We start from the raw sequence: 54017 nt of genomic DNA, 5'->3' as shown, positions 1-54017 counted from the left end.
CGCGGACTTGGGAGAGCCGTCCGACCCGGGCGTCGTCGCTGCTGATGTCGAGCCGGGGGATGCTCTCCTGCGCCACGTCCCACAGGGCCCAGCCACCGGCGACGTCGACCGCCACCTCGTCGCCGAGGCCCGGAGCCGCTTTGGCGACGCGGCCGCGGATCACGTCGCGGACCGTGTACTCGGCCGCGCCGGCGGCGAGGACGGCCAGCAGGACCACGGTGGCGGTGACCGTGAGGGCGAGATGGCGGCGCAGGGCCGCCCGGGTCCTCGTCAGGGCGTGCGGGTGGTGCTTCATCGCCGGTCTCCTCGGACGGGTGCGGGTGCGGGTGCGGGAGCGCGATCGGGAGCGGGATCCGGATCGGGCTCGGGTGCGGGCGCGGTCAGGGGGTCCGGCCCGGCGGCGGGTCCTTCCGGGTCGAAGTGCGGAAGGAGCCGGTCCAGCCAGCCGGGGAGCCACCAGTTGGCGCGCCCGAAGAGGTACATGGACGCGGGCACGAGCAGCAGGCGGACGACGGTGGCGTCGATGATGACGCTGACCCCGAGGCCCAGGGCGAGCATCTTGACGGCGACGTTGGTGGAGAGCAGGAAGGCCAGGAAGACGCTGGTCATGATGAGCGCCGCGCAGGTGATGACGCGGGCGGTGGCGGCCAGGCCGGTGGCGACGGCCAGCTGGTTGTCCTTGCCACTCAGCCAGGTCTCGCGGATCCGGGAGAGCAGGAAGACCTCGTAGTCCATGGAGAGCCCGAAGACGATCGCGAACATCATCATCGGTACGTAGGACTCCACGGGCACCTTCTCGGTGATGCCGAACAGCGCGACGCCCCAGCCCCATTGGAAGACCGCGACGACCACTCCGTAGGCGGCGGCGATGGAGAACAGGTTGAGCACGGCGGCCTTGAGCGCCACCAGCAGGCTGCGGAAGACGGTGAGCAGCAGGAGGAAGGCGGCGCCGACCACCACCGCGATGATCAGGGGCAGTTTGGCGGTGAGGGTGTCGGTGAAGGTCTGCGTGGCCGCGGCCGTGCCGGTGAGGTAGCCGGTGGCCCCGGTGCCCGACAGTGCCTGCGGCACCGTTTCGTCCCGCAGGGTGTGGATCAGGTCTGCGGTCGCCCGGTCCTGCGGGCCGGTGGTCGGGGTGACCGTGGTGATCAGCAGGGCGTGGTCGGGGCTGGGGACCGGGGGAGTGACGGAGGCGACGCCCGGTACGGCGGCCAGCTCGCGCCGGAGCGAGGCGGCGAGGTCCTGGCGCAGGCTCTCGTCGGCGACCTGGCTGCTGTCGAGGTGGGTGACGACGGTGAGCGGGCCGTTGGCGCCGGGGCCGAAGCCCTCGGTGATCAGGTCGTAGCCGCGGCGGTCGGTCCTGCTGGTGGACTGGGCTCCGGCGTCGACGTGGCCGAGCTGCATGGAGGCGACGGGGACCGCGAGGACGCCGAGTACGAGCAGGCCACTGACGAGGAAGAGCCAGGGGCGCCGGCTGACCCTGACGGCCCAGCGGTGCCAGACGTCCGCCTCGCCGGTGGGTTCGGCCACCGGTTCGCGGACGTGGAAGCGGTCGATCCGGCGGCCGAGCAGCCCGAGCAGGGCGGGCGTCAGTGTCACGGACGCGGCGGCGGCCACGAGGACACCGAGTCCGGCGGCGACACCGAGGGCGCCGATGAAGCCGACGCCGGAGGCGCAGAGTCCGCCCAGGGCCATGGCCACCGTGGCGGCGGCGACCAGTACGGCGCGGCCGCTGGTGGCGACCGTACGCCCGACCGCCTCGGCGGGTTCGGTGCCGGCGTGCAGCAGGGCCCGGTAGCGGGTGGCCAGGAAGAGCGCGTAGTCGATGCCGACCCCGAGGCCCATCATCGCGGCCAGGGTCGGGGCGGCCTGGGCGAAGCTGAACTGCCCGGCGAGCAGGCCGAGTCCGGCAAGGCTGACGGACAGGCCGATCACGGCCGTCAGCAGCGGCAGCCCGGTGGCGGCGACGCTGCCGAAGCCGATCAGCAGCACGAGCACGGCGACGGCGAGCCCGATGGTCTCCGAGGCGCGGTCGGCGGACTTGGGCGTGGCCAACTGCCCGAGCGGGGCACCGTACTCGACGGTGACGTCATCGGCGCGCAGGGGCTGGACGGCGGCGTCGACCTCGGCGAGGTAGCCCGGGTCGAAGCTCGCCGGGTTGCCGTCGAAGCGGACGGTCACCTGGGCGGTCTCACCGTTCGCGGAGACCGACCCGGGGGTGGTGAACGGGTCGGTGACCGACAGGACGTCCGGCAACTCGCGCAGCTGGGCCACACTCGCATCGACGGCCGCCCGGTGATCGGTGACCGCACCCCCGTCGGACGTGATCACGATGGCGGAGGCCGTGCCACCCGAGCCGGTGGTGTGGGCCGCCAGCAGTTCGGCACCGGTCTGGGTGCTGGTACCGGGCAGGGAGAAGCCGTCGGCGAAGCTGCCGCCCCAGGTGTGGTTGGCCAGCCCGAGGCCGACCAGGGCCAGCACCCACAGTGCGACGACCCGCCAGGCGTGCCGGGCGCACCAGCGCCCGCTCCGGTGAAGGAGCCCCGGCCCCTTGGCCGATTCAGTGTCCATGGGGCCACTGTGGCCGGTGGGTGTAAGGGGGTCGTGGGCGCATTGTTCGGGGAACGTACGGGCGAGGACGGGCGGGAACCGGTCGCGTTCCCTCATCCGGGGGCGGGCGCCGGCGGAAGGGTGACCGTGAAGCAGGCGCCACCTTCCGGACCGTGGCCCTCGACGCGGATGACGGCGTCCAGACGGCCGGTCAGGCGGTGGGCGATGGCCAGCCCCAGACCGCTGCCGACCGGACGGGTGCCGCGGTAGCGCTCGTGGAGGGCGCCGTGGTCGAAGGCGATGCGTACGTCGTCGTCGGTGAGGCCGGGCCCGCCGTCGCGGACCTGCAGCTCGGCGCCGCCGCCCGCGGCGGCCGCGCGGACGGCGAGGACCAGGGGCGCGCCCTCGGGCGTGACCCGTAGCGCGTTCTGCACCAGGCCGTCGATCAGCTGCCGGACCCGGAAGGCGTCGGTCTCGACGACGACGGGCCCGTCGGGCCGCTCCAGCCGGAGGTCCACGCCGTGGCGTGCGCACAGGCCGGTCCAGAACGCGGCGGCCTCGGAGACGAGCGTGCGCAGGTCGGCCGGGACCACGTCCAGGCGGAAGTCGTCGGCCTCCAGCCGGGCCAGGTCCAGCAGGTCCCCGAGGAACCGGTCCAGGCGCCGGGTCTCGTCGGCCAGGATGCCGCCCACCTCTGCCACCCGGTCCGGCTCGATCAGGCCGTCGGCGAGCGCCTCGGCGTACCCCTGCAGCGCGGTCAGCGGGGTGCGCAGGTCGTGGGAGACCGAGAGCAGGAAATCCCGCTGCCGGTTCTCGCTGCGGGCCAGCGCCTCGTCCAGCACGTTGAGGGCGCGCCCGATGTCCGCGGTCTCCCGGGGGCCGTCGACCGGGGCCGGTACGCCGCGTTCGCCGTCGGCGAGCCGGTGGGCGATCTGCGCGGCCGTCACCAGCGGACGGGCGATCCGGCGGGCCAGGAGCGCTCCGGCCAGGGCTGCCCCGAGCATGCCGAAGACGAGCGGCGCGATCACGTTGCGGCGGATCCGGTTCGTGTCCTCGGTGACGACCGCGTACGGCTCGGTCAGGACGACCGCGCCGCCGCGTACGCCGGGCCGCCCCACCAGCAGGACCTCCCGGCCGCCCAGGATGCCGGTGGTGGAGACCGGCTTCCCTGCGAGCAGGGCCGATGTGGACGCCCTGTCGACGGCCGGACTGGCGGTTCCGCCGACGGTGCCGTCCGGGGCGATGACCGCGAGCTGCACCCCGTTCGGCCCGGCCAGGACCTGGGCGCCGGTGAAGAGCGCCTCGGAGAGTGCGGGCAGGCGGCTGAGGACCGTCGCCTGACGGGCGAGTTGGTCGCGTTCGCGCTGCTCCGCGCCGTGTGCGGCGGTCTGCCAGGCGATCAGCCCGGTCAGGGCCACCGCGAGCGCCGCCACCACGGTGGTCAGCACCACGATCTTGCGGGCGAGGGAGCCGCGCCGCGGGCCGGGGCCGGGGTGGTGAACGGGGCGCGGGCCGGGGCCGGGGCCGGGGCGGTTCACGGGCCGGGTGCCGTAGCCGTCGCGCTGTACCCGACGCCGCGGACCGTACGGATCGGGCTCGCGTCGCCGAGCTTCGCGCGCAGCTGCGAGACGAAGACGTCGACCATGCGGGTGTCGCGGTAGCCGGGGTACCCCCACACCTGGGCGAGCAGTTGCTCGCGGGTGAAGACCTGGCCCACGTGCTGGACGAGGTGGGCGAGCAGGTTGAACTCGGTGGCGGTGAGCTCGACCGGCTCGCCGTCGCGGCGCACGGTGCGGCTGACCGGGTCCACGCTGAGCCGGCCGTTGCTCCCGGCCGGCGGACCGGGAGGTCCTGCCACCCGGCGCAGTACGGTCTTGACCCGGGCGACCAGCTCGCGCGGCGAGAACGGCTTGGTCAGATAGTCGTCCGCGCCCAGTTCCAGGCCGAGGATCCGGTCGGCCTCCTCCCCGCGCGCGGTGACCAGCAGGACGGGTGTCCAGTCACCGGCGTCCCGCAGGGCGCGGCAGAAGGCGATGCCGTCCATGCCGGGCAGGCCGATGTCCAAAACGATGGCCACCGGGTGCATGCGCCGCGCGGCCGCGAGGCCGGCGCTCCCGTCGGCCTCGACGTGGACGCCGAAGCCCTCGCGCGTCAGGTAGAGGCGTTGTACGTCGGAGATGTGGCGCTCGTCCTCGACGATCAGCACCAGGCCCCTGGACTGCGTCATCACTGCCTCTCACCCGCGGTTGGCAGCACCGATGCTAACCGCGCCGGCCCGCCGTTCCGGTGGGCGCGCCGCCCTCCGTACATTCCCCGAACAATGCGCCGACCGTGATCCGGCGTGGGGGTCAGACCGGAATGCGGCCTTGGCTGGTTTCGGCTCTTGTCGTTGCTTCTGGAAAGTGCTTGCGATCCCCTGAGGGTAGGCTAACCTAACTGTCGTGCAAGCAGCTGAAAAGACCACCGAGGCCATGCCTCCCCGCGGTCGTGAACTCTCCGCCCAGGGCGTCACCGTGGCGTACGACGGCGTCGACGTCGTACACGAAGCCTCCATGACGCTGCGACCCGGTGAAGTGACCGTCCTGGTGGGGCCGAACGGCAGCGGCAAGTCCACGATGCTGCGCACGATCGCCCGGCTGCAGCGTCCCAGGGCCGGCGCCCTCGTCATCGACGGGAACGCCGACGGCTTCGCGCTGAGCCCCCGTGAGTTCTCGCGGCACGTCGCCCTCCTGACACAGGGGCGCCCCACCCCGAGCGGGCTGACGGTACGGGACCTGGTCGAATTCGGCCGGTACCCCTACCGCGGCCGCTGGGGCCGGGACGATCCGGGCGGCCGGGCCGCGGTGAACCGCGCGCTCGCACTCACGGGCGTCGAGGAACTCGCCGAACGCGGCGCCGAACACCTGTCCGGCGGACAGCTCCAGCGCGTCTGGCTGGCCGGCTGCCTCGCCCAGGAGACGGGCGTACTCCTCCTCGACGAACCGACCACCTACCTGGACCTGCGCTACCAGGTCGAACTCCTCGACCTGATGCGCGATCTGGCGGACGACCACGGGATCGCCGTGGGCGCCGTCCTGCACGACCTCGACCAGGCCGCCGCCGTGGCGGACCGGATCGTCCTGCTCCACGCGGGACGGATCATCGCCGACGGCGCGCCCGAAGACGTACTGACGCCCGAGCGGCTGACCGACACCTACGGCATCCGCATCGACGTCGAGAACGACCCCCTGACGGGCCAGTTGCGCACCCGCGCGATAGGCCGACACCACTTGCGCAGTGAAAGGCTCAGTACCACCTCATGAGACGATTCCTCCTCACCGCGGCGGCCGCCACCGTCGCGGCTCTCACCCTGACCGCATGCGGGACCACCGAGCCCGCCGCCGACGACGCGAAGAAGACCGCCGAGCCGATCACCCTCACCGACGCCTCGGGCGCGAAGGTGGAGCTCGCCGGCCCCGCCAAGAAGGTCGTCGGGACGGAATGGAACGTCGTCGAGAGCCTGATCTCGCTGGGTGTCGAGCCGGTCGGCGTCGCCGACGTCAAGGGCTACAAGACCTGGAACACGGCCGTCCCGCTGAAGGGCGAGCCCAAGGACATCGGCACGCGCGGCGAGCCGAGCATGGACACCATCGCCTCGCTCAAGCCCGATCTCGTCATCGCCACCTCCGACCTGCCGCCGGCCGCCCTCCAGCAGCTGCGCAAGGTCGCCCCGGTCCTGGAGGTGCGCCCCGGCGATGCCGCCGACCCGATCGGCCAGATGACCAAGAACCTGGACCTCATCGCCCAGGCCACCGGCACCACGGCGCAGTCCGACAAGCTCAAGCAGGGCTTCCAGGCGAAGCTGGACCAGGGCAAGAAGGCGCTCGCCGACGCGGGCAAGGCCGGCGCCCCGTACGCCTTCGCGGACGGCTACGTCGTCTCCAACCAGGTCTCGATCCGCCCCTACACCAGCGGTTCGCTCATCGGCGGGGTCAACGAGAAGCTCGGCCTGAAGAACGCCTGGACCGTCCAGGGCGACGAGGCCTACGGCCTCGCCACCAGCGACGTCGAAGGCCTCACCAAGCTCGGTGACGTGGAGTTCGCCTACATCGGCAACGACGGCGACAAGGACAGCAACCCGTTCGCCGGTGTCCTCGCACAGGACAAGGTGTGGACCTCCCTGCCGTTCGTGCAGAAGGGCAACGTCAACCGCCTGCCCGACGGCATCTGGATGTTCGGCGGTACCGAGTCGATGAACAAGTACATCGACTCCGTCGTCGCCGCCCTGACGAAGTAACACCATGGCCGTCACCGCAACCACTGCCGCCACCCGCCCGTCGTCGGTCACGTCCCGGACGGGAGCGGCCGCGGTGACGGCCGCACTGGTCCTCCTCGTCGCCGGCCTCGCGGCCGTCGACATCACCCAGGGCACGGCCAACGTCGGCGCACCGGAGGTGTGGCGGGCGCTCACCGGCCGGGCCGAGCCCGGCGACGCGTCCGTCGTCATCGCCTCCCGGCTGCCGCGCATGGCCGCCGGACTGTTCGTCGGCGCCGTCCTCGGCATGGCGGGCGCCGCCCTCCAGGCGGTCAGCCGCAACGTCCTCGCCTCGCCCGACACCCTCGCCGTCAACGCCGGCTCCTACTTCGGACTCGGCCTCCTCGCCGTCTCCGGCGTCTCGCTCCCACTGCTGGCCTCCTCCGGCGTCGCCTTCGTCGGCGGCCTCGCCGCGGCGGCCGTCGTCCTCGGACTGTCCGGCCTCGGCGCCGGCACCGTCCGGCTCGTCCTCGCGGGCAGCGCCCTCACCCTCGGCCTCTCCGCCGTCACCGAGGGCCTGCTCCTGCTGTTCCCCCAGCAGACCGACGGCATCTTCCGGTGGAACCAGGGCAGCATCGCCCAGCACGGCTTCGACGGTCTCCTGCAGATGGCACCGATCGGCCTCGCCGGCCTCGCCGGGCTGCTGCTCCTCGCCCGCCGCGTCGACGCCCTGGCCCTCGGCGACGACGCCGCCCGCGGCCTCGGCGTCCCCGTCCGGTCCACCCGGGTCACCGCCGTCGTGCTCGCCTCGCTGCTCTCCACGGCCGCCGTCACGCTCGCCGGTCCCGTCGGCTTCGTCGGCATGTGCGCCCCCGCCCTCGTCCGCCCGCTCGCCCGCCGCTTCCGCGGGTTCACCAAGAGCCGTGCGGGCCTGCCGGTCGCGGCACTCACCGGTGCGGCGCTGGTCCTCGGCTCCGACGTACTGCTGCGCTCCCTCGTCCGCTCGGACGTGGCGGTCGCCGTGCCGACCGGCGTCGTCACCAGCCTCGTCGGCGCCGTCTTCCTGATCGTCATGGCCATCCGGGTCAAGGACACCGCCGGAGCCACCGCCGTCGACCGGCTGCACATCCGGAGCCGGGCCGTCTTCCTCACCACCACGGCCGCCCTGGTGGCCGTCCTCGTCGGCGTCGTCCTCGCCGCCGTGCTGCTGGGGGACACCAAACTGCTGCTCGGCGACGTGCTGAACTGGGCCCAGGGACGGGCCGGCCGGACGATTTCCTTCGTCCTGGACACGCGGGTGCCGCGGGTGCTCGCCGCCCTCCTGGCCGGTGCGGCACTCGCCCTGGCCGGAACCCTGGTTCAGGCGGTGACCCGCAACCCGCTCGCCGAACCGGGCGTCCTCGGCGTCTCCGGCGGCGCCGCGCTGGGCGCCGTCCTCCTCGTGACGACGGTGCCGCCGGCCGGATCCTGGACCGTGGCCGCCGCCGCGTTCGCGGGCGCCGCACTCAGCTCCGTCATCGTCTTCGGGCTGGCCGCCCGCGGCGGGTTCCAGCAGAACCGGCTGGTCCTCGTCGGATTCGGCGTGGCCACCGCGTCGGCCGCCCTGGTCAGCCTCCTCATCATCCTCACCGACCCGTTCAACGCGACGAAGGCGCTCACCTGGCTGTCCGGCTCCACCTACGGCAGGACCCTGCCCGACGTGGTGCCCCTGGCCATCGTCCTGGTCGTCGGCCTGGTCATCGCGGTCGCCCGGCGCACCGAACTCGACCTCGTCTCGCTCGACGAGGACACCCCGAGGCTGCTCGGACTCAGCCTGGGCCGTGGACGCTTCGGGTTCCTCCTCCTCGGCGTACTGCTCAGCGCCACCGCCGTGGCCGCCGCCGGCACGATCGGCTTCGTGGGGCTCGTGGCCCCGCACGCGGCCCGCGCCCTCGTGGGCCGGCAGCACACGCGGGTGGTCCCGGTCGCCGTCCTCGTCGGCGCCGTCCTCGTGTGCACCGCGGACCTGGTGGGCCGCACCGTGATCGCACCGGCCCAGCTCGGCGCCGGCCTCATGACCGCGGTCATCGGCACGCCGTACTTCCTCCACCTGCTGGTACGCAGCCGCCGATAGGGGGGTCTGGGCGCGAGCAGGCCGAGGACCGGGTACGGCGCAGCGGTGTGCGCCGTACCCGGTCCTCTTGCGTGGCTCAGCCGTGGCCGAAGCGGGGCGGGCGCTTGTCCACGAAGGCGGACATGCCCTCCTTCTGGTCGGCCGTGGCGAAGACCGCGTGGAACAGGCGCCGTTCGAAGCGGACGCCCTCGGTGAGGGTGGTCTCGAAGGCCCGGTTCACGGCCTCCTTGGCCATCATCGCCACCGGCTTCGACATCCCGGCGACGGTCTCGGCGACCGCGAGCGCCTCGGACAGCAGCTCGTCCGCCGGGACGATCCGCGACACCAGCCCGCCCGTTCGGCCTCGACCGCGTCCATGGTGCGGCCCGTCAGGCACAGTTCCATCGCCTTGGCCTTGCCGACGGCCCGGGTGAGCCGCTGGGAACCCCCGATGCCGGGGATCACCCCGAGTTTGATCTCCGGCTGCCCGAACCTCGCGGAGTCGGCGGCCAGCAGGATGTCGCACAGCATGGCGAGCTCGCAGCCGCCGTCCAGGGCGTAGCCGGAGACCGCCGCGAGGGTGGGCGTACGTCCCTGGCCGAGGCGGTCCCACGCCGTGAACCAGTGGGAGAGGTACATGTTCATGTAGCTCTGCGGCCGCATCTCCTTGATGTCGGCGCCCGCCGCGAAGGCCTTCGCGGAGCCGGTCAGGACGATGCAGCCGACCCCGGGGTCCCGGTCCAGTTCCTCCGCGGCGGCCACCACCTCGGTCATCAGCCGGAGGTTGAGGGCGTTGAGGGCCTGCGGCCCGTTGAGGGTGAGACGGCCACCCGCCCCTTGCGCTCCAGCAGGATGGTTTCGTAGGTCATGCGGGCGTTCCGTTCCGGGGTCGCAGGGTGCGGACGATCGCCGAGAAGTCGAGGCCGGCGCCCTCGCCCGCGGCGAAGGCGGCGTACAGCTCGGCGGCTTTCAGGCCCAGCGGAGCCTCCACCCCGCCGGCCCGCAGGGCGTTCGCCGCCAGGGCGAGGTCCTTGGCCATGAGGGACGCGGCGAAGCCGGGCCGGTAGTCATGGTTGGCGGGACTGCCCGGAACCGGCCCGGGTACGGGGCAGTTGACGGTGAGGGCCCAGCACTGGCCGGACGCGGTGGAGGCCGCGTCGTAGAGGGCCTGGCCGTCCAGGCCGGGGCTCTCGGCGAGGACGAAGGCCTCGCTCACCCCGATCATCGAGACGGCGAGGATCATGTTGTTGCAGATCTTCGCAGCCTGCCCGGCGCCCGCCGCGCCGCAGTGCACGGCCTTGCGGCCCATCGCGCCGAGCAGTGGCTCCGCCGCCGCGAACTCGGCGGCGGAGCCGGCCGGCGCCCGCGCCGCCCGCGGCGATCGAAGTCCGGGTTCAGCGGCGAGGCGTCAGCAGCGTCGCGAGGCGGTCGGTGAACTCCGTGATCCAGTCCAGCAGCGGGCCGCTGCGGGCGACGCTGAACCCGTGCCGGCGGCCCCAGAACGAGGCCTGTACGGCGTGGAGCTGGGCCCAGCGCCGGACGCGTTCGCGATCGAGTTCCGCGGCCTCGACGAAGATGTCCAACGTCCGGTGGACCGCCTTCTCCAGGTCCTCGGCCTCGAAGAGGGACAGCGCGCGGGACTTGAGCAGCGTGCCGCCGTCGTAGGCGGGGTCTCCCACGTACCCCTTGGGGTCGACCGCGAGCCACGGCTCACGGTCCGCGCGCAGGATGTTCCTGGCGTGCAGGTCGCCGTGGATCAGGACGTCCGGCTGGGTGCGGCCCAGCTCGCGTACGGTGCCCACCGCGGCGTCCACCACGGACCGGGGCATCGCATGCGTCAACTCCACTGCGTCCCTGCCCAGTTGTTCCTCCCAGGCGTCGGCCTGGTCCCGCAGCCGGGGCAGACCGGCCGGCGCGGGGACGGCCAGCCGGCGGCTGATCCGTCCCGCCACCGCCACCACCTCGTCGCCGTCCTCGACCTCCTCCAGCGTCGCCGTCCGGACCCGCTCCAGCAGCATCGCGAAGTGCTCGTCGTCGCGCTCGTGCAGCAGGACGGCGCCACGCCCGCCCCACGCCTCGAACGCGTCCGGCTCGTGCACGTTTCCGGGATGCGGGAAGGACACCTTCAGCACGGCGGACCCCGTGGCCCGCCGTAGCACCGGAACGATGATCCCGACCCCGCCGTGCGTGACCTCGCCGTCCGGTACGCACTCCCAGCGCGCCAGCAACTCCTCGACGATCTCCGGAAGTTCGGCGAGCCACGCGGCTCCCGCCGCTCCCTCGCGCTCGACGGTGCCCCGAGCGAAAGCCTCTGGTGTCCCGATCATCCCGATACCCTACGCTGGGGCGCATGATCCCTTCCTCTGTCCGTTCGCGACCGCCCCTCCGGGTGACTTCGAGCCGCCGGGGGCGCTGACATGGCGCCCTCGGTGTACCGCCTCACCCCGGCCGCGGCCGAAGCCGGGACCTGCGTCGCCGCTGCGCGCCGCTTCGCCCTCGAGGCCGGCGTCGACCGGCTGACGATCGACAATCCGATGGAGCAGGGGTTCTTCTCCTTCTCCGACCGACAGGCCCCGACGGTCCCCGGCCCGCCCGGCTACCACGACGGCGCGCACGTGCCGCTCGACACCGGACTCGCCCTGCTGCGCGCCATGTTGCTGCGCGAGGGCCCCTGGTGCCGGCTGCACGCCGAGGACGGGTTCTTCCTCCACGTCGGCGAACGGCACGACGTCTACGTCGGCGGTGCGCGGCCGTACGAAGGGGCCGCGGCGCACGCTCGCCGGTCCGGGCTGACCGTCGAAGCGGTCGACCGCTCCCCGCTCGACCCCGCCCTCGACGACACCGACCTCCAGCCGCCCGCCGACGCTGCCTTCTGGACCGAGGTCGCCCGCCTGGCCGCGCGGCGCGGCGGGGTACTGATCGAGGAGCGGTACGTCGGGGGAGCACACCGCTGGCACCGGCTGACCGCCGCCGACGGGATCACCCTCGTACGGTCGCGGCTGACCCCGCGGGCCCGGCTGGCGGTGTGGCCGGACCTGACCGACGACATCGAGGCGGTCCGCGCCGCCGTGCTCCGCTCGGAACGACTGGAACTACTGGTCCAGCAGGAGGCGGACGGGAGCATCCCCCACACGCGCATCGCCGAGCCCTGGATGGCCCACGCCGGTCTCGCCTACCCGATGATCAGGCCCGGCCGGGGCCGCCGGGCCGGGCTGATCCCCTTGGCGCCGGCCGAACGCCGCCCCCTGCTCGCCGGCGTACTGCCGGATGCCGACGGCGTCGTACGGGCCCGCTGGCGCACCAACCGCACCCCGGCCGACGAACGGCGGACCCTGCTGGGCTCGCTGCGCAGCGGGGACGTGGTGACCGGCACCGTCACGACCGGCCTGGACGACGTCGGCGTCCACGTGGACCTGGACCCGGGTCCGGACGTGGACCACGAGCGGGGGCGCGGCCTCGGCTTCCTGCGGGTCCCCGAGATGTCCTGGGAGTACTTCGACGACGTGGCCGAGGTCGCCCCGATCGGCCGGCGGATCCGCGCCGAGGTCCTCCACGTCGACTTGGAGCGGGAGCGGGTGAGCCTGTCCCTGAAAGCCCTGCACCCGGACCCCTGGCGGTCCTTCGCCGTCACCCACCGGGCCGGCGACACCCTGTCCGGCACCGTCACCAAGCTCGTCCCGTTCGGCGTGTTCGTGCGCCTCGCCCCGGGCGTCGAGGGCATGGCCCACCGAACGGAGGCGTCCGGCCGAACCTTCGAGACCGGCGACGGCGTACGGGCCTCCCTGCTCGACATGGACCTGGAACGCCGCCGCATCAGCCTGTCCCTGGACGCCTGAGCGGTCCGCGGGTCCCCCGGACCGGGTGACACGACTGGTGATCACCGGTGATCACCGGTTCAGTGGAGGGCGTGGGCCGATCACAGTCCGTATCCCCGCGTGAGCCCCGGTGACGTCCATGGACCACCGGGCACCGACCGGTGACCCCATGCTCACGGCCCGGTTCGCCCCTCCCGCCGTGCCGAAGCTGCTGGTCCACCGGCCCGAGCTGCTGGGGCGGCTCACAGTGGGGGCGCAGGGGCCGCTCACCCTCATCAACGGGCCCGCCGGGTCGGGCAAGACCGTGCTCACCGCCCACTGGGCGGCCGACGCAGGCGCGCCGCGGCGCCCGCGTCCCCTGTGGCTCACCGTCGCCCCCGACGACGCCCCCGGGGCCTTCTGGGCGTACGTCCTGGAAGCCCTCCACCGGGGCGGGGTGGCGCTGCCCGCCGGGGTGGGCAGGCCGACCCGCGCCGAAGGGGTGACCCGGTCGTTCCTGGTGCGCCTGGCGGACGGGCTGGCCGCCTCCCCGCAGCCCGCCGTGCTCGTGCTCGACCAGTTCGACACCGCCCAGCCGCCCGCGACGACCGAGGGACTGGACTTCGTACTCCGGCATGCGGCCGGCGGCCTGCGCATCGTGCTCACCAGCCGGTCGGACTCCCTGCTCCGGCTGCACCGCTACCGGGCGGCCGGCGAGATCACGGAGATCCGGCACGCCGACCTCAGGTTCACCCCCGAGGACGCCGAGGCGCTGCTGGGCGAGCACGGGCTGGCCATCTGCCCGGCCGGGATCCGGCTGCTGATGGAACGCACCGAGGGATGGGCGGCAGGGGTGCGCCTGTGCGCCCTGGCGATGCAGCGCAGCGACGACCCGGAGGAGTTCCTCCGCCAGTTCGCGGCCGACCGCACGACGATCGCCGACTACCTCCTCACCGAGGTGCTCGACGCCCAGCCGCCGCCCACCCAGGACCTGCTGCTGCGGGTCTGCGTCACGGACCGTGTCCACCCGGACCTGGCGGACGCGCTGACCGGCCGGGACGACGGCGCGCGGACCCTGGCCGGGCTGGCCCGCGACAACGCGTTCCTCGAGCAGATCGAGGCCTCGGCCTGGTACCGGCTGCACCCGCTGTTCGCCGAGGTCCTACGGGCGCACCTGCGGCAACGCCGTCCCGGTCTCGAGCCCCGGTTGCACGGGCGGGCCGCACGCTGGCTGGCCCGGACCGGGCGGCTCACGGAGGCGGTGCTCCAGGGCGCGGCCGCCGGGGACTGGGAGTTCGCCGCGGTGCAGCTGGTCGACAACCTGGCGATCGGCCGCGTCCTGACGGGCCTGGAGGCGGATCAGCTGGGCCGGGCGTTCGCCGCGATGCCGGCCGGGCCGGCCGGCACGGCAGCAGAGGTGGCGGGGCCGGCTCCCGCACTGGTCGGCGCGGCCTGCCGACTGGCCGAACAGGACCTTCCCGGGTGCGAGGCCGCGCTGCGGCGGGCGGACGCCTTGCTGACCGGCGACCACGGCCCGGCCGTGCGGCTCGGACGTGCCTTCCTCGGCGTCCTCGCCGGCCGCCCGGCCGGCGACCTGGCGGCCACCGAACGGTCGGCCGCCGACGCCGACCGGCTGATTCAGGAGCTGCCGCCGCCCCTGCTCGCCGAGCACCCCGAGCTCCGCGCCCTCCTGCTGGCGCATCTCGGCGCCGCGGAACTCGGCGCCGGACACCTGGAGCGGGCCGAGACCACCCTCTCGGCGGCCGTCGCCGCGTGCGGAGCGCCCGGCACGGAGCACCCGCTCTGCGACGCGCTCGGCTCACTGGCCCTGGCCGCACTGCTGCGCGGCCGCTTGCGGCAGGCGGCCGAGCACGCCCGCGCCTCGCTCGCCGTCGCGGAACAGTCCGCCCTTCCGCCCGGGCGCCGGGTCGGTGTCGACCACCTCGTCCTGGCGGGCGTGGCCGTCGAGCAGGACGACCTGGTGACCGCGCGCCACCACCTCGACCTGGCGACCACGGAGGCGGGCTCCCGCCCGGATCCCGCGACCGCCGCCCGGGCCGCCGTCATCGGCGCCCGGATCGCGGCGGCCGAGGGCGACGGGGACACCGCGCTCGCGGTCCTGCGCGCGGTGGCTCCGGTACGGCTGTCCGCGTGGGCGGTGGACGCGCTGGCCGTGGCCGAGTCGGCCGTACACCTCGCACGCGGCGACTCCGCAGCGGCCCTGGAGGCCCTGGAGGCCCCGGAGTCTCTGGACGCCGCCTCGGACGCCCCGGATGCCCGGGACGGCGAACGTCCGGAGCATGCGGTGGCCCGCGCCCGCGCCCTCCTGGCGGCCGGCCGCGGAGCGTGCGCGTCGCAGGCGCTGGCAGGCGTACCGGACGACGACGGCGTCGCGACGCCGGTACGGGCGCACGCGTGCCTCCTGCGCGCGCAGATCGCCGCGGCGGGCGGGGACCCCGAGGAGGCGCACCGGCGGCTGGGTGAGGCGCTGGCACTGGCCCGCCCCGAGGAACTGCGCCGGATGTTCGCCGAGAGTGGCCCCTGGGTGCGCCGGACCCTGAACCGGGACCCGCGACTGGCACGGATGCACGGGTGGCTGACCCCCCGCACCCCGGTCCGTACGGCCCGTGCGCCGCAGGCCGGCGGGCAGGCACCGGTGGTGGAGCCGCTGAGCGCGCGGGAGACCGATGTGCTGCGCAAGGCCGCGGAGCTGCTGTCCACCGAGGAGATCGCGGCCGAGCTGTACGTCTCGGCCAACACGGTCAAGACCCACCTGAAGAGCATCTACCGCAAGCTTTGCGTCAGCCGGCGGAGCGAGGCCGTTCACCGGGCGCAGGACCTCGGGATGCTCTGAGCCGCGCGCGGCCGGCCGTGGGTGCGTCGTGTGCGTCGTGTGCGTCCTTCGCCCGTAGCGGGCGATGCCGAGGGCCCGCCGGGGGTCGACGATGGCGGGTGGAGGCCGGGAGCGGGCCGGGCACCCGCCCCGGCCCCGGCACCCGACGCCGTACTTCCGAGAGGAGTGAGTGCTCCCATGCGCTACGAATTCCGCATCTCGGGGGTCGTGCCGGACACTCTCGCCGCGAGCTTTCCCGAGCTGGACCGGATTCCCGTCCCGGAGCAGACGCTCCTGTTCGGCAGCGTGGCGGACGAGGCCCACCTGTACGGGCTCCTCACGCGCTTCCAGTCCCTGGGCCTGCGGGTTCTCGAAATGCGCCGGCTGCCCGCATGACGCGGGAGCCGGGACCCGAAGACCACCCGCTTCGGGTGATCACGGGACCCGGTCCGCCGGACGACACTGCAATGTGGGCGCCGAAGCCTGTGACCGACGATCCGGAGCAGGACGGTCCTGCGCTGTACCGCCAACTGTGAGGTGAATTCCATGGGCCAGCCGACACCGACCGGGGGAAACTGGAACACCGGCCCTGCGCCGGGCAACACGCCGCTGTTCCCGGGCGACGACAGTCAGGGCGCGGGGAACGTGGGCACGATGTTCGCAGCGGTCCTCCTCCTGGTGACCGGGTGCCTCGCGGTGTTCCAGGGCATCGCGGCCATCGCCAACGACGACGTCTACGCGCGCATCGGAAGCTACGTCTTCGAATTCGACCTGACGGCGTGGGGATGGATCCATCTCATCGTCGGAGTGCTCGTCGTCCTGACCGGAGTGGGTCTGTTCGCGGGCTCGAACCTGGCCAGGGGCGCGGGCATCGCGTTCGCCGCCATCAGCGTGATCCTCAACTTCATGTGGCTGCCCTACCAGCCCTGGTGGTCGATCATCATCATCGCGATCGACGTGTTCATCATCTGGGCCCTGTGCACGAGTTGGACGCACTCCACCGAGTGACGCGGGCTGCCGGCGGCGCCCGACCCGGTGACGGGCCGGGCGCCGCCGTCTGTGCGCCCGAGAGCCGGAGGCCGGCTTCGCCGGACTGAAGCGGGAGCAAGGACATCTGCTCGGGCGGCGGCGGGACAGCGGGACGGCGGTGAGTCTTGACGGCCGGGATGGCGCTTCGTAGGGTCGGCGCGGCCTCGCACCGCCGCAGGGCCGCGAGGAGGAGCACCCCGATGGCCCTTCGGCGCCCGCGCACGCTGCTCGCCATGGACCCCGGGCTGCGGCCCCGCTTGCTGGACGAGGCCACTGCCCGTCGACTGCACGAAGTGGCCTTGTTCGAAACGGAGTTGGTCGTCGACGACTTCGGCGGGCCCGGTGTGGCGGCGGCGCTGGCGGAGACCGAGGTCCTGCTCACCTGCTGGGGCGCGCCCGCCGTCGACGCCCGGATGCTCGCGGCCGCGCCGCGCCTGCGGGCCGTCGTGCACGCGGCCGGCTCCGTCAAGCAGCTTGTCACCGAGGCCTGTTGGGACCGCGGCATCGTCGTCTCCTCCGCGGCGGCGGCCAACTCCGTACCGGTGGCCGAGTACACCGTGGCCATGGTCCTGCTGTCCAACAAACGCGTCATGCAGCTGCGCGAGGAGTACCGCAGCGTCCGGGGCCGCCACCACGACTGGCAGCTGCGCTACGGCCACGCGGGGAACCACCGCCGCACCGTCGGCATCGTCGGCGCCTCCAGGATCGGCCGCCGGGTGATCGAGCTCCTGCGCCCGTACGCTCTCGAACTCGTCCTGTACGACCCGTACGTGAGCGCCGTCGAGGCCGAGCGGCTCGGCGTCCGCGCCGTCGGGCTCGACGAGCTCTGCCGGGTCTGCGACGTCGTCAGCCTGCACGCCCCGGAGCTGCCGCAGACGCGGTCGATGATCGACCGCCGCCGGCTGGCGCTGATGCGCGACGGCGCCACGCTGATCAACACGGCCCGCGGCTCCCTCGTCGACACCGCCGCGGTCACGGACGAGTTGGCCTCCGGCCGGCTGCACGCCGTCATCGACGTCACCGAGCCGGAGGTCCTGCCCGCCGGCTCGCCGCTGTACGACCTGCCGAACGTACTGCTCACCCCGCACATCGCGGGGTCCCTGGGCAACGAACTCCACCGCATGGCCGAATCCGCGGTCGAGGAGATCGCCCGCTACGCCGCCGGCCTGCCGTTCGCCCATCCGGTGCGGCGCGAGGACCTCGAGCGGACCGCCTGAACGGCCTCGTCCCCGGGCGTCTGTTCGGATTGCGCGGCGTCGTCGGTAAGCCGAACGGAGTCGCGCCGCCACCTCTTCGAGGGAACCGGGCGGTCCGACCCAGGCCGGGAGGCAGTCAGCTGCCGAAGGAAAGGGCGACGGCCCCGCTCGGGGCCGTGCGGTGCTCCGGCATCGCTGTGCGGTTACAAGGAGATGTCACGTGTCGCGTGTTCTGAAGAGTGCGGGTCTTGCTCTGGTCCTGGGCCTGGCGGTCATCGGCGGTGCGTCCTCGGCGTCCGCGGACGCCACCGCGGAGGGCATCGCGGCCGGCTCGCCCGGTGTGCTTTCGGGCAACGTGATCCAGATCCCCGTCCACGTTCCGATCAACGTGTGCGGAAACAGCATCAACGTGATCGGCGCGCTCAACCCGGCCGCCGGCAACACCTGCATCAACGTCTGAGGGTCGTGAACCGCGGCTCATCCCGGTCGGAGGCTCGACCGGGATGAGCCCGCAGGCGTCACCGCCGTCACGACAGTGTGCGTACGTGCTGGTCGCGCAGTTCGTAGCGGGCGGCGTGCACGGCCAGTTCGCCCGTCGCTACTTTCCTGGCGAGGTCGGGCTCGCCCGCCAGCCGGCGGCGTACGGTGCGCACATGGGCGTTGATCGTCGCGTCGACGCGGGCGTCACCCTGCTGACTGTGATCGATGGACGGCCGTATCTGATCGGCCAGGTACTGGATGTGAGCGGGGAGCGGCTCGCCCGTCTCGTCGGCGTGAACTGCCGCGGTGACCGCCCCGCAGGACTGATGGGCCAGGACGAGCACCAGCGGTATGTGCAGCTCCAGAACCCCGTACGCGATGCTCCCCAGAACCGCCTCGTCCAGCACCTCGCCCGCCGACCGCACGGTCAGCAGATCACCCAGCCCCTGATCGAACACCAGCTCCGGCGGCACCCGCGAATCGACGCAGCCCAGCACGATCGCGAAGGGCTGCTGTCCCTGGACGAGCCGCCGGCGCAGGGACGCGGACTCGTCCGGGTGCTCCTGGTTCCGGGTCCGCCACCGCTGGTTTCCGGCCGCCAGCCGGCGCAGGGCCTGCGCGGGGGTGGTCACGCGCTCGGCGCCCTCCGGATCCGGCGAGCCGGCGAGGGCGGGAAAGGCCGCACCGAGGGTCAGACCCGCTCCGGCGGCCGCCGCCGTGCCGGCGACGGCGGTGCGCAGCACGGCGCGGCGACTGCGCGCAGCAGGGATGGTTCGTATGTTCGAAAGCATGGCCGAACGGTAACCCGCCCTTCCCATACGGGAGTTGGTCGTGCAGTCGCCATGGCGGGATCCGCTCGCGGGCAGGCCGGATGAGGGTGGGATCTTCTCGGCATGCGGGCTCGGGCCGGGCAGCAAGGGCGTCGCGGGAGGTCCGCCGGGCGGCGAGCGCCCGGGTCGCGGCCCGTGCGCCGGCGGCCATCCGTAGCGCCTCCGCGCCGAGCTCCGTCTCGCCGGCCTCGGTCAGCCGGTAGTACCTGCGGAGCCGGCCCCGGTGGGCCGCCAGGGCTTTCTGCCGGCAGGTCATCCGCAGCAGCCAGGCGCCCTCGGTGTGGCGTACGGCATGGCCCAGCAGCTCGCTGACCAGCAGCAGTACGTCGTTCACGTCGGCCCACGGATCCTCGCCCGCAGGAAACGCCGGGCGGCGCGCTGGGCCAGCGCGGTGTCCGTGGGGGAGGGGTCGAGGACGAGCATGGTCGGCTCCTGCCAGGGAGGGGGAGTGGTGGGAGGCGGGCCGACGGGCCGTGCACCAGCTTCCCAGCCGCCGAACCCGTACGGCCATCGGCATTTCGGCTGACCCGGGCCCGCGTGCGAGGCTGGGCCCGGCACCCGGGAGGAGACACCACGATGAACACGCCGAGCCGGCCCGAAGACCTCGAACACCCCGAACTGCTGTGGGCCAGGGCGGTGACCATGGCCATGGTCGACACCGCGTGCTCGTCCCGCACGGAGTTCGCGCTCGACGACGACGGCCTGTGGTGCCACTCCACCGGCGCGTGCGGCTGGTGGCGGCTGACCGTACTGGACGGGGGACACGCGGTGTTCTGCGGCCAGGACCCGGACGGCAGCCACACCCATGTCGGCGGCGAGCAGATCGACTTCCTCGCGGGCGGCCCCGACTGGCTGCCCTGGGACCTCCTGCGGGACGACGCCGCCGGCAACCTCTTCGGCTTCGTGTACTGGTGGGAGGACGGCGCTTGGCACCGGATCGCGTACCCGGACGAGGTGCGGGAGGACGGGCTGGAGGGGGCCGCGGCCTGGGTCGGCGCGGACGAGGAGGAGTTCCTCGGGCTCACGGTCTCCTCGTTCGACGCGCCGCGGGCGCTGGAGCGGAGCCTGACCGCCGCCGTCGCCCGGTTCGCGGCGCTGGCGCGCGAACGCAAGGCCGACGCGGCCGCCGTGGCGGCGCTGCTGGCGGTGGCCCACACCGGGGGTCGCCCGGCCCCGCGCCTCGACGTGGCGCTCGACTTCGCCACCCGCGCGGGCGTCCTCGCGTAGCGCCACGGGACGACGGCCCGCCGCACCTCATGTGCGGCGGGCCCGTCGGTCGTTCTGGCGTTCTGGAGTCCGGGAGCCCGGGGGTCCGCAATCGCGCGGCTACTTGAGCGCGGCGAACGCCTTCGTGAAGGCCAGCGGCTGCTGGAGGATCGAACTGCACGTCGCGTCGGCGTGGTTGACGGCCCCGGCCGCGCACTGCTTGTCACGCGTGGAGGACCACATCGCCAGTCGGCCGATCCCCTTCGACGCCGCGAACTCCACGAGCTGCGTCGCGTCCGCCACCGTGAAGATCTCGCTCGTGACATCGTTCACGCCGATCATCGGCGTGACGGCCACGGCCTTCCACGCCGCCGCGTCGGAGAGCCCGAGCACGCCCTTGATCTGCGCCTGCGTGGCCGTCGCGGCCTGGATGGCGTACTGCCCCATGTCCCCGCTGTACGCCGGCCCGTAGTCCATCGCCATGATGTTGACCGCGTCGACGCGCACACCGTTCTTCTTGGCATCGGCCAGCAGTGCCACCCCCGGCTGGGTCAGGCCCTCGGGCATCACGGGCAGGGTGAAGGCGACGTCCAGGCCCGGGTGGGACTTCTGCAGCCGGGCGATGGCCTGCGCGCGGCGCGCGTTGGCCGCGGTGTCGGGCAGGGCCGCGCCCTCGATGTCGAAGTCGACCTTGGTGAGCCGGTACTGGTCGACGACCTTCCCGTAGGCGGCGGTCAGCTCGTCCACGGTGGCGCAGTTCAGGGCCAGTTCGTGACCGGCGGCCCCGCCGAACGACACCCGTACGTCGCCGCCCTTGGCGCGCAGCGCACCGATCTGCGCGGCCACCTTGTCGCTCGCGAGGTCCGAGACGCCGCCCCACAGCGGGGCGCAGCCGCCGCCGGAGGTGATGAAGGCGAGGTGGAACTCCTTCACACCGGTCTTCGTCGCGGTGTCGAGCAGGTCGTACGCGGGGTACAGCGAGGTGTCCACGTACGGGGCGAAGCGCGCGCCCCCGCCCCCGGGGGCGGGGGTGGGGACGGTCACCGTGGGGGAGGGCGGCTTCGTCGCGGTCGGCGCGGCAGAAGTGGCGGACGCGGTGGGAGCCGGGCTCGCCGTGACCGTGGGGCGGGCGGTGGGGCGCCCGCTCGGCTGGGCCGTGGCGCCCTGGTCCACCGAGCACTTCACCCCGTTGATCAGACAGCCGGTGGGGTCGCCGAGGGCGCCGGTCCCGCTCGCGACGAAGCCGACGGTGACCGAGGCCCCGGCGGCCAACTGCCCGTTCCAGGCAGCGGGCTTCACGGTGACGCGGCGACCGGAGACGGTGTGGGTGCCGTTCCACAGCGAGTCGATCTTCGTGCCCGCCGGCAGGTCGAACTGGAGGGTCCAGTCCGACTGCGCCCGGCCGGTGCTGTTGGTGATCACGTACTGGCCGGTGTAACCGCCGCTCCAGGAGCTGGACTTCGTGTACACGGCTCCGACGGAGGTCGCCTGCGCGGTCCCGGTGAAGGCGAAGGCCGCTCCACCGATCACCGCCGCCGCCACGATCGCGCCCGTGACCTTCGCCGTACGGCGCGTCCTGCGCCGGTGCCCGACTGTGCTGCCCATCGCGTGCCTGCCTCTGTGTTACTGGGGAGTTGGGGGATCCGGCAGCACGCTAGCCGCACCGAAACGGACATTCGTTCGTTTCGGTGCGCCCTCGATGAGTCTTAGGTTCCGCTTAAGGTGGCGGTAAGGAGGGGCTACGGCAGCCGGGGCGGGGGTGGGCGGAGCGGCCCCGCGGGATCCGCGGCGGACCTATACTCCACCTGCTCGGACGGCAGGACACCCGGGCTGCACAGGACGCACAGGGAACATTTCGGGGGACGCATGGCGGAGTTCGTGGACACGTCGCTGAGTCTGGGCGTCCTGGCCGTCGCCGGTCCGGCGCTGGCGGTGCGGCTGCTGTCGCTGCCCGTGCTGCGGGGTGCCCAGCAGGCCGTGCGCGAGCGGGTGTCGGCGGCCCGGGAGGGGCGGGTGGCGCCGAGGAGGGCCGTATCCGCCGGCGAGTCGGCGGTGCAGCTCGGCGGAGCCGCCGTCCTGGTGACACTGCTGCTGATGCTGCGCTGGTCCGTCCCCGGCCTCGACCTGCTGGCGGATCCGATCGCCTGGGGGCCGGCCATCCCCCTGGCCATCGAGTTCCATCTGTCCCTGGCGCTCGCGCGGGCCTTCTTCGTCGGCGGGGCGCTCATCGCGCTGGCGCTCTGGCTCCTGCTCTGGTTCCTGACGCAGCGCAACCTGCTGACCGCCGGTGCGCCCGCGCCGGTCCGCCGGCGGCTGACCGCCCTGTTCGCCCTGCGGGTGCTGATCGGCGTGTTCGCCCCCACCGGGCTGCTCCTGGCCGCCCTCGTGTTCCAGGCCGTCGCCCTCGTCACCAGCGCGCGGGCCCGGACCGGGGGCGGTTCCCCCGCAGCCGTCCCGCCCCCGGTCACGCCTCCCGTGGTCACGCCGCTCACTCCGCTGGTTCCGCCCGCGCCGGCGTTCCCGCCCGCGCAGCCGGTCGCGTACCTGCCGACCCAGGCCGATCGGGGGACCGGTGGCGCCCCGCAGATCGCCTGCCAGGAGCTGAACCCGAACGAGCCGCGCACGATCGCCGGATACCAGCTGCTCGGCCGGGTCGGAGCCGGCGGGATGGGAACGGTGTACCTCGCCCGGCGCGAGGGGTCGGCGACCCAAGTCGCCCTGAAGACCATCCACCCCGAACTCCTCGACCACGCCGAGTTGTTGCTGCGCTTCGAGCGCGAAGTGGCCGTGCTGTCCATGGTCTCCGGCGCCTACACCGCACGGGTGCTCGACGCCGGGGTGGACGCCGGACGGCCCTACCTGGCCATGGAGTTGCTCGACGGGCGGCCGCTCGACGTCCATCTGAGGGAGCAGGGCCCGATCCGTTCCGCCGAGGCGCTGCGGGCCCTGGCCCTCGCCCTCGCCGTCGCCCTCTCGGGCGTGCACAAGCTCGGCCTCGTCCACCGGGACCTCAAGCCCGCCAACATCATGCTGACCACTGCCGGACCGCGCCTGCTCGACTTCGGCATCGCGGCGCTCGTGGACGGCACCCGGCTCACCCGCGCCGGCGGCGGACCGGGCACCCTGACCTACATGGCCCCGGAGCAGTTCGGTGACGAACGCGTCGGGACGGCCGCCGACGTCTGGGCGTGGGCCTGCTGCGTGGTGTGCGCGGCCCACGGCACCAGTCCGTTCACGGCGACCAGCACGGGTGCGGTGATCCGCCGGATCGTGGACACCGGGCCCGAGCCCACCGCGCTGGAGGCCGTACGGGCACTCGACCCGGCCCTCGCGGCCGCCGTCGGGCGGGCCCTGACCGCCGATCCCGCGCGGCGCCCGGCGGACGGCGCGGCCCTGGTGAAGCTGCTGGCGGCCCCCCAGGGGCCGGATCCGCGGCTTCCGGACGCGGGCGCCGTCCGCGAGCAGATCACGCAGGGCTGGCGCACGCTGACCCTCTGAGCTCCGGCCGGCGCTCTCAGCCGTGAGTGGCGTCGATGACGCAGAAGCGGTTGCCTTCGGGATCGGCCAGCACCACGAAGTCGGGGTCCTGCGGGTAGGAGTCCCAGTCGACGTGCCGGGCACCCAGCGACACCAGCCGAGCCACCTCCGCCTCCTGCTCCGCCGCGTCGGCCGCGTACAGGTCGAGGTGGACGCGCGGGCGTTCCTGTGCGGGCGTGACGCTGTGGCCGAGCGCCAGGCCCGGCCCACCGCCGTCGGCCGGGACCAGGACGGTCCAGCCGTCCTCCACCTGCCCGTCGCGGGGGACGTACCCCAGCGCCCGGCTCCAGAATTCCGCGGCCCGCCGCACGTCCGCGGCGCCCATGACGATCGTTCCCAGGGTCAGCATGATCCAATTCTGACAAACCCGGGCCGGACCCGCGGGCACTTCGGGCGACATCCCGTAGGAGGTGTTCAGACGACACGCACTACGGCTGCGCGGGCCGTCCGATCGCCGCCATCGCCGCGTCGTCGTCCAGGGTGTTGCCGGCCGCGTGCGCGAGCAGGTCCTCGCACAGACGGTCCAGCAGCGCCTGCGGGGACAGGCCCGACCACGCGGTCACCCGCTGCGCCGGCGGGCAGAAGGTGCCCGCCCCGTCGCGGGCCTCCGGCACGCCGCCGTGCAGAGGAGCAGGACGTCACCCTCGGCGAACGCGAAGGTCTGCGCCGTGACGGCCGAGGTCACCAGCCCGGCGAGCCCCAGCGGCGGCGCCGGCCGGTCCACCTCCGGCTGGACGGCTCCGCCCGCGCGCGGCAGGAGCAGCGGCGACGGATGGCCACAGCTGACGAGGTGCAGTACCGGCTCGGCGTCGGGGATCTCCAGGACGGCCGCGGTCACGAAGCTCTCGCCCGGGTCCCGGCGCCGTCCAGGTCCGCGGAGACCGCCGCCTCCAGGGAGTCCACCAGGCCCGGCAGCCCGGCCTCCTGGTGGGCGGAGGCCCGGAATGCGCCGAGCACCAGCGCGGCGTCCCCGACCGCCTCCAGCCCCTTGCCCCGGACATCGCCGATGGTCAGCCGGGTGCCCGAGGCCGTACGGGCGGCGGCGTACAGCTCGCCGCCGATCTGGGCCTCGGCCGCGGCGGCCAGGTACACGGAGGCGACATGCAGCGGACCGATCCGGTCGCGCAGCGGCCGCTGGACCACTTCCTGGGCGGTCTCCGCAACCGAACGCAACTGGATCACCTCCCTCTCGTGCACCTCGCGGAGGTGGGCGAATAAGGTCACGAACGCCGAGATCATCACGAGCGCGATGATCTGGAAGGTGTGGTTCAGATCGGTCAGGCCGGTGCCTGCCACGGCGATCGCCACCTGGGCCAGTACCGCGACCAGCCCCACGAAGCCCGTCATCCGCGGCCCCGCGGACGACGCGGTCACGGCCGGTGCGGCGACGAGGAACGGGCCGAGGTGGGCGCCGGGGGAGCCGGCAGGTCGACCGCCGTCACGAGGGCGATCATCGCGAACGGGACCGCCAGCTGCACGTGGCTCACCTTCGGGAACCGGTGGTGACGACGTCGGTGCGAGGGCCGGAGATCCATCCCTCCTGCATACACCGCAGGCGATCCGGACCCCCGAAGCCAGGCCGCCGCAGACCCGGCCGGTACGGGAGAGGGCCTACGGGCGACGGCGCGGCTTGCCGCCGCCCTTGCCGCCCTTGGCGCCACCGGAACCACCGCGGGGGTTCTTGCCCGCCGGCTTGCCGGACGCCGACTTGCCGGTCCCCGGCTTACCGGCCCCCGACTTCCGCTGCGCGCCGCCCGCGCCCCCGCCCGTCTCCGGGCGCTTGCGCTTCGCCTTGGGCTGCGGCGGCGTCGGCGCGCGGCCCCGCGTGCTGTTCACGGTCCGGCCGCGAACGATCCCGATGAACTCCTCCACCAGATCGGTGGTCTCGTCCTGCGGCCACGACAGAGCGACCCGCGAGGCGGGCGCGTCCGAGACGGGCCGGTAGGTCAGGTCCTTGCGGTGGTGCAGACGGGCGAGCGACTGCGGGACGACGAGTACGCCGATCCCGGCCGCCACCAGCTCGATCGCATCCGCCGTCGTCTCGGGGCGCTCGATCGCGGGCTTGCCCGGCAGCTGCTCCCACTCCAGGGTGTCGTCGAGGGGGTGGAACACGATCTCGTCGGCGAGATCCTCGGTGGACACCTCTTCCGCCGCCGCCACCAGGTGGTCCTTGGGGACCACGACCACCGTGGTCTCGGTGTAGAGGGGGATCGCGCTGAGATCGTCACGGTCGACCGGCAGCCGGACGAATCCGGCGTCGGCGCCGCCCGCCCGCAGTACGCCGAACGCCTCCGTCGGGGACACCGAGACCAGGGTCAGCGGGACGTCGGGCAGCCGCTCGTTCCAGATACGCACCCACTTGCTGGGTGTCACCCCGGGGACATAAGCGAGCCGGAACGAATGGGGTACTTCCGAGCCTGTCACCCCGCAAGGTTACCGGTCGTGGTCGGAGGTAGCGCACACGCTCGATACTCTTGACACCATGACGTCGCACCAGAACACCCAGACGATGAAGCCCGCGACCGCGGCGAAGAAGCTGGGCGTGTACCTCGAGGCCACCCCCGCAGAGTTCCAGGAGGGTGTCGTCTCGCGCAGCGAATTGAGTGCGCTCCAGGCCGACCCGCCCCAGTGGCTGCAGGATCTGCGCGCCAACGGTCCGCACCCCCGGCCGGTGGTCGCGTCCAAGCTCGGCGTGTCCATCGCCGGCCTCGCCCGCGGCGGGGTCACCGAGCCCCTCACCACGGAGCAGATCGAAGCACTGAAGCAGGAAGCCCCCGAGTGGCTGCAGCGCGAGCGCGCCACCCAGGCCGAGGTCCGCAAGGAGACCGTCCGCATCAAGGAGAAGAACGCGGAGCGGGCCGAGAAGACGCGCGACCAGAACTCCTGACCTGCGGCTCCGCCGTCCGCCAGGCCTGGCTTCCTCCTGAGGAGGCCGGGCCTGACGCCTTTCCCCGGGCTTCGGGGCCCGGGGGAATCACCCCGCCGTCCCGTCGCCCCTCAGCAGCCGCACCGCCCGGTCGAGCCGGGTCCGCCTGGTCTTTGGCGTGAGTGCCTGGAGCAGCGGCAGGATCACCTGGTAGCGCCCGGTCCGGTCGAGCGCCTCGAACGCCTTGCGGGCCTGCGGATCCGTCTCGAACGCCGCCGCGAGGTCGGGCGGAACCGTCGCCGTCCGCTGCGACTCGTAGGCGTGCGTCCACCGCCCGTCCGCCTGCGCCCTGCGCACCTCGGCGAGCCCCGGCTCACGCATCCGCCCCGCCGCCATCAGCTCCGCGACCTTGTCCACGTTCACCTGCGACCACAGGCTCTTGGGCCGGCGCGGCACGTACTTCTGCAGGTAGTACCGCTCGTCGACGGCGCGCCGCTGCCCGGAGATCCAGCCGTAGCACAGGCCGATGTCGACCAGCTCGTCATCGGTGACCGACGCGATCCCGGACTTCTTCCTGGCCAGCTTGATCCACACGCCCTCGTGGCGTGCGTGGTGCTCTGCGAGCCAGCTCTCGAACGCCGCGCCGTCCGCGAAACAGACGATCTCCACCCCGCCCAGTTCCTCCATCCGCCCAGGCTATCGCCCGTCGGCGCAGAGTTCGCCGAGCACCTCCTCCAACGAAGGCCTGCGTGTGTCGAGTTCGAGGATCACGATCCCGTGCTCGGTGGCGAGGGCGCCGACGCGTTCCGCCGTCATCCCGGTCACCGCGAGCCGGCCGGGCCCCGACAGACGGGCCCGGACCACCTTCGCGCCCTCGCCCGTCAGCACCGCGGCCAGTTCGGCGCGGTGCGCGGTGCCCACCACGACCCGGGCCGCGGCGCTCCGGGCGGCGAACTCGGCCGCGGACTGCGCGAGCACCGTCCGGCCCCGGTCGAGGACGACGATCCGGTCGGCCGTCTCCGTCATCTCGGCCGCACCGTCACCGGTGATCGCGACCGTACGGCCCTGGGCGGCCAGAGCGCGCAGCAGCCGACGGGCCCACCGCACACCCTCGGCGTCCAGCCCGGCCAGCGGCTCGTCGAGGACCAGCACGAGCGGATCCCCGAGCAGCGCCACCGCGATGCGCAGCCGCTGCCGCATCGCGGGGGTGTACGTCCCCACGCGCCGCCGCGGTTCCTGCGACAGGCCCGTCTCCGCCAGCACCTCGGCCACCCGGTCGGCCCCGATGCCCTGGGCGCGGGCCAGCGCCCCCAGCAGTGCTCCGGCCGTGCGCCGGCCGCGCAGTGCGGCCGGCTCGGGCAGCGCCCCGACCTGGTGGGGGCTGCGCAGGCGGCCGCGCAGCGGGACCCCACACACGGCAACCGTGCCCGCGGTGGGGGAGTCCAGCCCCAGGATCAGGCGGAGCGCGCTGGTCTTGCCGGCCCCGGCGGCGCCGAGGAACGCGGTGACGGCGCCGGGCGGGGCCGTGAGGGAGAGCCCGTCCAGGGCGGTCCTGTCGCCGTGCGTCTTGGTGAGTTCCTTGACCTCGATCACAGGGCCACCCTGCCCGGGCGCCGGCTCACGGACATCGGGCCGTCGGCGGAAACCGCGGCGGCACCATGGCCCGGGGGTGTAAGCCCGGGGGCCGATGCCCGGCCCCCGGACGGCTGGCTACGGTCAGGCCATGGACAAGCCACCGAAGAGCACGACCAGCCGTCCCGGCGAGGACGGTGCCAAGAACGCGAAGACCGCCCGGAGTTCGACATCGACATCACGGCCGGGGACGGCCCTCGCCGCCTGGGGAGGCGCGGGCCTCTACGCCCTTGTCCTGGGCCTGCTGATCGGCGGTGTCCCGTACGCGGCCGGACCGCTCCTCGGTGCCGTGCTGCTTCTGGCCGTGACCCCGCTCGTCCCGCTGCTCCGGCGCCGGCCCCTGGCAGCGCTGACCCTGACCCTCCTCGGCGGCATGGTCGTCGCGGGAGCCAGCCGCGATCACAGCCCGGGCCGGTTCCTCGTCTTCCTCGCCTCGGACCTCGTCCTCGGTCTCATCGTCGCCACCCGCCCCCGGCGGGACGCGGTCATCGCCCTCGTCATGGTGTTCGTCGTGGAACTCCCCGCCGTCGGGCTGCTGTCGGTCGGCCCCTACGACCTGATGAGCACCAGCCTGATCGCGTTCCTGTCCCTGGGCGCCGTCTACATGACCGGCCTGCGTTTCCGCGAGCGCCGGGAGCACACGGCCGAACTGCGCACGAAGGAGGTGTCCGAGGCCGTCACCGCCGAACGGCTGCGCATCGCCCGCGAGTTGCACGACATGGTCGCGCACAGCATCGGCGTGATCGCCATCCAGGCCGGTGTCGGCAGCCGGGTCATCGACACGCAGCCCGCGGAGGCCCGCGCCGCCCTGCGCGCCATCGAGTCCACCAGCCGCGAGACCCTGGCGGGTCTTCGCCGCACGCTGGTCGCGCTGCGCCAGGCGCAGCCGGACGGCCCCCGGGGGCAGGCACCGCTCGGACCCGCCCCCGGACTGGCGGACCTCGACGGGCTGGTGGCCACCACGGCCGGCGCCGGCGTGCGGGTCGACGTACGGTGGGAGGGGCGGCGCGGCCAACTGCCGCCCGAGATAGACCTGTCGGCGTACCGCATCGTGCAGGAGGCACTGACCAACGTGGTGCGCCACGCCGGCACCGGGCACTGCCGGGTCACCATCGGCTACGGGGAAGAGGAGCTGACCGTGGAGGTCGTCGACGAGGGGCGCGGCGCGCCCGACGGCATGGAGAGTACGGGATTCGGCATCACGGGGATGCGCGAGCGGGTCGGTCTGCTGCACGGCCGCTTCAGCGCCGGTCCCCGCGCCGGCGGCGGCTTCCGCGTCGAGGCGGCGCTGCCGCTGCCGGTCACCGCGACGGCCGTGGACGGGCTCCGATGACCGTCGCCCCCGCGCGGGCCGTCCGCGTCCTGCTGGTGGACGACCAGCCGCTGGTCAGGTCCGGCCTGCGAGTCCTGATGGCCGACACCTGCGACCTGGAGGTCGTCGGTGAGGCCGGAACGGGCGGCGACGCCGTCCGCCTCGCCGCCGAGCTCCACCCCGACGTGGTGGTGATGGACATCCGGATGCCGGGCATGGACGGGATCGAGGCCACCCGGCGGATCACCGCGGGGACGGAGGCCGTCAAGGTGCTCGTGCTGACCACCTTCGACGAGGACGACCACGTCTACGGGGCGCTGCGCGCCGGTGCGAGCGGATTCGCCGTGAAGGACATGGCCGTCGAGGAGATCCTCGCGGCGATCCGGGTGATCGCCGCGGGCGACGCCCTGATCGCGCCGGGCGTCACCCGCAGGCTGATCGCGGACTTCGTCCGGGCGCCCGGGCCCGCGGAGCCCCGGGAGCGGGCCCCGCGGCCGGTCGTGGGGATCACCGAGCGCGAGCGGGAGGTGCTGACCCTGGTGGGGCGGGGCAGGTCGAACGGCGAGATAGCCGAGGAGCTGTTCATCTCGGCGGCCACGGCCAAATCGCACGTGTCGCGTCTGTTCACCAAGCTCGGCGCCCGGGACCGCGTCCAACTCGTCATCACGGCCTACGAGATGGGGCTGGTCTCACCACCCCGCTAGGAGGTCGGGGCGCCGGGGCACGGTGGTGCTGAATCGATTCCTCAGGCGGTCACGGTCTCCGGGCGGTTCTCGCCGCGGCGCCCGAGGGAGGCGTTGGAACGCGAGGAGAACAGCCCGTCCACCGCCAGGGCGCCGGGGCCGGTGAACACCAGCAGGAGGAAGGCCCAGCAGAACATCGCCGAGGCCTCGCCACCGTTCTGCAGCGGCCACAGCGCGCCGGGCTGGTGCACGGTGAAGTACGCGTACGCCATCGAGCCGGAGGCGACGAAGGCGGCCGCCCGCGTGCCGAGACCCAGCAGGATCAGGGCGCCGGCGACGAGCTGGATGGCGGCGGCGTACCAGCCGGGCCAGGTGCCGACGGCGACGGTGCCACCACCGTGCGCACCGCCGAGGACGCCGAAGAGGGAGGCGGCTCCGTGCGAGGCGAAGAGCAGTCCGGTGACGATCCGGAACAGGCCGATGGCAAAGGGCCGGGCATGGTCGAGACGTGCGTTCATGGGGGGAGGCTCCTTCGGTCGGGGACGGATCCCGAAGTCGTGCCGAGGCCCTCGAGCGAGGGCGAGCCACAGGTTAGGTACGCCTAACCCGGCTGGCAAGCGCGACTTCCGGCCACCCGCCGAGGGGGTCCGACGCTACCCCGCTGCCGCAATGCCGTGCCCGTGGCGCGCGCGGCGTTCCCCTCCATGGCGGAGCCGGGCGATCGGGGACCCGCCGGTCCACTCGCCTGTGACGGACCGGCAGGTCCGCGTCCGGGTCCGAGCCCAGGACCGGCCCGGACCCCTGGAGGTGCATCCCGCGCAGGTTTGCTTGACCTTGCGTGCACGAGGTTTCGGCGCCCGACCGGATGGTTCCCGCGCCGGTCGGCCTTGTCCGCTGGCGGCCCGCGGACCGGTGGGGTCCGCTGGAGGCGTGAGCATCCTCCCCGGACGCGACTGGTGGACCGGACTCCCGCCCGCGGCGGGGGCCGCCGTCATGGCCACCGGCATCATCTCCGTCGGCCTGCACCTGACCGGGCACGACGGCGTGTCACTGGTCGCGCTGGTCGCCGCGGTGGCGCTGTGGCTCGTACTCGCCGCCGACTTCACCTTCCGGCTGCTGGGCGACCGCGGGCGGTTCCGCGCCGAGGCCGACACACCGGCTGCCCTGACGGCCGTCGCCGCCACCACCGTCATCGGGGCCCGGTTCTCGGCACAGGGCTGGCAGACCGCGGCCGCCGTGCTGCTCGCGGTGGCCGCGGTCCTCTGGCCAGTGCTGCTGTTCAACGTCGTACGGCACTGGCGGCGCCGCATGCCGGGGGCGGCGTTCCTCGGCTGCGTGGCCACCCAGGGGCTTTCCGTCCTGGCCGCGTCCCTCGCCGCCGCCGACCACCAGGACTGGCTGGCCCGGTCGGCGCTGGCCACCTTCTGCCTGGGGCTGCTGCTCTACCTGGCGGCCCTCTTCCGCTTCGACCTGCACGAGGTGGTGGGCGGAGCCGGTGACCACTGGGTGGCGGGCGGTGCGCTCTCCCTTTCCGCGCTGGCCGGATCCAAGCTCACCGCGTCACCCGAATGGAACGGTTCGGCGCACGCCACCCTGCGTACCGTCACGCTGGCCGTGCTCGCCCTGTCCCTCGTCTGGTACGTCGTCCTCCTCGCCGCCGAACTGCGCCACCCGCGGCCGCGCTACGACATCCGGCGCTGGGCCACCGTCTTCCCGCTCGGCATGACGGCCACCACCTGCCTCTCCGTGGCGGGCCCGGCCGGCATCGCCTGGCTGCGCCCGCTGGGCGAGGTCCTTCTCTGGATCGCCGTCGGCGCCTGGCTGCTGACCTTCGCCGCGCTCGTCGGCTCCCACCTCACCGCCGCGCGCGGCGCGCCGCGCCGATGAGGCCGCCGCGCCCCGCCGTGTGGCGACGGCGGTGACACCTCAGTAGGGTCCCGGCATGGCGTACACATTCCAGGTGACCATCGACTCGGCCGACCCGCACACCCTCGCCGACTGGTGGGCGGACGCCCTCTGCTGGGAGGTGGAGCCGAGCGACGAACCGTTCATCCGCGGCCTGATCGAAGCGGGCCACGCGAGCGAGGCCGACACCACGACCCACCACGGCGTCCTCGTCTGGAAGGTGGGCGCCGCGATCCGCCATCCGGAGGGTCCGGAGGGTTCGCCCCGCGTCCTCTTCCAGCTCGTCCCCGAACCCAAGACGGTCAAGAACCGGGTCCACCTCGACGTCCGTACGGGCTCCGACGACCCCCGGGCACTGGTCGAACGCCTCATCGCCAAGGGCGCCAAGCACCTCCACGAGGGCCGCCAGGGCCCCAGCGTATGGACGACCCTCGCCGACCCCGAGGGCAACGAGCTCTGCGTCTCCCACTAGGAGGTGTCTTGCCGGTCAGGCCGGGTTCGCTCGTTGTGCCGGCCGGAGTGACGACGTCTCCAACCGGTCAGGGTCCGCAGGCTGTCCGAGCAGGAGGGAGCATCCGGCCTGGTCGGCCACACGGCAGGAGGCCGGGTTGGCCGCCGAGTGGCACGGGCGCAGGCGATGCAGGCCGAGGTCGTTCAGGGCCCGCTGCGAGGGCCTGTCCCGTGCCCCGGACAGGGCCTACGACGGCTTGACGGAGGACCATGCGGTGACGGTCACCTGGTCGTCGCAGAAGGCGAACACGCCGTCGTCCATGGCGATCTGGTGCCTCCCGGCGCCGAGTACGCCGATGACCAGCGTCGGGTAGGCGGCAGGGGTCGCGCCGGACGCGCAGTAGCCGTCCGCCTCGCCCTGGACCTGGACGAACGTGAGCTTCGTCCAGGCGCGGGCGCCCGGGGCCAGCAGCACGTCGGCCGCGGCGGGGCCGGTGTGGGTGGTGGCCAGCGGCCTGTTCTTCTCCGGGGAGCCGTTGCCCGCCGCCGCGACCGTCGGGTACCCGTGCACCGTGCAGGAGGACGCGGAGGTGTTGGCGACGGAGACGACGGCGGCCCCGGTTCCCGTGCCCGGCGGGCGGACGTCGGCCTGGTGCGCCTCGGAGACCTCGATGGCGTCGCCCGTGCAGGGCTTCTTCGTCACGCCGCCGGTGCCGCCGGAGGAGGAGCCGCCCGAGGACGACGCGCCGCCCGTGGAACCTCCGCTCCCGCCGCCGCTGGTCGTTCCGCCTTTGGCGCCGCCGGTGGGCGTGGGCTCGGCCGGCCGCGAGTCCGCGGGCGGCGTCGACGGGCCGACGGCCCCGCCGTCGACGCCGGTCGGCGTACAGCCTGTCATCAGAGCCGCGGCCGCCAGGGCCGTCGCCAGAGCCGCCGCGGTCCGGCCGATGCCTGCCGTGTACTGCATAGGGTGCTCCCCGAGGTTCACGACCGGTCCCACACCGGCACTCGCGTGCAGGTACACGGCCCCCTGACCCGAGCAGGTTCCCGCCGCACGCCGTTGTGGCGGTTCCGTGACGCGCCGATGACGAACGGTGATCACCCCGGCGCCGTACACCGGGCACGCGCGGACAGCCCGGCCGGTAACCCCGGGCGGGCGCGCGACGCCGGAACCCCGGGCGGGCGCGCGACGCCGGCTACGGCACCTTGTCGCGTTGCCGGCAGCGTCCGGATACGCCCGGCACGAGGGCCTCCCTTGCGACGCAGCGCATCCGGCGCCGCGCGCTGATCCATCCGGCCTGATCGGCAAGACAGCCCTTAGGCTGCCCTCCGTGAACGTCATCCTCTTCGGCGCGACCGGAATGCTCGGCCGCGGCGTCCTTCGCGAGTGCCTGCGCGACGGTTCGGTCGAGAGCGTGCTCGCCATCGGACGTACCCCGCTGGGAGTCAGCCACCCCAAGCTCCGCGAGCGCGTCCAAGACGATCCGTCCGACCTGTCGGCTGCCGGGGTCGACCCGGCCGCGTACGACGCCTGCTTCTTCTGCCTCGGGGTCTCCTCCGTCGGCATGAAGGAGGAGGCGTACCGGCGTGTCACCTACGACCTGACGCTCGCCGTGGCCCGCCCGCTCGCGGCCGCCAATCCCGGCATGACCTTCGTCTACGTGTCCGGCGAGGGCACGGACAGCACCGGGCGGGGCCGTTCCATGTGGGCCCGGGTCAAGGGCAGGACCGAGAACGACCTGCTCGAACTCCCCTTCCGCGCCTACATGTTCCGCCCCGGCGTCATCCAGCCGGTGCGCGGTGTGCCCTCCAAGGCCCGCCTCTCCCGGATGTTCTACGCGGTCCTCGGACCCCTGGTCCCGCTCGTGCGGCGGGTCGCGCCGAACCTCGTCATCACCTCCGAGACCTTCGGCCGCGCCATGATCGCCGTCGCCACGCCCGGCACCGAGGTCCCCGGCCACATCCTGCGGCCCGCCGACATCAACCGCCTGGGCGGTGCCCCGACCAGGCATAATTGACTACCGGGCACACCCTCCCGCACGTGAGAATGAGCCATCTCAAACCGGGAGGACCCCATGAGCCAGGAGACCCTGACTCTGCATGACCTGCTGCCCGCCCAGGCGCTGGCGGACTCGATCGACGCCGGGTACGTGACCCGCAAGTCGCACCCCGAACTGCCGCTGTCCATTTACACCTACACCCGGACGGCCCAGTACGAACGCGTCTGGAACGAGGTCACCACACGCTGCCGCGGACTCGTCGCCGACGACACCACCGGCGCGATCGTCGCGTTGCCGCTGCCGAAGTTCTTCAACGTCGGCGAGCACGAGTCGGGTCAGCCGTACGCCCCCGCCCTCCCGGACGAGCCGTTCGAGGTCTACGACAAGGTCGACGGCAGCCTCGCCGTCGTCTTCCACTACGCGGGCCGCTGGCGGGTCGCCTCCAAGGGGTCCTTCATCAGCGCCCAGGCGACCTGGGCCCAGCGCCGGCTCGACGGCCTGGACACCGCGGCCCTGTGCCCCGGCACCACCTACCTCGCGGAGATCCTGTACCCCCAGAACCGCATCGTCGTCGACTACGGCGAGCGCCGCGACCTCGTCCTCCTCGCCGCTTTCGGCCGGGACGGCACCGAGGTCCCGCTCGCCGAGGCCGCGTCCCACTGGGAGGGCATCGGCTCCGTCGTCACGGTGTGGCCCGCCATGCCCATCGACGAGCTGATCGCGCTGACCGAGTCCAACACCCTGCCCGGCGGCGGCGCCGCGACCGGCACCCAGGCGGAGGGCTTCGTGCTGCGGTTCGCCTCCGGCGTGCGCGCGAAGGCCAAGCTGGCGGAGTACGTACGGCTCCACCGCGTGCTCACCAAGGTCACCGAGCGGGACATCTGGCGCGCCCACGGCATCCAGCGGTTCGCCGGCCTGCCCGTCAAGCAGGTCGCCCAGGGTCTCGGCACCACGGTCGCCGAGATCGAGGCCTCGGGCGGCAAGCCGCTCGACGCGCTGCTGGACCAGGTGCCCGACGAGTTCGACACCTGGGTGCGCCAGGTGATCGACCGGATCGAAGGCGAGGCCGCGGCGCGCGAGCGCGCCGTGGACGAGGCGTACGCGGGACTCGCGCACCTGGCCGCCGACCGGGGAGCCTTCGCGCGCGCCGCGAAGGAACTGCCCGACCGCGAGGTCCGGGCCGCGATGTTCCTGCGCCTGGACGGCCGGTCCACGGACCTCGTCGTATGGCGCAACGTGCGGCCGGAGACGTCCGACCCCTTCACGAACGACGAGGAGAACTGACCCGTGTCCGAGGAGACACTCGCGAACACGGCTGCGCGCGCGGCTGCGAACACCGCCGTGCGCGAGGCCATGAACGAGAACGAGGCCGAGAACGAGGCCCTGGCCCTGGCCGCGGCCGAGGAGGCCCCGCTGCCCGTCGTCCACGTGATGACGGGCCTGCCGGCCTCCGGCAAGACGACGGCCGCGCGCGCCCTGCAGGCCGCGGCCGGCGGCCGCATGCGCCGCGTCAACCTCGACGACCTGCGGCTCATGCTCGACCTGCCGGACCCCGAGCGGGGCCGCAGCTACGCGCACGAGCAGACGGTCCTGGCCGTCCAGGACGCGGCGGTCCGCGCGGCGGTCGACGGCGGTTTCGACGTGGTCGTCGACAACACCCACCTGACCAAGCACATCCCCAAGCGGCTCAAGGCGGCGGTCGGCGGTCTCGCGACCTTCGTCGTGCACGACTTCACCGACGTCCCGCTGGAGGAGTGCCTGCGCCGGGACGCGGCCCGGGAGCGCCAGGTCGGCGAGGAGATCATCCGCATCCTGGCGGCGAAGCACGAGAAGGCGCGCAGGGGCGGCTGGCGGCTGACGGCGGAGTGGATGAACGGCGGGGCGAGCGGTCCGGCCGTGCCGCCCGTGACGGAGTACGTCCCCGACCCGGCGCTGCCGACGGCGGTGATGTGCGACATCGACGGCACGCTCGCGCTGACCGGTGACCGGGGACCCTACGACTTCTCGCGCTGCGAGCTCGACCTGCTCAACGAGTCGGTACGGCACGCACTCGACGCCTTCCGGCGCGCCGACGGCGACGTCATCGTGCTCCTGTCGGGGCGCAGCGAGGAGCACCGCGCGCAGACCGAGTCCTGGCTGCGGCGCCACGAGGTGCCGTACGACGAGCTGTGGATGCGCGCGGCGGGCGACACGCGCCGCGACGACGTGGTGAAGGCGGAGCTCTTCGACGCGCACGTGCGCCACCGGTACGCGGTACGGATCTCGCTCGACGACCGGGACCGGGTGGTCGCGGTCTGGCGCCGGATGGGCCTGCCCACCTGGCAGGTCAACTACGGCGACTTCTGAGGTCCGGGCGCCGTGGCGAGCGTACTGATCGTGGACGGCGCGAACGTCGTCGGCTCGGTGCCGGACGGCTGGTGGCGGGACCGGCGGGGCGCGGCCGTGCGGTTGCGCGACCTGCTGGCCGGGCGGGGCAGGGACGAGGAGGTCATCCTCGTCGTCGAAGGCGCCGCCCGGGGCGTCGAGTCCGTGCCCGGAGTCCGGGTGGACTCGGCGCCGGGGAGCGGTGACGACCGGATCGTGGAGCTGGCCGCCGCCCATGCGGAGCGCGGCTGTGTCGTGGTCACGGCCGACCGTGCACTGCGGGAGCGGGTCCGGGCGTACGGCGTGGAGTGCGTGGGGCCGCGTGCCGTACGCCCGGTGGACTGACCGGCTGACCGGCTGACCGGAGTCAGGTCGCGGTCAGCGGCAGTACCGCACCTCGGAGAGGTTCTTGACGTAACGGGCGGAGACCCAGCGCTCCTTGTCGTACGCGACCTTGGGCGTCGCGCCGCCCTGGTCCCAGTTGCTGTTCCGCTCGGCCAGGCGGTACCAGATGCTGTTGCCGTCGACCTTGTCGCCGTGCTTCTTGCAGGAGATCTCGACCCTGCTGTTCGGGTACACGTGGCCGAGGGACTGGGCGCGGGTGCTCGGCCTGCTGCGGACCGTCAGGGGTCCCTTCGACACGACCCTGCCGGTGGCGTCGTTCTCACCGGGGTACGCGCCGGGCTGCGCCCCGCCGCCGACGACGATCTCGCGCGGCGGCACGTTGCCCGTCGGACCGTCGTCCGCGACGGCGGCGCCCGCTCCGACCAGACCGAGAACCAGGCTTCCGGTGGCGAGAGCGAGGGTGGTTCTGGTGGGCTTCAGCATGAGCCGGCTCCTCTACGAAGTCATCCGCCCGGCCGCGACGCGCGGCGCGGGGCGGCAACCAGGTGGTTGCCAGGGACGACTATGACGAGGACGGGGCGCGTAGCCCCGGTGGCTCACCGTCCTTTAACCCGATATGACCAATTTGCCCTCGGCCTTGCGGCGGCCGCGCCCTCCCCCGAACGGGCACGGCCGCGCAGCGGGCCCCGGGGGCCGGGGCCCGGGCCGGCCGGTGAACCGACGGAGGGAAATCTACGGGCGAACCGCTCCCGGCCGCGCCCTTCCAGAGGTTGACAGCGGCGTACCACCGTGGGAGGCGGCCCCGTACAACCCCTGCAGTACACAGGCGGGTTGAGGCGCACCTCGGCGCACGTCCCGTGGCGGTCCAGTGGCGGTCCAGTGGCGGTCCGGATCCGGTCCGGATCCCGGCCTCCGGTCGCCGGCGATCCCACACCGGCACCCCCGCGCCGACACCGCTACGGCGCACGTCTACCGCCACATGCGCAGACCGGCCCTGATCGCCCGGTCCCGGATGCGGGCGGCGGCGGCCCGCGCGAGAGTGGGTGCCATGGGTATCGATGACTACGGCGGCGGCGCCGGCGCGCAAGAGAGCGGCGTCCTTGTCGTGACCACCAACGACGTCCCCGGCTACCGGGTCGAGCGCGTCATCGGCGAGGTCTTCGGCCTCACCGTCCGCTCCCGCCACCTGGGCAGCCAGATCGGTGCGGGCCTGAAGTCGATGATCGGCGGCGAGCTGAAGGGCCTCACCAAGACGTTGGTGGAGACCCGGAACCAGGCCATGGACCGGCTCATCGAACAAGCGAAGGCGCGTGGCGCGAACGCCGTGCTGATGATGAGGTTCGACGTCACCGACGCGTCCGACGTGGGAACCGAGGTGTGCGCCTACGGGACGGCCGTGGTCCTCGTCCCCGCCTCCACCTGACCGTCGCCCCCTACCGGACACCTCCGGTCACGGTACGTCCAGGACGGCACTCCGTTCGGTCCATGGGCCGCGGGTGAGGGTCGCGGCCACCCCTCGGTGGCCGCGACGATCCCTTCACACGGGGCACACGGGGCCGTTGCGGCGGTGGCTACCGCTTCCAGAGCGTCACTTCGGTGAGGTACGTCGGGACCCTGTAGAGCTTCTCGGTCGAGGGCTCCACGCTGACGATCTTCACCATGGCGAGGTTGCCCTTGGACGTGACGGTGCACAGCAGGTCGCCCTGGACGATCGCGCTGTCCGCGCCGGAGAGGTCCGACTGCGGGAGCCGGTCCGGGATGGGGTCGGTGGCGGCCCCGGTCTCGCACTGCTCGGGGGCGGGGCCCTTGCTCTTGCCGAACGAGGTTCCGCTCTTGACGTCCTCGAAACCCATCGCCAGCTCCCGGTCCTTCCAGCCGATCTCGCCGGACGCGGCCACCTTGGGGAAGTCGAGGTCGACGTCGTTGACCTTCCCGAACTCCCGGGGCGCCAGGAGCTTCAACGGCTTGTCCTGGAACACCACGGTGTAGGCGCGGCCGGAGGGCGAAGCCTTGGCCGAGGCCGGCGCCGAGGGGGTCGGGCCGCCTGCCTGCGCCGCCGGCGCCGCATTGTCCTTCGGGGCGTCCGCCTTCTGCTGCGCGCCCTCGTCGTCGCTGCGCGTCAGGTACCAGGTGCCGCCCGCCGCGAGGGCGACGGCCAGGACTCCCGCGCCGACGGCCAGCGGCACGCGGCTGCGGCGCGCGGGCCCGGGGGAGGGGGCGGGAGAGGGGACGGGGGCCGCGGGTGCGGCGTACGAGGCTGCGGCGGTGGGCGCGGCGTACACCGGCGCCTGGGTCGGCGTGTACGCCGCGGGGACGGGTCCGGGCGCCTGCGTGGGCGAGTACGCGGGCGGCGGCGGGGTCTGCGTCGGCGCCGCGGCCGGGGACGGCACCGCCGCCCGGGCCTGGGCCTGCGCCGACTGCTCGCGCCGCGCGATCTCGGCGGCCAGCGGCGCGGGCAGCCAGCCGTTGAAGTCGCGCAGGTCCCGGCCCGCCACCTGCCCGCACCACTCGGCGAGCTCGGCCGGGCGGGGCCGCCGGCCGGCGTCGGCGTGCAGGCAGCGCTCCAGCAACTGCCGCAGTGGTTCCGGGTAGCCGCTCAGGTCCGGCGCCTGCTGCGGGGTGTTGGCTATCGCGGCGGCGATCGACAAACCCGCCCCGTCGCCGTACGGGTGGCGGCCGGTGGCCGCCACCGCGGCGATCAGGCCCAGCGCGAAGACATCGGTCGCCGGGGTGACCGTCCGGCCGAGCGCGTGCTCGGGGGACATGTACTGCGGTGTCCCGATGAACCCGCCGCTGCGCGTCAACTGGGTGGAGTCGGCGGCCCGCGCGATCCCGAAGTCGATCACCCAGGGGCCGTTCGAGCCGAGCAGGATGTTGCTCGGCTTGAGGTCGCGGTGCACCACCGAGGCGGCGTGGATGGAGTGCAGGGCCTGCGCCGTGCAGCCGATCAGCTGGAACACCGCGGGCAGCGGCAGCGCTCCGTGGGTGGCGAGCGCGTCGTCGAGCGCCAGTCCCGGCACGAACGCGGTGGCCAGCCAGGGCTGTTCACCACTGGTGTCGTGGTCGACCACCGGCACGATGTGGTAACCCTGCACGAGGCGGGCCGCCTGCACCTCGCGTTCGAAGCGGACCCGGAAGTCCTGCTCCCGGGCGAACTCGCGGCGGATGACCTTCAGGGCGACCGGCTGGTTGCCCCGGGTCCTCGAGAGGTACACGGAACCCATGCCTCCTTCGCCGATCTTGGCGAGCAGCCGGTAACCGGCTATCTCCTGCGGATCCTCCGGCCCGAGCGGTCTCAGTACGGCGGCGTCGGTGTTGGGCATGGGCTCCCCCTCGATGATCACTGGCACCAGATCCTAACGGGGGCGTCGCCCGCCACCGCACCCCGCCAGTACGGTGGTGCTCCGGCGAGGAAGGGGCGGCCCGATGACGCAACGCAAGTCCGCGGCAGATGTGTTCGACGAGCTGGGGGAGCGCTACGAGGAGGTGTTCGGCAGGGTTCCCGGCCAACTGGCCGCCCTCGACTGGCTCACCGCCCGACTGCCCGCCGGAGCAAGGGTGCTGGACGTGGGCAGTGGCACCGGACGGCCCACCGCCGAGGCACTGGTCCGGGCCGGCTGCGCCGTCACCGGCATCGACGTCTCGGCGGCCATGGTCGAACTGGCCCGCGCCAGAGTCCCGCAGGCCCGCTTCGAGCAGGCCGACGTACGCACCTACACGCCCGAGCCGGCCGGTTTCGACGCGGTCTGCTCCTTCTTCCCGCTGCTCGTGATGGACCAGCCCGAAGTCGCGGGTGCACTGGACCGGATGGCGTCCTGGGTCGCCCCGGGCGGGTACTTCGTGATGGCCACGGTGCCCGGGGACATCCGGGGCGTGGACATCGAGTGGATGGGCCACGAGGTCACCGTCAGCAGCCTCTCCACGGCGGATCACCTGGCCAGGCTCGCCGACCGGGGCCTGGAGGTGCTGCACCACCACACCGCGCTCTTCCAGCCCGCCGACGACCGGGCGGGCCCCGAGGAGCACCTCTTCTGCTACGCGCGCCGGACCCCGTGAGCGCCGGTCAGCGGACCGGCCGCCCGGGTACGGACTGCCGGCGCGGAGGCGGATCCAACTGCCGTACGCACGCGGGCTGGGACGCCGGCCTGGGCGGGGGCGTGGCCGTCTGCGGATCGTGATCCACGGGGCCGGGCCCTCAAGGGGACGCGGGTGCCCGGTCGCCACGGGACGCCCGCGCGCCCGCCGGTACGGGACGGCCCGGACGCAGCCCCGCGGCCAGCCCCACGATCACCACCAGCAGCCCCAGCCACACCGCCGGCCCCGGCACCCCGCCGCCCGTGAGCACCCCCGCACCGGCCGCGGCCAGGGGCGCCACCCCGGTCAGCAGCCCGGCGCGGCCCGCGCCCACGGCGGCCACCGTGCGGTACCAGAGCAGGAAGGCCACCGCCGTCACCAGCACGGCGAGATATCCGGCGGCCGCCCACTGGGCCGGCTCCAGCGAGACCACCTCGGCCGGGCTCTCGAAGACGACCGTGAGTCCCGCGAGCATCAGCGCCCCCAGCCATACGGCGTGCACGGACACCCCCCACGGGCCGTGCCGGCGCAGCACCGGCACCGCGAGCAGGGTGAACCCCGCCTCGCAGCCCAGCGCGAGCGCCGCCCAGGCCACCCCGGCGGCGTCCGTCCGGCCCGTCCCCTCGACCAGTACCGCCCCGGCCACCACGACCGGAGCCGCCACCAGCACCCGACGGCTGGGCCGCCGCCCCTCGAGGAAGGGGCCGATCAGACCCAGCAGAATCGGTACGGACGCCACCGCCACGGCGATGACCGCCGGTTCGGCATGAGCCACCCCGCGGACCACGGCCACGTTGAAGAGCACCAGCCCGGTCGCCGCGATCCCCGCCAGCCACAGCCACTCCCGGCCGCGCGGCCGGAGGACCGGCACCCGGGCGGCGCGGGCCAGGGCGAACAGCAGCAGCGCGGCGGCCGCGTACCGGACGGCCTGGGTGGCGAACAGCGGGGCGTCGACGAGCGCCCGCGAGACCGTGACACTGCTGCCGACCAGTGCCATTCCGGCGATACCCGGCACCAGGTCGCGCACGGAGGTGGAGGGGGAAGGAGCAGGAGGGGGAGTGCGGTCTGTCTGCATGAGATCCAGCCTGGCGGCACAATGGCCCCGTGAGCAGGTCCAATGAAGGCGTCATCAAGGGGTCCAAAAGCGCGAGCGGCTCGGACTTCCTCCAGCTCGACCTCGGCCAGGCGCCGCCGGGGGGCCGCACCGAGTGGCTCGCGGGCCGGCTCCGCGCCGCCATCGCCGACGGCACCCTCCCGGTCGGCAGCCGGCTCCCGGCCAGCCGCGTCCTCGCCGCCGAACTGCGCGTCTCCCGGGGGCTCGTCACCGAGGCCTACCAACGCCTCGCCGAGACCGGCCAGGTCAGCGGCCGGGGCCGGGCCGGCACCGTGGTCGTCGCCGCACCGCCGACGGTGGCCGCGGCCTCCCCGGACCCCGCCCGGGCACCGGCGCGCGGCGGGCTGGTGGACGCGCTGCGCGCCGTACCGTGCCGGATCGACCTCTCGCCCGGAGTTCCCGACCTGACCGCCTTCCCGCGCACAGCCTGGCTGCAGGCCGAACGCCGGGTGCTGGCCGCGCTCACCCCGGCCGACTTCGGCTACGGCAACCCCCAGGGCGCCCCTGCACTGCGCGAGGCCGTCGTCGGCTGGCTGGCCCGGAACCGGGGGATCCGCGCCGACCCCGACGAGGTGGTCGTCGTCGCGGGCGTCGCCCAGGCGCTCGGGCTGCTGGCGCACGTCCTGCGGGAGGAGGGGGTGCACCGGGTCGCGGTCGAGGACCCCGGCTCGCTCGGGGCCCGGCAGCAACTGGAGTACGGGCGGCTGGAGACGGTTCCCGTACGGGTGGACCAGGCCGGGCTGGACGTGACCGAGCTCCGGGCGAGCGGGGCCGGGGCCGTCCTGCTGACCCCGGCACACCAGTTCCCGACCGGCGTCGTCCTCGACGGCGAGCGCCGCCGGGACCTCCTCGGCTGGGCGGCCGCCGGGGGACTGGTCATCGAGGACGACTACGACGCCGAACACCGCTACGACCGGGCCCCCGTCCCCGCCCTGCGCGCCCTGCTTCCGGAGGGCGTCTGCTATGCCGGCAGCGTGTCCAAACTCCTCGCCCCGGCCCTCCGCCTGGGCTGGCTGCTGGTCCCACCGCGCCTGCGCGACGCCGTGACCGCCGCCAAGCGCTACGCCGACCTCGGCAATCCGGTCCTCGCCCAGCTGGTCCTCGCCCGGCTGATGGACTCGGGCGAATTGGAGCGGCACCTGCGCTTCGTACGGCGCCGCCACCGCCGCCGCCGCGACGCCATGCTCCGGGCCGTCGGCGAACAGCTGCCCGGCGCCCGGGTGCACGGTGCGGCGGCCGGGCTCCACCTGATGGTCACCTTCGACGGCGCCGGTTTCCGGGACACGGACCTCGCCGCGGCGGCCCTGGCCCTGGGGGTGAAGACCCACCCGCTGTCCTGGCACCGCATCAGGCCCGGCCCGCCGGGCCTGATCCTCGGCTACGCCGCGGGGCCGGCCGGCGAGATCGAGGAAGGCATCGCCACCCTGGCCACGGCCCTGAAGGGTCTGTAAACCCGTCGGAAAGTTTTTCCGGAACGGCGGCAACCTCCCGGGGGGTCGCGCGTCGTGCGGGGGTGAAGGGTGCAGTCCCGCGCCCTCGACCCGACCGTGGAGAACCACCGTGAAGAACCTGAAGCGTGTCCCCCCGGCCTTCCGCCGCACGGCCGTCACCGCTGCCGCTGCCGGGGTGGCCGTCGCCCTCGCCGGTCCGGCCTTCGCCGCGAGCGGCAGCTCGGCCGCGCCCTCCCCGTCGGTCAGCGTGCCCGCCAGTGCCTCGCCCACCGCGGGCGGGGCCAGGCCCTCCCCGTCCGTGAGCACCCCGCCGAGCGCAGGATCGGACACCAGGAGCGCGACCCCCAGCGCCGCGCCCAGCGCCAGCCCGACGGCCCCGGGGTCGGACGCCAGGCCCAGCGCGTCCCCCTCCGAGCCCACCGCCGCACCCGGCGCGGCCGAGCTCGCGCATACTGGCTCCTCGGCGACCACCATCGCCATGGGGGCGGGGGCCACCGGCCTGGTCCTCGCCGGCGCCGGAGCCCTGTACGCCGTGCGGCGCCGCGCGAACAGCTGAGGAATCCCGTGCTCCCACTCGCACCACCCGTCGGCTCCCTCACGCCCGGCTTCGGCCGGGCGTGGCGGGGCCTTTGGTCGTTGCTGCGCCGAGAGCGTTCCGCCCCGCCCGTTCCCCCGCGGTCACACGGAACCGCGTACGGAGCCTCGTACGGGCCCTCGTACGGGCCCTCGTACGCGTACGAGGGCCACACGGGTCCAGGCGATCCGCGGCCGCCCACCGTCACCGAGCTCTACCACGCCCACCGGCTGCGGATGGTCCGGCTGGCGGTGCTGCTCGTCGACGACCTCGCCACCGCCGAGGACGTGGTCCAGGACGCCTTCACCGCCCTGTACCGGCGGCACGGGGAGCAGATCACCGAGGTCGACAACGCGCTGGGCTATCTGCGCACCGCGGTGGTCAACACCTCGCGGTCCGTACTGCGCCGCAGGCGCACCGTCCGGGCCTGGACCCCGCCGGTGGCGCCCGACATACCCTCCGCCGAGGACCACGTGGTCCTGGACGAGGCGCACCGCGAGGTGCTCGCCGCGCTCGGCCGGCTCACACCGCGCCGCCGGCAGGTCCTGGTGCTGCGGTACTGGGCCGACCTGAGCGAGGCGGAGATCGCGACCACCCTCGGGATCAGCCGGGGAGCGGTGAAGTCCAACGCGAGCCGCGGCCTGGACGCCCTGGAGCGGATTCTGGAGGGACGGATATGACGCGTGACGGGGAACGTCTCGCCGAGCGTCCCGTCGAGCGCCGGCTGCGCCAGGCCCTCGACGCACGCGCGGACAGCATCGACATCCGGGGGCTGCGGCCCGCGGAGCCGCCGGGACCGCACGGGGGACGGCTGCACATGGCCGGGCTGCGGCGGTTCGCGCTGCCGCTGGCGGGCCTGGCCGCGGCCGCGGCGGCCGGGGTCGGTTACCTGCTGCTGGCTCCGGAGCCGGCGCCCGGCCCGGGGCTGCCGGCCACCCCGCCGAGGATCACGGCGCCCGGCCCGTCCTCGCAGGACCCGGCGTCACCCACCCCGCGGCCGTCCGGATCCGGGCAGCGCACTCCGGGCGTGGATTCCTCGGGGAGCCCGTCGGCTTCGTCGCCGACCGGAAGGTCGGTGAGCCCGTCGGCCCCGAGCTCGCCCAGCGCGTCGGGCTCGGCGCCGCCGTCGGCGAGCCCGTCCGCCCGCGGGGAGGCGCCGTGACCTCCTCATCGCCGCCGAGCTCCACCCCCGGGCACGGGGCGTTCAGCCCCGCAGGTTTTCCACCGCCGTGACCAGCGGGGCGAGTTCCGGTCGGCGCGAGGCCTCGTCGAGGGCCTCGCGCAGGGCGGTGTCGTTGGTGGGGCGGGCCGCGGCCAGCAGAGCCAGGCCCGCCTCGCTCACGTCGGTGTAGATGCCCCGCCGGTCGGTGTCGCAGATGTAGCGGTTCAGCAGGCCGCGGTCCTCCAGCCTGCTGACCAGCCGGGTCGTCGCGCTCTGACTGAGGACCACCGAATCGGCGACCTGGTGCATCCGCAGGTGCCCGCCCGGCCCGTCGTGCTGGCGGCTGAGGACGTCGAGCAGCGAGTACTCGCGCACGCTGAGGCCGTGACCGTCCTGCAGGGCCCGTTCGATGTGCGCCTCGATCCGCCCGTGCAGGAGCGAGAGGGCGCACCAGCCCTGGGAGAGGGCGGTGAGCGCGCTGTCCGTGGCCGTCATGGGCTCCTCCGTCGAAGCGTCCCGGGCTGGGGTGTGTACCCCTCAGGATAGTCCACACGCGCAATAGCCCGCGCTTGCAAATATCCCGCGTCTGCAATTAATGTGGACGCATGCAAACGGCGACCGCAATCAACTGTCGGCCACCACCGCGCACCCGCCGTCGCCTCCGGACCCGCACCACCCCCTCCCCTGAAGGACACCTCCCCCCATGCCTCTCGCACTCCTCGCCCTCGCCGTCGGGGCCTTCGGGATCGGCACCACCGAATTCGTGATCATGGGCCTGCTGCCCGAGGTCGCCGGCACGTACGGGGTCTCGATCCCCACCGCGGGCTTCCTGGTCACCGGCTACGCCCTCGGCGTCGTCCTCGGCGCGCCGCTGATGACCGTGCTCGGCACCCGCATTCCCCGCAAGCGCATGCTGATGCTGCTCATGGGCCTCTTCATCGCGGGCAACGTGCTCTCCGCCCTGGCCCCCGCCTTCGGCGTCATGCTCGCCGGCCGCGTCGTCGCCTCACTCGCCCACGGCGCCTTCTTCGGCATCGGCGCGGTCGTCGCCGCCGAACTCGTCGCCCCCGAGAAGAAGGCCGGCGCGATCGCCATGATGTTCACCGGCCTGACCGTCGCCAATGTCGTCGGCGTCCCGCTCGGCACCCTCGTCGGACAGACCCTGGGCTGGCGCGTCACCTTCCTGATCGTCGCGGCGCTCGGTGTCGCCGGCCTGGTCGGCATCGCCCGGCTGGTCCCCGAGCTGCCCCGCCCCGAAGGAGGCGTACGGATCCGCCGCGAGCTCGCCGCCTTCCGCAACGTGCAGGTGCTGCTCGCGATGGCGATGACCGTCCTCGGCTTCGGCGGCGTCTTCGCCGCGATCACCTACATCACCCCGATGATGACCAACGTCGCCGGCTTCGCCGACTCCTCCGTCACCTGGCTCCTCGTCCTCTTCGGCCTGGGCATGGTCGCCGGCAACCTCATCGGCGGCCGGTACGCCGACCGCGCGCTCATGCCGATGCTGTACGTGGCCCTGGGCGCCCTGGCCGTCACGCTCGCCGTCTTCACCCTCACCGCCCACACCAAGGCCGGCGCCGCCGTCACCGTCGTACTGATCGGCGCCCTCGGCTTCGCCACCGTGCCGCCGCTCCAGAAGCGCGTCCTCGACCAGGCCGCAGGGGCCCCCACCCTGGCCTCGGCCGTCAACATCGGTGCCTTCAACCTCGGCAACGCCCTGGCCGCCTGGCTCGGCGGGCTCGTGATCACCGCCGGCCTGGGCTGGACCGCCCCCAACTGGGTCGGCGCAGCGCTGGCCGCCTCCGCCCTGGCGCTCGCCCTCGTCTCCGGTGCACTGGAACGCCGTACGACGGGCCGCGCCGCTCCCGCCGACCGCGGCACGGTCATGGAGGCCGGAGCCCCCGAGGCGTCCACGGCCGTCCCCGCCCACCACTGACCCGGCCCCTTCCCCCGTAAGCCCCCCCCGCAAGGAGAAGCACCGCATGTCCACCCCCACCCGCACCGCCGTCACCCCCCTGACCACCGAGGACGCCGAACTGCTCGTCGCCACCGCCACGGCCGCAGCCGAAGCGGCCGGGGTCACCGTCAGCGTCACCGTCCTCGACGCCGGCGGTCACCTGCTGGCCTTCCGCCGCGACGACCGCGCCGTGCTGATCTCCGGCGAGACCAGCATCCGCAAGGCCTACACGGCCCTCCAGCTGAACGCGCCCACCGCCGACCTCGTCGACGCCGTCCGGCCCGACGGCCCCTTCCACACGCTGCCCACGGCCCTCGACCGGCCGCTGCTCTTCATCGCGGGCGGCCTGCCCGTCCACCGCGACGGCCGTCTCGTCGGCGCCGTCGGCGTCGGCGGCGGCGCCCCCGACCAGGACCACGGCCTCGCCGCCGCCGCGCGGAACGCCCTGGTCTGAGGCCGCCGGGTAGCGCGCCGGTGTCCCCCGTGCCACGTTGGTACGGGGGACACGGGCACATGATGAGCGCACCGAGGCGGCACAGGAGGGTCCACGTCATCGCGACGGCAGTGGTCGCCGCGCTGGTCACCCTTGCCCTCCCGGGCTGCACGGCCTCCTCCGACGAGGCGCGCGCCCCGGGCACCCCGGACTCCTCCGCCGGCGCCGCCACGACGACGGCAGCCCCGGCCGAGGCCGCCCCCACGCCCACCCCGTCCTACCCCCTGTCCACCGCCCCGCGCACCATCCCGGCGGTACGGGAGCACGTGCCCGCCCGCGGTCCCGGCTGGAAACCCACCCCCGAGGCCCGCGTGGTCGTCGCACCGGACGACACCGCCGCACTGTCCGACGAGGCCAAGCTGCTCGCCGGTGAACTGCGCATCGGATACGGGGAGTCGGCGGCCCCGCGGGCGGGTGACGTGCAGCTGTCCCTGGACGCCGGGGCCGCGGGAGGACCCGAGTCGTACACCCTCGACGTCAAGGACGGCCGCGTCCGCATCAACGGACCCGGCCAGGCCGGCGTCTTCTACGGCACCCGCACCCTCAAGCAGGCGGTGAAGAGCGGAGGTTCGGCCCCCGAGGGAACCGTGCGCGACGCTCCCGCCAAACCGCAGCGCGGCCTCAACCTCGACATAGCCCGCAAGCACTTCACCCCCGACTGGATCGAGGACCGGCTGCGCGAGATGGCCGATCTCAAGCTCAACCAGCTCGGCCTGCACTTCTCCGACGACCAGGCCTTCCGCATCCAGTCCGACACGCACCCCGAGATCGTCTCCACCCCGCACCTCACCAAGGCCCAGGTCCGCGAGATCAACGCGCTCGCCGCCCGGCTGCACATCACGGTGGTCCCCGAAATCGACTCGCCCGGCCACCTCGGCGCGGTACTGCGCGCCCACCCCGACCTCCAGCTCCGCGACACCCAGGGGCGGGCGGTCAAGGGCGCGGTCGACATATCGAACCCGGCGTCCGCCAAGCTCGTGGACGAGTTGCTGCGCGAGTACGTCCCGCTGTTCCCCGGCGGAGCCTGGCACCTGGGCGCCGACGAGTACCAGGCGCTGGTCTACCGCGACCCGCAGGCCTCCTTCCATCAGCTCGCGCGAGCCGCCCAGCAGCGCTACGGGCCCTCGGCGCGGGTCCAGGACCTGGCGACGGGCTGGCTGAACGACCGCGCGGACGTGGTCCGGCCGTCGGGGAAGGCGCTCAAGGCGTGGAACGACGGGTTCTTCGCGGGCGGCGTGACGAACGCGGCCAAGGACATCCAGGTCGAGTACTGGACCGGCAAGGAGACGGGCGCCCGGCCGCCGCTGGAGTACCTCCGCGAGGGCCGCAAGCTCGTCAACCTCAACGACGAGTTCCTCTACTACGTGCTGGGGGAGCCCAACCAGTTCACGTACCCCACCGGGAAGCGGATCTACGAACAGTGGACGCCGCTCGTCCTGCGCGGCACGACCCCCGTGCCGGCCTCGTACGGGCCGCAGATCCTGGGCGGGCGCCTCGCCGTCTGGGCCGACCTGTCCGGCGCCCAGACCCAGGCGCAGGTCGCGCAGGGCATCCAGGGCCCGCTGGCCGCGCTCTCCCAGAAGGTGTGGGACTCCCGCGCGCCCCAGCTGCCCTGGGCCGACTTCAAGGCCCTCGCCGACCGGCTCTGAGCGACCGGGGCACCGGATGGCGGTGAGGCCGGCAGCCGCGGTCCTACGGGTGCCCGGTACGGTCGCGCCGCTGCCAGCGCCGCCGGAGCCACTGCCCGATCAGCGGCAGCGCCAGGACGGCCGTCACCGTCCACACGGCGGCGAAGCCCCAGAGCAGCAGCCGGGAGGTGGTGGCGGAGGCGGCGACGAACAGCGCCACCGCCACCGCACCGAGCAGCCAGGCCGCCACGGTGCGGTGCCGCCGGTGCGAGGTGGACCGCAGGATCCGGTCGAGGGAACGGTCACCCTTGAGTTCGGCCTCGATCGCGGAGAGGGCGCGCTGCTCGCGATCCGAGAGTCCGGCTCCGTCCATCACGACGTACCTCCGTCGGCTGCTGCTGCCGTCGGGCGCGGAACGCAGCCTCTGGCCTGCGAATACCCGGCCTGACGCGGCCCAACCCCCGGAGGGACGCCGTGACTGCGGCCCGCGGTCACCAGATGGAGCTGACCCACTCCGGGTGGTCGACGAACGGGTTGCGGTTGTGCTGGTACTGGTCGAATATGACCTGGTTCCGGCGCTGCTCGAAGGCGTCCGGCGGGTCCATCTGGTTCCACTGCTTCAGCAGGCTGATCCGGCCCATCGCGGGAGCCGAACCGTTGTTGACCGTGTCGTTCATCTCCAGGTTGGCGAAGCCGTCACCACCGTCGTAGCGGACGGCCATGTACAGCAGCATCCGCGCCACGTCGCCCTTGACCGCGTCGCGCGGCTCGAAGGAGTCGCCGTCGGTCAGGCTGCCCGGGGCCTCGCTGACGGGGCTGCCGCCCTTGTCGAAGTCCTTGTTGCCCCGGGTGCTGTTGACGGTGACGTCCTCGGGGCGCAGGTGGTGCAGGTCGGTGCCCGGGCCGGTGGCGGTGCCGAAGTCGCCGTGGCTCTTTGCCCAGACGTGCTCGCGGTTCCAGTCGTTGGCCCCGCCGCCGTTCGTCGCCTTGGACTGGGAGCGGCCGGAGTAGAGCAGGATGACGTTGTTGGGGTTCGCCGGGTCCTGGTCGGTCACCTTCAGGGCGTTCCACACGCCGTCGTAGGTCACCTTGGACTGGGTCTTGATGATGTCGTGCAGGGCCGTCTTCAGCGCGGGCCCGGTCTTGCCCTGGGCGTCCGCGTAGTAGTCGGCGTACGGGTCCACGGCGGTGGTCGCCGGGTTCCGGGGAGCTGCCGTTCGCTGCTGGCCGGCGGACGCGGCCGCCGGTACGGCGAACAGGGCGGCGGCGGCGAGGCCGGCGGCCGCCCAGGGGGTCAGGTGCGAGATTCTCATCTGGTGGGGGGTACCTCTCCATACGCACCGTCCCCGCCCGGGGAATTGGCGGAGTGTCAGTGGCAGAGCGAGGGTCACATTGTCATGTGCCGAACAGGTGAAAACCATGTGTCGGGAGTGGGGGATCTTCGTGTGTGCCGGCCATCCGCCGCGGGCAGGGTAGCCGTGGCCCCCGGCGGGGCCCGACCGACCATGACCAGCCCTATCGGGAGCAGCCCATGGCAGTGAAGATCCTCATCGTGACCGGCGACGCGGCCGAGTCGCTGGAGGTCCTGTATCCGTACCAGCGCCTGCGCGAGGAGGGGTACGAGGTGCACATCGCGGCGCCGCAGGTCAAGAAACTGCGGTTCGTGGTCCATGACTTCGAGGACGGCTTCGACACCTACACCGAGAAGCCCGGCTACACCTGGCCCGCCGATCTGGCCTTCGTGGACGTGGTCACCGAGGACTACGCGGCCCTGGTCGTCCCGGGTGGCCGGGCGCCGGAATACCTGCGCAACGACCCCGAGGTCCGCCGTATCCTGGCCGCCTTCGCGGAGGCCGACAAGCCGATCGCCCAGATCTGCCACGGCCCGCTCATCACCGCCGCGGCCGGGGGCCTGACCGGCCGCCGGGTGACGGCGTACCCGGCGCTGGAGCTGGACATGAAGGCGGCCGGGGCCGAGTTCGAGGACTCCGAGACCGTGGTCGACGGCACGCTGGTCTCGGCCAGGGCCTGGCCCGACCACTCGCGCTGGATGCGGGAGTTCCTGACCGTGCTGCGCAGCAAGGCCCCGGTGGTCTGAGCGCGAGCAGCACACGGGCGGCCGTGGACCCCGTATCCGGGGAGCACGGCCGTCGGGTCGTGTCGGCGGAGGCCGATTTCAAGCCAGGCGGACAGCCGGCCAGGCGGGCAGCCGGGCGGGCGGGCAGCCGGGCGGGCAACCCGTCAGCCGGCCGGGCGCCGGCGCCTCGGCGGTCGCGTCAGCTGCCGGCGGTGACCGCCGGAGCCGGCTCGTACTTGTAGTTCGGCCCGAAGTTCTTCTTCACGGCCGTCTCCCAGCTGCCGTCGGCGACCATCTTCTTCAGCGCGTCGTTGATCTTGCGCTGGAGCTCCTTGTCGCCCTTCTTGAGGCCGATGCCGTAGTTCTCGTTGCTCAGGTTCTGGCCGAGCAGCTTGAACTTGCCCTCGTTGCCCTTCCGGGCCGCGTACCCGGCAAGGATGGAGTTGTCGGTGGTCATGGCGTCGACCCGGCTCTCCTGGAGGGCGACGACGCAGTCCGAGTAGCCGCCGAGTTCCAGCAGGCCCGCCTTGGGGGCGAGGTTCTTGCGGAGGTTCTCGGCCGAGGTGGAGCCGGTCACCGAGCACAGGCTCTTCGCGTTGAGGTCCTCGGGCTTGTTGATCGAGGCGTCGTCGGCGCGGGTCATCAGGTCCTGGTGCGCGACGAAGTACGGGCCGGCGAAGTCGACCTTCTCCTTGCGCTTCTCGTTGATCGAGTAGCTGGCGACGACGAACTTGACCTCGTTGTACTGGATCAGCAGCTCGCGGTCGTTGCTGTAGACCTGCTTGAATTCGATCTTGTTCGGCTTGTAGCCGAGCTCCTTGGCCACGTAGGTGGCGACGTCCACGTCGAAACCGGTGAAGGTGCCGTCGGTCTCCCGCATGCCGATGCCGGGCTGGTCGAACTTGATGCCGACGGAAAGCGTCCCCTGGTCCTCTTCGTCACCGACGCACCCGGAGGCGGTCAGGGCGATTGCGATCACTGCGGCGACCGCACCGGCCTGGGGAACCTTCATGCTGCACTCTTTCCTGAGGAAACGCGGGGACGCGCCACCGGGATCGCCGGAGGCGTGGGGAACCGCGCGAATACGGGGGACGTGGGGACACGTGTACGAGGAAGCTAGGAAGAGGACGGGCGCAGCGTCACTAGATTTGAGCAAAACTTGAGGATAACAATCCGGTTCTGCCGCAGATCCTTCGGCCGAACCGTGTGGCGCGCGGGAGGAAGGGGCGCCACCCTGCGGCGCCTCGGTGGAACCCCCCGGCTCCCGGGCAGGTCACGCCGCTCATGGACGCACCTTAAGCCGGGCCGTGCCGTGCCGGCCCGCGCCGCCGGGGCGGGGCAGGGGCGGCGCCTCGGCGGAATCGGCCGAACTGGCCGGAAACGCACGATCGTTCGGGGCGGGCCGGGGGGCTCGTGGGATCATGAACGGGCAATGCCCGTGAACGAAGGGGGAGTTCGGTGACCGGTGTACGCAAGGGCCTGGCCAAGGTGGAGTTCGCGCTGCGATGGGACCCCAGCCCCGCCGGCACGCCCGCGAACGACCTCGACATCGTCGCCGCGGTCTACGGCGCCGCGGACCCGCACGGGACGCCCGTCCAGCTGGTGCACTTCGGCAGCCGGTCGCCCGACGGGACCATCTCCCTGAACCGGGACAGCCACACCGGCCAGGGCTTCGGCTTCGACGAGGTGATGACCATCGAGCTGCACCGGATGGCGCCGGAGTCGAGCCGGGTCGTGGTCGGCGTGGTCATCCAGAACGCCGACCCGGGCCGCGCCAAGACCTTCGCCGGTATCGGCGGTACCGGTTTCCGGATCCGCGAGGGTCACACCGACCTCGCCGAGGGCGACTTCTCGGCCGTGGCCACCGCCACCGCGGCCATCGTCGCCGAGTTCACCCGCGACGCGTCGGGCGCCTGGTCCTTCGAGCTGCGGCTGCACGGGTCCGATGCCGACCCGGAGGAATTCGCCCGGACCATGGGCGCCCTCCGCTGAGGCCGGGCGCCCGGGTGGAGGTGGAGCCGCTCAGATCGGGGGGGGGGGCCCCCGCGGGGGGGGGGGGGCCCCCCCCGCGGGGGGGGGCGGGCGCCCCCCCCCCCCCCAACCCCCCGGGGGGGGGCGCCGCCCGGGCGGCCGCACGGGGGCCCCCCCGGGC

General features: G+C 73.5%; 54 protein-coding genes and 2 pseudogenes (1 of these 56 cut by a window edge). 31 read left to right on the top strand and 25 right to left on the bottom strand.

Annotated features, from left to right (window positions below):
* The 4 genes from ACGFZK_RS02270 to ACGFZK_RS02255 form a co-directional block, all read right to left on the bottom strand.
* Positions 1–295: the beginning of an LmeA family phospholipid-binding protein gene (locus tag ACGFZK_RS02270; protein WP_393846917.1), read on the bottom strand. It extends 434 nt beyond the left edge of the window; the window shows 295 of its 729 coding nt (coding positions 1–295); it begins with the start codon at positions 293–295; its stop codon lies beyond the left edge, outside the window.
* Positions 292–2571: an MMPL family transporter gene (locus ACGFZK_RS02265; RefSeq protein ID WP_393846916.1), complete on the bottom strand. Its 2280-nt coding sequence runs from the start codon at positions 2569–2571 to the stop codon at positions 292–294. Before ACGFZK_RS02265 ends, ACGFZK_RS02270 begins: the two co-directional genes overlap by 4 nt.
* Before the next feature lie 92 nt (positions 2572–2663).
* On the bottom strand, positions 2664–4088 hold the full coding sequence (locus ACGFZK_RS02260) for a histidine kinase dimerization/phospho-acceptor domain-containing protein (protein WP_393846915.1): 1425 nt from the start codon (positions 4086–4088) through the stop codon (positions 2664–2666).
* Positions 4085–4777 (bottom strand): response regulator transcription factor, encoded by a 693-nt coding sequence (locus ACGFZK_RS02255; protein ID WP_393846914.1) that lies wholly within the window; start codon positions 4775–4777, stop codon positions 4085–4087. Before ACGFZK_RS02255 ends, ACGFZK_RS02260 begins: the two co-directional genes overlap by 4 nt.
* Positions 4778–5021: 244 nt before the next feature.
* Between ACGFZK_RS02255 and ACGFZK_RS02250 the strand changes: the two genes are divergently transcribed.
* Genes ACGFZK_RS02250 through ACGFZK_RS02240 form a run of 3 tightly spaced genes read left to right on the top strand, consistent with a single transcriptional unit; the run spans position 5022 to position 8897 of the window.
* Complete coding sequence (locus ACGFZK_RS02250) at positions 5022–5852, top strand: ABC transporter ATP-binding protein (protein WP_393847261.1); 831 nt, start codon at positions 5022–5024, stop codon at positions 5850–5852.
* Entirely contained in the window at positions 5849–6826 is a 978-nt protein-coding gene (locus ACGFZK_RS02245; protein WP_393846913.1) for an ABC transporter substrate-binding protein, read from the top strand. The genes ACGFZK_RS02250 and ACGFZK_RS02245 overlap by 4 nt, the downstream gene beginning before the upstream one ends.
* 4 nt (positions 6827–6830) lie before the next feature.
* A complete protein-coding gene (locus ACGFZK_RS02240) occupies positions 6831–8897 on the top strand; it encodes an iron ABC transporter permease (protein ID WP_393846912.1) in 2067 nt (688 codons plus the stop codon).
* Between the two features lie 76 nt (positions 8898–8973).
* On the opposite strand, the pseudogene ACGFZK_RS02235 reads toward ACGFZK_RS02240, so the two are convergent.
* From ACGFZK_RS02235 to ACGFZK_RS02225, 3 genes and pseudogenes are all read right to left on the bottom strand, one after another.
* Positions 8974–9745: pseudogene (locus tag ACGFZK_RS02235) on the bottom strand (enoyl-CoA hydratase).
* Positions 9742–10230: pseudogene (locus ACGFZK_RS02230) on the bottom strand (NAD-binding protein); the annotation flags it as partial. The pseudogenes ACGFZK_RS02235 and ACGFZK_RS02230, both read right to left, overlap by 4 nt.
* Positions 10231–10270: 40 nt before the next feature.
* Positions 10271–11203 (bottom strand): aminoglycoside phosphotransferase family protein, encoded by a 933-nt coding sequence (locus ACGFZK_RS02225; protein WP_393846911.1) that lies wholly within the window; start codon positions 11201–11203, stop codon positions 10271–10273.
* Positions 11204–11293: 90 nt separating this feature from the next.
* Between ACGFZK_RS02225 and ACGFZK_RS02220 the strand changes: the two genes are divergently transcribed.
* From ACGFZK_RS02220 to ACGFZK_RS02195, 6 genes are all read left to right on the top strand, one after another.
* Complete coding sequence (locus ACGFZK_RS02220) at positions 11294–12712, top strand: S1 RNA-binding domain-containing protein (protein WP_393846910.1); 1419 nt, start codon at positions 11294–11296, stop codon at positions 12710–12712.
* A 118-nt stretch (positions 12713–12830) separates the two neighbouring features.
* Positions 12831–15524, top strand: coding sequence for a LuxR C-terminal-related transcriptional regulator (locus ACGFZK_RS02215; protein WP_393846909.1), 2694 nt, complete (start codon positions 12831–12833; stop codon positions 15522–15524).
* 177 nt (positions 15525–15701) lie between these two features.
* The gene (locus ACGFZK_RS02210; RefSeq protein ID WP_189744317.1) at positions 15702–15899 is read left to right on the top strand and encodes a hypothetical protein; all 198 of its coding nucleotides are present in this window, start codon (positions 15702–15704) and stop codon (positions 15897–15899) included.
* 150 nt (positions 15900–16049) lie between these two features.
* Entirely contained in the window at positions 16050–16511 is a 462-nt protein-coding gene (locus ACGFZK_RS02205) for a hypothetical protein (protein ID WP_393846908.1), read from the top strand.
* Between the two features lie 221 nt (positions 16512–16732).
* A complete protein-coding gene (locus ACGFZK_RS02200) occupies positions 16733–17749 on the top strand; it encodes a hydroxyacid dehydrogenase (RefSeq protein ID WP_393846907.1) in 1017 nt (338 codons plus the stop codon).
* Between the two features lie 199 nt (positions 17750–17948).
* On the top strand, positions 17949–18188 hold the full coding sequence (locus ACGFZK_RS02195) for a chaplin (RefSeq protein WP_393846906.1): 240 nt from the start codon (positions 17949–17951) through the stop codon (positions 18186–18188).
* Between the two features lie 67 nt (positions 18189–18255).
* Here ACGFZK_RS02195 and ACGFZK_RS02190 read toward each other — a convergent pair whose 3' ends face one another.
* Positions 18256–18999, bottom strand: coding sequence for a carbonic anhydrase (locus ACGFZK_RS02190; protein ID WP_393846905.1), 744 nt, complete (start codon positions 18997–18999; stop codon positions 18256–18258).
* A gap of 615 nt (positions 19000–19614) precedes the next feature.
* On the opposite strand from ACGFZK_RS02190, the gene ACGFZK_RS02185 reads away from it, so the two are divergent.
* Positions 19615–20265 carry a hypothetical protein gene (locus tag ACGFZK_RS02185; protein ID WP_393846904.1) on the top strand — a complete coding sequence of 217 codons (651 nt, stop codon included), beginning with the start codon at positions 19615–19617 and terminating at the stop codon, positions 20263–20265.
* A gap of 99 nt (positions 20266–20364) precedes the next feature.
* On the opposite strand, the gene ACGFZK_RS02180 is transcribed toward ACGFZK_RS02185, so the two are convergent.
* Positions 20365–21849, bottom strand: coding sequence for a cellulose binding domain-containing protein (locus ACGFZK_RS02180; protein WP_393846903.1), 1485 nt, complete (start codon positions 21847–21849; stop codon positions 20365–20367).
* Between the two features lie 261 nt (positions 21850–22110).
* On the opposite strand from ACGFZK_RS02180, the gene ACGFZK_RS02175 reads away from it, so the two are divergent.
* Positions 22111–23742, top strand: coding sequence for a serine/threonine-protein kinase (locus tag ACGFZK_RS02175; RefSeq protein ID WP_393846902.1), 1632 nt, complete (start codon positions 22111–22113; stop codon positions 23740–23742).
* Positions 23743–23758: 16 nt separating this feature from the next.
* On the opposite strand, the gene ACGFZK_RS02170 is transcribed toward ACGFZK_RS02175, so the two are convergent.
* The 5 genes from ACGFZK_RS02170 to ACGFZK_RS02150 form a co-directional block, all read right to left on the bottom strand.
* Positions 23759–24130, bottom strand: coding sequence for a VOC family protein (locus ACGFZK_RS02170; protein WP_393846901.1), 372 nt, complete (start codon positions 24128–24130; stop codon positions 23759–23761).
* A 79-nt stretch (positions 24131–24209) separates the two neighbouring features.
* Positions 24210–24344: a hypothetical protein gene (locus ACGFZK_RS02165; protein ID WP_393846900.1), complete on the bottom strand. Its 135-nt coding sequence runs from the start codon at positions 24342–24344 to the stop codon at positions 24210–24212.
* A complete protein-coding gene (locus ACGFZK_RS02160; protein ID WP_393846899.1) occupies positions 24341–24619 on the bottom strand; it encodes a SpoIIE family protein phosphatase in 279 nt (92 codons plus the stop codon). Before ACGFZK_RS02160 ends, ACGFZK_RS02165 begins: the two co-directional genes overlap by 4 nt.
* Positions 24616–25128 carry a SpoIIE family protein phosphatase gene (locus ACGFZK_RS02155; RefSeq protein ID WP_393846898.1) on the bottom strand — a complete coding sequence of 171 codons (513 nt, stop codon included), beginning with the start codon at positions 25126–25128 and terminating at the stop codon, positions 24616–24618. The genes ACGFZK_RS02160 and ACGFZK_RS02155 overlap by 4 nt, the downstream gene beginning before the upstream one ends.
* Before the next feature lie 264 nt (positions 25129–25392).
* Positions 25393–26205, bottom strand: a complete 813-nt coding sequence (locus tag ACGFZK_RS02150) for a LysR family substrate-binding domain-containing protein (protein WP_393846897.1) — start codon at positions 26203–26205, stop codon at positions 25393–25395.
* Between the two features lie 58 nt (positions 26206–26263).
* On the opposite strand from ACGFZK_RS02150, the gene ACGFZK_RS02145 reads away from it, so the two are divergent.
* Positions 26264–26668, top strand: coding sequence for a DUF5997 family protein (locus tag ACGFZK_RS02145; RefSeq protein ID WP_393846896.1), 405 nt, complete (start codon positions 26264–26266; stop codon positions 26666–26668).
* An 87-nt stretch (positions 26669–26755) separates the two neighbouring features.
* Here ACGFZK_RS02145 and ACGFZK_RS02140 read toward each other — a convergent pair whose 3' ends face one another.
* Positions 26756–27334 carry a YdeI family protein gene (locus ACGFZK_RS02140; RefSeq protein WP_393846895.1) on the bottom strand — a complete coding sequence of 193 codons (579 nt, stop codon included), beginning with the start codon at positions 27332–27334 and terminating at the stop codon, positions 26756–26758.
* Between the two features lie 9 nt (positions 27335–27343).
* Positions 27344–28240: an ATP-binding cassette domain-containing protein gene (locus ACGFZK_RS02135; RefSeq protein WP_393846894.1), complete on the bottom strand. Its 897-nt coding sequence runs from the start codon at positions 28238–28240 to the stop codon at positions 27344–27346.
* 130 nt (positions 28241–28370) lie between these two features.
* Here ACGFZK_RS02135 and ACGFZK_RS02130 point away from each other — a divergent pair, with 130 nt between their 5' ends.
* On the top strand, positions 28371–29612 hold the full coding sequence (locus ACGFZK_RS02130) for a sensor histidine kinase (protein WP_393846893.1): 1242 nt from the start codon (positions 28371–28373) through the stop codon (positions 29610–29612).
* Positions 29609–30295, top strand: a complete 687-nt coding sequence (locus ACGFZK_RS02125) for a response regulator (RefSeq protein ID WP_393846892.1) — start codon at positions 29609–29611, stop codon at positions 30293–30295. The genes ACGFZK_RS02130 and ACGFZK_RS02125 overlap by 4 nt, the downstream gene beginning before the upstream one ends.
* Positions 30296–30336: 41 nt before the next feature.
* Here the strand turns inward: ACGFZK_RS02125 and ACGFZK_RS02120 are convergent, their stop codons facing one another.
* A complete protein-coding gene (locus ACGFZK_RS02120) occupies positions 30337–30792 on the bottom strand; it encodes a DoxX family protein (RefSeq protein WP_393846891.1) in 456 nt (151 codons plus the stop codon).
* Positions 30793–31204: 412 nt separating this feature from the next.
* Between ACGFZK_RS02120 and ACGFZK_RS02115 the strand changes: the two genes are divergently transcribed.
* Positions 31205–32161: a tellurite resistance/C4-dicarboxylate transporter family protein gene (locus tag ACGFZK_RS02115; RefSeq protein ID WP_393846890.1), complete on the top strand. Its 957-nt coding sequence runs from the start codon at positions 31205–31207 to the stop codon at positions 32159–32161.
* 55 nt (positions 32162–32216) lie between these two features.
* On the top strand, positions 32217–32651 hold the full coding sequence (locus ACGFZK_RS02110; protein ID WP_393846889.1) for a VOC family protein: 435 nt from the start codon (positions 32217–32219) through the stop codon (positions 32649–32651).
* Between the two features lie 225 nt (positions 32652–32876).
* On the opposite strand, the gene ACGFZK_RS02105 is transcribed toward ACGFZK_RS02110, so the two are convergent.
* Positions 32877–33593, bottom strand: coding sequence for a DUF4232 domain-containing protein (locus ACGFZK_RS02105; RefSeq protein ID WP_393846888.1), 717 nt, complete (start codon positions 33591–33593; stop codon positions 32877–32879).
* Between the two features lie 364 nt (positions 33594–33957).
* On the opposite strand from ACGFZK_RS02105, the gene ACGFZK_RS02100 reads away from it, so the two are divergent.
* The 4 genes from ACGFZK_RS02100 to ACGFZK_RS02085 are packed head-to-tail and all read left to right on the top strand — an operon-like array spanning position 33958 to position 37335.
* Positions 33958–34644 carry an epimerase gene (locus tag ACGFZK_RS02100; RefSeq protein WP_393846887.1) on the top strand — a complete coding sequence of 229 codons (687 nt, stop codon included), beginning with the start codon at positions 33958–33960 and terminating at the stop codon, positions 34642–34644.
* A gap of 57 nt (positions 34645–34701) precedes the next feature.
* On the top strand, positions 34702–35910 hold the full coding sequence (locus ACGFZK_RS02095) for an RNA ligase (RefSeq protein WP_393846886.1): 1209 nt from the start codon (positions 34702–34704) through the stop codon (positions 35908–35910).
* A gap of 3 nt (positions 35911–35913) precedes the next feature.
* The gene (locus ACGFZK_RS02090; RefSeq protein WP_393846885.1) at positions 35914–36972 is read left to right on the top strand and encodes an AAA family ATPase; all 1059 of its coding nucleotides are present in this window, start codon (positions 35914–35916) and stop codon (positions 36970–36972) included.
* Positions 36973–36984: 12 nt separating this feature from the next.
* Positions 36985–37335 carry an NTP pyrophosphohydrolase gene (locus tag ACGFZK_RS02085; protein ID WP_393846884.1) on the top strand — a complete coding sequence of 117 codons (351 nt, stop codon included), beginning with the start codon at positions 36985–36987 and terminating at the stop codon, positions 37333–37335.
* Between the two features lie 33 nt (positions 37336–37368).
* On the opposite strand, the gene ACGFZK_RS02080 is transcribed toward ACGFZK_RS02085, so the two are convergent.
* Positions 37369–37818: an SH3 domain-containing protein gene (locus tag ACGFZK_RS02080; protein WP_393846883.1), complete on the bottom strand. Its 450-nt coding sequence runs from the start codon at positions 37816–37818 to the stop codon at positions 37369–37371.
* Between the two features lie 565 nt (positions 37819–38383).
* Between ACGFZK_RS02080 and ACGFZK_RS02075 the strand changes: the two genes are divergently transcribed.
* A complete protein-coding gene (locus tag ACGFZK_RS02075; RefSeq protein ID WP_393846882.1) occupies positions 38384–38758 on the top strand; it encodes a YbjQ family protein in 375 nt (124 codons plus the stop codon).
* Between the two features lie 148 nt (positions 38759–38906).
* Here the strand turns inward: ACGFZK_RS02075 and ACGFZK_RS02070 are convergent, their stop codons facing one another.
* A complete protein-coding gene (locus tag ACGFZK_RS02070; RefSeq protein ID WP_393846881.1) occupies positions 38907–40658 on the bottom strand; it encodes a serine/threonine-protein kinase in 1752 nt (583 codons plus the stop codon).
* A 103-nt stretch (positions 40659–40761) separates the two neighbouring features.
* On the opposite strand from ACGFZK_RS02070, the gene ACGFZK_RS02065 reads away from it, so the two are divergent.
* Positions 40762–41391 (top strand): class I SAM-dependent methyltransferase, encoded by a 630-nt coding sequence (locus tag ACGFZK_RS02065; protein WP_393846880.1) that lies wholly within the window; start codon positions 40762–40764, stop codon positions 41389–41391.
* 139 nt (positions 41392–41530) lie between these two features.
* Here the strand turns inward: ACGFZK_RS02065 and ACGFZK_RS02060 are convergent, their stop codons facing one another.
* Positions 41531–42484 (bottom strand): DMT family transporter, encoded by a 954-nt coding sequence (locus ACGFZK_RS02060; RefSeq protein ID WP_393846879.1) that lies wholly within the window; start codon positions 42482–42484, stop codon positions 41531–41533.
* 29 nt (positions 42485–42513) lie between these two features.
* Here ACGFZK_RS02060 and ACGFZK_RS02055 point away from each other — a divergent pair, with 29 nt between their 5' ends.
* The 4 genes from ACGFZK_RS02055 (at position 42514) to ACGFZK_RS02040 (ending at position 45710) form a co-directional block, all read left to right on the top strand.
* Positions 42514–43974, top strand: a complete 1461-nt coding sequence (locus ACGFZK_RS02055; RefSeq protein WP_393846878.1) for a PLP-dependent aminotransferase family protein — start codon at positions 42514–42516, stop codon at positions 43972–43974.
* 109 nt (positions 43975–44083) lie between these two features.
* Positions 44084–44530: an LPXTG cell wall anchor domain-containing protein gene (locus ACGFZK_RS02050; RefSeq protein WP_393846877.1), complete on the top strand. Its 447-nt coding sequence runs from the start codon at positions 44084–44086 to the stop codon at positions 44528–44530.
* 8 nt (positions 44531–44538) lie between these two features.
* Complete coding sequence (locus ACGFZK_RS02045; protein ID WP_393846876.1) at positions 44539–45228, top strand: RNA polymerase sigma factor; 690 nt, start codon at positions 44539–44541, stop codon at positions 45226–45228.
* Positions 45225–45710, top strand: coding sequence for a hypothetical protein (locus ACGFZK_RS02040; protein ID WP_393846875.1), 486 nt, complete (start codon positions 45225–45227; stop codon positions 45708–45710). The genes ACGFZK_RS02045 and ACGFZK_RS02040 overlap by 4 nt, the downstream gene beginning before the upstream one ends.
* 42 nt (positions 45711–45752) lie before the next feature.
* Here the strand turns inward: ACGFZK_RS02040 and ACGFZK_RS02035 are convergent, their stop codons facing one another.
* Positions 45753–46205 (bottom strand): MarR family winged helix-turn-helix transcriptional regulator, encoded by a 453-nt coding sequence (locus ACGFZK_RS02035; RefSeq protein WP_393846874.1) that lies wholly within the window; start codon positions 46203–46205, stop codon positions 45753–45755.
* Positions 46206–46413: 208 nt separating this feature from the next.
* Here ACGFZK_RS02035 and ACGFZK_RS02030 point away from each other — a divergent pair, with 208 nt between their 5' ends.
* From ACGFZK_RS02030 to ACGFZK_RS02020, 3 genes are all read left to right on the top strand, one after another.
* Positions 46414–47646 (top strand): MFS transporter, encoded by a 1233-nt coding sequence (locus ACGFZK_RS02030; protein WP_393846873.1) that lies wholly within the window; start codon positions 46414–46416, stop codon positions 47644–47646.
* A gap of 46 nt (positions 47647–47692) precedes the next feature.
* Complete coding sequence (locus tag ACGFZK_RS02025) at positions 47693–48121, top strand: heme-binding protein (protein ID WP_393846872.1); 429 nt, start codon at positions 47693–47695, stop codon at positions 48119–48121.
* Between the two features lie 62 nt (positions 48122–48183).
* A complete protein-coding gene (locus tag ACGFZK_RS02020; protein WP_393847260.1) occupies positions 48184–49809 on the top strand; it encodes a glycoside hydrolase family 20 protein in 1626 nt (541 codons plus the stop codon).
* Between the two features lie 43 nt (positions 49810–49852).
* Here the strand turns inward: ACGFZK_RS02020 and ACGFZK_RS02015 are convergent, their stop codons facing one another.
* Together ACGFZK_RS02015 and ACGFZK_RS02010 are read right to left on the bottom strand one after the other, a co-directional pair.
* Positions 49853–50161, bottom strand: coding sequence for a DUF3040 domain-containing protein (locus ACGFZK_RS02015; RefSeq protein ID WP_393846871.1), 309 nt, complete (start codon positions 50159–50161; stop codon positions 49853–49855).
* A gap of 118 nt (positions 50162–50279) precedes the next feature.
* On the bottom strand, positions 50280–51101 hold the full coding sequence (locus tag ACGFZK_RS02010) for an endonuclease I family protein (RefSeq protein ID WP_393846870.1): 822 nt from the start codon (positions 51099–51101) through the stop codon (positions 50280–50282).
* A 218-nt stretch (positions 51102–51319) separates the two neighbouring features.
* On the opposite strand from ACGFZK_RS02010, the gene ACGFZK_RS02005 reads away from it, so the two are divergent.
* On the top strand, positions 51320–51886 hold the full coding sequence (locus ACGFZK_RS02005; RefSeq protein WP_393846869.1) for a DJ-1/PfpI family protein: 567 nt from the start codon (positions 51320–51322) through the stop codon (positions 51884–51886).
* Positions 51887–52064: 178 nt separating this feature from the next.
* Here ACGFZK_RS02005 and ACGFZK_RS02000 read toward each other — a convergent pair whose 3' ends face one another.
* The gene (locus tag ACGFZK_RS02000) at positions 52065–52877 is read right to left on the bottom strand and encodes a glutamate ABC transporter substrate-binding protein (protein WP_393846868.1); all 813 of its coding nucleotides are present in this window, start codon (positions 52875–52877) and stop codon (positions 52065–52067) included.
* Positions 52878–53323: 446 nt separating this feature from the next.
* Between ACGFZK_RS02000 and ACGFZK_RS01995 the strand changes: the two genes are divergently transcribed.
* Positions 53324–53857: a TerD family protein gene (locus ACGFZK_RS01995; RefSeq protein WP_393846867.1), complete on the top strand. Its 534-nt coding sequence runs from the start codon at positions 53324–53326 to the stop codon at positions 53855–53857.
* The last annotated feature ends 160 nt before the right edge of the window (positions 53858–54017 follow it).

It is taken from the genome of Streptomyces sp. NPDC048257 (assembly GCF_043201855.1).
Classification (GTDB): domain Bacteria; phylum Actinomycetota; class Actinomycetes; order Streptomycetales; family Streptomycetaceae; genus Streptomyces.
The sequence above is the reverse complement of the archived record's forward strand: the minus strand, read 5'-3'. Positions and strand labels throughout refer to the sequence as shown.

What these genes read in the sequence shown, in the direction of transcription:
- ACGFZK_RS02005 (WP_393846869.1), top strand. Translation starts at nt 51,320, where the DNA reads ATGGCAGTGAAGATCCTCATCGTGACCGGCGACGCGGCCGAGTCGCTG.
- ACGFZK_RS02000 (WP_393846868.1), bottom strand. Translation starts at nt 52,877, where the DNA reads ATGAAGGTTCCCCAGGCCGGTGCGGTCGCCGCAGTGATCGCAATCGCC.
- ACGFZK_RS02205 (WP_393846908.1), top strand. Translation starts at nt 16,050, where the DNA reads ATGGGCCAGCCGACACCGACCGGGGGAAACTGGAACACCGGCCCTGCG.
- ACGFZK_RS02250 (WP_393847261.1), top strand. Translation starts at nt 5,022, where the DNA reads ATGCCTCCCCGCGGTCGTGAACTCTCCGCCCAGGGCGTCACCGTGGCG.
- ACGFZK_RS02105 (WP_393846888.1), bottom strand. Translation starts at nt 33,593, where the DNA reads ATGCAGTACACGGCAGGCATCGGCCGGACCGCGGCGGCTCTGGCGACG.
- ACGFZK_RS02060 (WP_393846879.1), bottom strand. Translation starts at nt 42,484, where the DNA reads ATGCAGACAGACCGCACTCCCCCTCCTGCTCCTTCCCCCTCCACCTCC.
- ACGFZK_RS02035 (WP_393846874.1), bottom strand. Translation starts at nt 46,205, where the DNA reads ATGACGGCCACGGACAGCGCGCTCACCGCCCTCTCCCAGGGCTGGTGC.
- ACGFZK_RS02095 (WP_393846886.1), top strand. Translation starts at nt 34,702, where the DNA reads ATGAGCCAGGAGACCCTGACTCTGCATGACCTGCTGCCCGCCCAGGCG.
- ACGFZK_RS02080 (WP_393846883.1), bottom strand. Translation starts at nt 37,818, where the DNA reads ATGCTGAAGCCCACCAGAACCACCCTCGCTCTCGCCACCGGAAGCCTG.
- ACGFZK_RS02225 (WP_393846911.1), bottom strand. Translation starts at nt 11,203, where the DNA reads ATGATCGGGACACCAGAGGCTTTCGCTCGGGGCACCGTCGAGCGCGAG.
- ACGFZK_RS02120 (WP_393846891.1), bottom strand. Translation starts at nt 30,792, where the DNA reads ATGAACGCACGTCTCGACCATGCCCGGCCCTTTGCCATCGGCCTGTTC.
- ACGFZK_RS02240 (WP_393846912.1), top strand. Translation starts at nt 6,831, where the DNA reads ATGGCCGTCACCGCAACCACTGCCGCCACCCGCCCGTCGTCGGTCACG.
- ACGFZK_RS02125 (WP_393846892.1), top strand. Translation starts at nt 29,609, where the DNA reads ATGACCGTCGCCCCCGCGCGGGCCGTCCGCGTCCTGCTGGTGGACGAC.
- ACGFZK_RS02015 (WP_393846871.1), bottom strand. Translation starts at nt 50,161, where the DNA reads ATGGACGGAGCCGGACTCTCGGATCGCGAGCAGCGCGCCCTCTCCGCG.
- ACGFZK_RS02130 (WP_393846893.1), top strand. Translation starts at nt 28,371, where the DNA reads ATGGACAAGCCACCGAAGAGCACGACCAGCCGTCCCGGCGAGGACGGT.
- ACGFZK_RS02010 (WP_393846870.1), bottom strand. Translation starts at nt 51,101, where the DNA reads ATGAGAATCTCGCACCTGACCCCCTGGGCGGCCGCCGGCCTCGCCGCC.
- ACGFZK_RS02220 (WP_393846910.1), top strand. Translation starts at nt 11,294, where the DNA reads ATGGCGCCCTCGGTGTACCGCCTCACCCCGGCCGCGGCCGAAGCCGGG.
- ACGFZK_RS02185 (WP_393846904.1), top strand. Translation starts at nt 19,615, where the DNA reads ATGAACACGCCGAGCCGGCCCGAAGACCTCGAACACCCCGAACTGCTG.
- ACGFZK_RS02265 (WP_393846916.1), bottom strand. Translation starts at nt 2,571, where the DNA reads ATGGACACTGAATCGGCCAAGGGGCCGGGGCTCCTTCACCGGAGCGGG.
- ACGFZK_RS02020 (WP_393847260.1), top strand. Translation starts at nt 48,184, where the DNA reads ATGAGCGCACCGAGGCGGCACAGGAGGGTCCACGTCATCGCGACGGCA.
- ACGFZK_RS02180 (WP_393846903.1), bottom strand. Translation starts at nt 21,849, where the DNA reads ATGGGCAGCACAGTCGGGCACCGGCGCAGGACGCGCCGTACGGCGAAG.
- ACGFZK_RS02170 (WP_393846901.1), bottom strand. Translation starts at nt 24,130, where the DNA reads ATGCTGACCCTGGGAACGATCGTCATGGGCGCCGCGGACGTGCGGCGG.
- ACGFZK_RS02140 (WP_393846895.1), bottom strand. Translation starts at nt 27,334, where the DNA reads ATGGAGGAACTGGGCGGGGTGGAGATCGTCTGTTTCGCGGACGGCGCG.
- ACGFZK_RS02075 (WP_393846882.1), top strand. Translation starts at nt 38,384, where the DNA reads ATGGGTATCGATGACTACGGCGGCGGCGCCGGCGCGCAAGAGAGCGGC.
- ACGFZK_RS02155 (WP_393846898.1), bottom strand. Translation starts at nt 25,128, where the DNA reads ATGACGGGCTTCGTGGGGCTGGTCGCGGTACTGGCCCAGGTGGCGATC.
- ACGFZK_RS02030 (WP_393846873.1), top strand. Translation starts at nt 46,414, where the DNA reads ATGCCTCTCGCACTCCTCGCCCTCGCCGTCGGGGCCTTCGGGATCGGC.
- ACGFZK_RS02175 (WP_393846902.1), top strand. Translation starts at nt 22,111, where the DNA reads ATGGCGGAGTTCGTGGACACGTCGCTGAGTCTGGGCGTCCTGGCCGTC.
- ACGFZK_RS02245 (WP_393846913.1), top strand. Translation starts at nt 5,849, where the DNA reads ATGAGACGATTCCTCCTCACCGCGGCGGCCGCCACCGTCGCGGCTCTC.
- ACGFZK_RS02200 (WP_393846907.1), top strand. Translation starts at nt 16,733, where the DNA reads ATGGCCCTTCGGCGCCCGCGCACGCTGCTCGCCATGGACCCCGGGCTG.
- ACGFZK_RS02190 (WP_393846905.1), bottom strand. Translation starts at nt 18,999, where the DNA reads ATGCTTTCGAACATACGAACCATCCCTGCTGCGCGCAGTCGCCGCGCC.
- ACGFZK_RS02255 (WP_393846914.1), bottom strand. Translation starts at nt 4,777, where the DNA reads ATGACGCAGTCCAGGGGCCTGGTGCTGATCGTCGAGGACGAGCGCCAC.
- ACGFZK_RS02070 (WP_393846881.1), bottom strand. Translation starts at nt 40,658, where the DNA reads ATGCCCAACACCGACGCCGCCGTACTGAGACCGCTCGGGCCGGAGGAT.
- ACGFZK_RS02065 (WP_393846880.1), top strand. Translation starts at nt 40,762, where the DNA reads ATGACGCAACGCAAGTCCGCGGCAGATGTGTTCGACGAGCTGGGGGAG.
- ACGFZK_RS02210 (WP_189744317.1), top strand. Translation starts at nt 15,702, where the DNA reads ATGCGCTACGAATTCCGCATCTCGGGGGTCGTGCCGGACACTCTCGCC.
- ACGFZK_RS02040 (WP_393846875.1), top strand. Translation starts at nt 45,225, where the DNA reads ATGACGCGTGACGGGGAACGTCTCGCCGAGCGTCCCGTCGAGCGCCGG.
- ACGFZK_RS02215 (WP_393846909.1), top strand. Translation starts at nt 12,831, where the DNA reads ATGGACCACCGGGCACCGACCGGTGACCCCATGCTCACGGCCCGGTTC.
- ACGFZK_RS02025 (WP_393846872.1), top strand. Translation starts at nt 47,693, where the DNA reads ATGTCCACCCCCACCCGCACCGCCGTCACCCCCCTGACCACCGAGGAC.
- ACGFZK_RS02145 (WP_393846896.1), top strand. Translation starts at nt 26,264, where the DNA reads ATGACGTCGCACCAGAACACCCAGACGATGAAGCCCGCGACCGCGGCG.
- ACGFZK_RS02110 (WP_393846889.1), top strand. Translation starts at nt 32,217, where the DNA reads ATGGCGTACACATTCCAGGTGACCATCGACTCGGCCGACCCGCACACC.